Source organism: Hylemonella sp. GW821-FHT10B10 (genome assembly GCF_059415585.1).
The window spans coordinates 1-55,000 of sequence record NZ_JBWKNN010000005.1 but is presented as its reverse complement, the minus strand read 5'-3'; the positions used below and the strand labels follow the sequence as shown (position 1 = coordinate 55,000).

Genomic DNA, 55,000 nt, shown 5'->3' with positions numbered 1-55,000 from the left:
GCCCTGGCCGCCCTGGGTCAGCAGCACGGGCAGCACCTTGGGGCTGGCGCTGCGTTGCGCCATGAGCGGCAGTTCGGCCGTCCACTCGGCGCCCTGCCAGCCTTGTTGCCAGGGCGCTGCGGGGTTGATGACTTCGGCGGTCTCGGGGAAGACGTTGAGTTGTTGGCCGTGCAGTTGGGCGGGCAGGCCGGCGACGCTGAGCTTGAGGGTCTGGTCGTCGATCTGGATATGGCTGTTTTTGTTGGTGCCGAGCGCCCGGGGCTGGGCCTTGCGTGCGGCTTCAAAGGCAGTGCCGTTCAGGGCGGTGGAGCCCTTGAGCGGGATGCGTAGGGTGTATTCGCCCTCCTCGGGGATGCACTCGGTTTTGCAGATCAGCCAGCTGGCGCGCAGCTTGACGGTGAGGTCCTGGCCCAGCAGGGGCGGCTTGAAGTCGGGGGTGATGGTCAGGGGCACAGCCAGCAGCAGCGTGCCTTCATAGCCGTAGTTGACCAGGGGACCGACCGGGATTCTTTTGGGGATTGGCCAGGCGATCTCGCCGGCCTGGACGCCGGGCGGCAGCGTCCACGCGAGTTCGGTGGGTAGGCCGGAGTCACCGGGGTTTTTCCAATAGGTGTGCCAGTGCTCCTTGTGCTCGATCTGCAGGCCTACCCAGACCGGCTGGCCGGCCGACACACCCTCAGGCGCATGGGCCAGCAATTCGGTGCGGGCCTGGGGCGTGGTGACCACCGACTTCTGGGGTGTCAACTGTGCGCTGACGCACGGAGCGTAAAGCGTGGCGGCTGTAAAAAGCGAGGCCAGCAGGGATCGCAGAAGCCGGAAAGAAGTCATGGGTGCCAAGGTGAGGGAAACAGATGGGAGTGCGCCAGGCTGGTGCAAGTTCCCCACGGGCCCTGTCTGGGGATGGGGCTGGCCACGAATATAAGCCAAGCCTGAAAGGCTTGAATTCCCTATAGGGCTCATAGACACTATCAAATTCCGTATGCGGTTTCTGGTCCGAATAATGCATACGTGGAAGATGACCACAGGCCGTCACGCAGGTCTGTACATGAAACGCTCGTTGGATGGGAGATTCATGATCATGATGGCGACCAGCATGGAAACAGTCCTGAGCCCCTGGGTGACTCAGCTCAAGTCCAAGACCCAGCTGCCCCTGCTCGTGCAATGGGGCGAGAACCCGGCGCCCGGCTCGGGCCTGCGGCTGGGGGATTTCACCACCCCCAAGGTCGTGATGCGGGTGCGCAAGGCCAGCGCGGTGCCCTTGCTGCTGTCCCCCTCGCTGGACAGTCTGGGCGAGGCTTATGTCGAAGGCCTGGTCGATGTGGACGGCAGCGTGGACGACATCCTGGAGATGGCGCACCGCCTGGCCGAAGCCGGGAGTCGGACCGAGAGCCGCCTCACGCGCATCGCGCGCCACTTCCAGCACACGCAGAAGAGCGACAGCGCGGCCATCCAGTACCACTACGACGTCTCCAACGAGTTCTACCAAGCCTGGCTGGATCCGCGCATGGTCTATTCCTGCGCCTATTTCGAGAACGGCGACGAGACCCTCGAGGAAGCGCAGATCAAGAAGATCGACCACATCCTGACCAAGCTGCAGCTGCAGCCCAACCAGCGCCTGCTGGACATCGGCTGTGGCTGGGGCGCGCTGGTGATGCGTGCCGCCAGCAAGTTCGGTGCGCGCTGCACCGGCATCACGCTTTCTCAGCGCCAGTTCGAACTGGCCACGGAACGGGTGCGCGCAGCCGGCCTGCAGGACCGGGTGGAGATCCGCCTGCAGGACTACCGCGACGTGCAGGGCCAGTTCGACCGCATCACCAGCGTGGGCATGTTCGAGCATGTGGGCATCAAGCACCTGGAGGGCTATTTCGCCTGCATCAACGGCCTGCTGGCCGACGATGGCTGGGTGCTCAACCACGGCATCACCTCGACCGACGCCAACGACGGTGAGACCGCCTATGGGGGTGGCCGTTTCATCGACCGCTATGTGTTCCCGCAGGGAGAGCTGCCGCACATCAGCACCGTGCTCAAGACCCTGCAGGCTGGCGGCCTGGAGGCGCTGGACGTGGAGAGCCTGCGCCGCCACTACGCGCGCACCACCGGGCTGTGGAGCCAGGCCTTCGAGGCGGCCGGCCACAGGCTGCGCGACATGGTGGGCGAGCGGCGCTGGCGCATCTGGCGGGTCTATCTGGCCGGTTGCCAGTGGGCCTTCGAGCACGACGAAATCTCGCTTTACCAAGTGTTGTGCACCAAGGCGGGTCGCCAGGCCCACGGCCTGCCCTGGTCGCGCCGCTGGATGTACGCGCGCTGAAGGCCGTGGTGCCGGTGGTACGGCCCCGGAGGCCGGAGGCCCTAAGATAGAAGGATGGCTACACCTGCCACCCCCTCCCCCTACTGGGCCGACCTGTCCACGCGCGACTTCGCGCGGCTCGACACTGGCCGCGCCATCGCCGTGTTGCCTGTGGCGGCCATCGAGCAGCACGGGCCGCACCTGCCGCTGAGCGTGGACACAGACCTGGCCAACGGCGTGGTGGCCGCCACGCTGCCGCACCTGCAGGCCGACCTGCCCGTGCTCTTCCTGCCGACCCAGGCCGTGGGCCTGAGCCCCGAGCACCAGGCCTACCCCGGCACGCTCACCCTGTCCGCGCACACCGTCATCAGCCTGTGGACGGACATCGGCGAATCGGTGGCGCGGGCGGGTGTCAAAAAGCTGGTGCTGCTGAATTCGCACGGTGGCCAGGTCGGGGTGATGGACATCGTGGCGCGCGACCTGCGCGCGCGGCTGGGTCTGCTGGTCTACAGCGTGAACTGGTTCAACCTGCCGCTGGGCGCCGAGGTCGAGGGTCAGTTTTCTGCCGAGGAACACCGCTTTGGCATCCATGCCGGGCAGATCGAAACCGCCATGATGCTGGCGCTCAAGCCTGAGCGAGTGGCCATGGCGCAGGCGCAGAACTTCGTTTCAGCCTCCCAGCAGCGCGCGCAGAAATTTCCCATCCTGGGCAATGGCAAGAGCGCCAAGCTGGGCTGGCAGATGCAGGACTACAACCCGGCCGGGGCCGTGGGCAACGCGGCCGCGGCCACGGCGCAGCAGGGCCGTGCCGTGCTGGATGCCGCCGGCCGAGCGCTGGCCGCCTTGCTGGCCGAGATCGACCGCCTGCCAGCGGACACATTGGCCCCGCCACCCTGATCCATGAACGACCTGGCCAGCCCTGTCACCGACGAGTTCTTGGCCGAGGAGCGACGCATGGCGTCGCTGCGCAGCTACGCCGTGCTGGACACGCCGCCCGAGCTGGACTTTGACGAGCTCACGCGCCTGGCGTCCGAATGGCTGGGCATGCCGATCGCCCTGGTCAGCCTGGTCGACGAAGAGCGGCAGTGGTTCAAGTCACGCGTGGGCCTCGATCCGAGCCAGACGCCGCGCAGCATGTCGTTTTGCAGTGTGGCCATCCAGCGGCCGCACGAGGTCATGGTCGTGCCCGACGCCAGCACCGACCCGCGTTTTCGTGACAACCCGCTGGTCACGGCCGATCCGTACATCCGTTTTTATGCAGGGGCGCCCTTGCTCATGCCTGATGGTCAGGCCCTGGGCACACTGTGCGTGATCGACCGGGAGCCGCACGAGTTCAGTCCGAAGCAGCGCCAGATACTGGCCCTGCTGGCGCGGCAGGTGGTGGCGCAGCTGGAGTTGCGCAAGAAGCAGTCCCAGTTGCAGCTGGCGGTGGACCGCTACCAGAGGCTGTTCGATTACACCCTGGACGGCGTGCTGCAGACCCGGCCCGGCGGCGAAGTCCTGGCGGCCAACGCCGCTGCCTGCGCCATGCTGGGCATGAGCGAGGACGAGATACGCCAGCGTGGGCGAATCGGGGTGCTCGATCTGCAGGATCCCCGCCTGCAGGCCTTGCTGGACGTGCGCCAGCGCGAGGGCCAGGCCCGTGGCGAGCTGCGCATGCGGCGCGGCGACGGCACGCTGTTCGAGGTGGAGCTCACCTCCGCGCTGTACCACGATCACGATGGACAGTGGCTCAGCAGCATCGTGTTCCGCGACATCACCGAGCGTCTGCGCTGGCAGCACGATCTGCAGACCCAGGTGACGCTGCTCAACAACCTGGCCCGGCACGTGCCCGGCTCGCTCTACCAGTTCCACCTGGATGCCGGCGGCCATCTGAGTTTCCCGTTCGCCAGCGAAGGCATTCGTGCGATCTACGAGGTCACGCCCGAGTCCGTGCGCGAGGACGCGACCCTGGCCCTGCAGCGCATCCATCCCGATGACCTGCAGCGGGTGCTTGACTCGATCCAGGTCTCGGCCGAGACCCTGGAGCCCTGGCGCGTCGAGTACCGGGTGATCCTGCCCGAGCAGGGACTGCGCTGGCGCCTGTGCAATGCCCAACCCGAGCGTCTGGCCGACGGCGGCACGCTCTGGCACGGCTTCAACACCGACATCACCGAGCGCAAGGAGGCCGAGGCCCACACCTTCCAGCTCGCCTACTTCGACGCCCTGACCGGCCTGCCCAACCGTACCCTGCTGCGTGACCGCGTCGAGCAGGCCCTGGCCCTGGCGCGGCGTAACCGCCAGTACGGGGCCGTGATGTTCGTCGACCTCGACAACTTCAAGCAGATCAACGACGCGCGTGGCCATTCGGTGGGCGACCACCTGCTGACCGAAGTGGCCAAACGCCTGCAGGCCCTGCTGCGTGCCGAGGACACGGTGGCACGCATCGGAGGCGACGAGTTCGTGCTGCTGATCAACGAACTGGGGCAGGACGTCGATGCCAGCGCGCGCGCCGCCATGGCCGTGGCCGAAAAAGTGCGTGCCACGCTGGACCGGCCCCACCTGATCGACAACTTCAGTTACACCAGCACGGGAAGCATCGGCATCAGCCTCTTTCCCAAGGCCGGCCAGCAGCTCGACGACCTGCTGCGCGAAGCCGACACCGCCATGTACCGCGCCAAATCCGCGGGGCGCAACCGCATCGCCTTCTTCGAAATGACCATGCAACACGAGGTCGAGGAGCGGCTGGCGCTGGAGCAGGAACTCAAGGAGGCGCTGGCCTCCGGCCAGTTGCGCCTGCACGTGCAGTCCCAGGTGGACACGGCCGGCTCCGAAGTGGCGGGCGAGCTGCTGCTGCGCTGGCAGCATCCCACGCGCGGTCTGGTACCGCCCATGCGGTTCATCCCCTTGGCCGAAGAAACCGGCCTGATCCTGCCGCTGGGCGAGTGGGTGATCGAACAGGCCTGCCAGACGCTGGCGCGCATGCAGCGCGCGGGACTTACGCAGTCCCTTTCGGTCAACGTCAGCGCGCGCCAGTTCCGCAGTGACGATTTCGTGCCGCGCGTGCGCGCCATCCTGAAAAGCACCGGTGCGCCGGCCCGGCAACTGGTCTTCGAGGTGACCGAGAGCCTGTTCATCCAGGACTGGGACAACTCCCTGCGCCGCATCAGCGAACTCGTGCAAATGGGCATACGCTTTTCCATCGACGATTTCGGCACCGGTTACTCCAGCCTGAGTTACCTGCAGCGCCTGCCCCTGTTCGAACTCAAGATCGACCGCAGCTTCGTGCAGGACACACCGCACGATGTCAACGACACCGCCATCGTGAGTTCCATACTTTCCATGGCGCGGCACCTGGGCCTGGAAGTGGTGGCCGAGGGCGTGGAGAACCGTGCCCAAGCCGATTTCCTCAAGGCCAATCAGTGCGATCGCATGCAGGGTTATCTGTTCTCCCAGCCGCAGCCGCTGGAAGACTGGCTGACGCGCATGGGTTTGCGCGGCTGAAACCGGCCGGCTGGCGGGTTTGACAGCCTCCTCGCCCCTGCGGATACTCCCCCTATCCGTTCCAGGATCAGGAGCCGCCCTTGAACACCACCACCGATCGCCGTCTTTTCCTGCGTTCCGTGTTCCATGCCCCGGTGCGCTTGCGGCTGGGCGAACAGGAAAGTCTGGGCTACCTGCACGACATCTCGCTCAAAGGCGCTCTGGTTGAGGTCGCGGCCAGCTGGGGCGGGCGGGTGGGCGAGAACTGTCGCCTGGTCCTGAAGCTGGCACCGCATGCGACCATCCTCATGGACACCACCGTGGCGCACGTCGAAGGTCGCCATGTCGGTCTGCACTGCGAGCGCCTGGACCTCGACAGCATGACCCACCTGCGCCAGCTGGTCGAACACAACGTGGACGACCCGGCCCTGCTGGAGCGTGATCTGGCGACCCTGGTCGCCCAGGGGCGCGACGCCGCCTGACGGCCGCTTGCGGCACCGTCCGCTGCGGGCCTCCCCACCTACGATGACTTGAGCGCCCTGCCGGGTGCGCCCTAGCCGCAGTGCGGTGCCGGCCGTGCACCAGACATGTGCACGTACATGACCTTTTCTTGTACACAAGCTGGCCCGACATTTGCATACACATTGGCATCCCAGCCCCAGGAGGTGATGCCATGACGACCTACTTCGATCCCTACAACGCTGATCGTCCGCTGATGCTCAAGTGCAGCTGCGGGCGTGACCACACGGTGGCCGAGCACCAGGCCGAGGCCGCTGCCGGGCAGGCGGCTGCCACCCTGCGGGCGCGCAGCGAGACGGCCGACTTCGAGGCCTACAGCCAGGAATTCATTGAGGCCACCCTGGTCAAGGCCCTGTTTCCGCAGGACGCGTTGCGCCGCCGTTTCCTGCGTGCGGTCGGCAAGGGCGCGGCCATGTCGGCCATCGCCAGCGTGCTGCCCGTGGCCAGTCTGCAGGCCATGGCGCAAGAGAAGGGGACGCTGGAGAAGAAAGATCTCAAGATCGGTTTCATCCCGATCACCTGCGCCACGCCGCTGATCATGGCCCACCCGCTGGGTTTCTACCGCCAGCAGGGGCTGAACGTGGAGGTGGTGAAGACCGCGGGCTGGGCGCTGATCCGCGACAAGATGCTGAACAAGGAATACGACGCCACGCATTTCCTGAGCCCCATGCCGCTGGCCATCAGCCTGGGCCTGGGCTCCAATGCCACGCCCATGAACGTGGCCACGATCCAGAACACCAACGGCCAGGCCATCACGCTGGCGCTCAAGCACAAGGACAAGCGCGATCCCAAGGACTGGAAGGGGTTCAAGTTTGCCGTGCCCTTCGACTACTCGATGCACAACTTCCTGCTGCGTTACTACGTGGCGGAGCACGGGCTGAACCCCGATACCGATATCCAGATCCGCGTGGTGCCCCCGCCCGAGATGGTGGCCAATCTGCGCGCCGGCAATATCGACGGCTTTCTCGGTCCCGACCCCTTCAACCAGCGCGCGGTCTACGAGGAAGTGGGTTTCATCCACCTGCTGACCAAGGACCTGTGGAACGGCCACCCCTGCTGCGCCTTCGGCACCAGCACCGAGTTCATCCAGAAGAACCCCAACACCTTTGCGGCCCTGTACCGCTCGGTGCTCACGGCCGCGGCCATGGCGCGCAAGCCCGAGAACCGCGAGCTCATCGCCAAGGTCATCGCGCCCACCCAGTACCTGAACCAGCCCGAGGTGGTGCTGCAGCAGGTGCTGACCGGCAAGTTCGCCGACGGCCTGGGCAATATCCAGAACGTGCCCGACCGCGCCGACTTCGACCCCATGCCTTGGCAGAGCATGGCGGTGTGGATGCTCACGCAGATGCAGCGCTGGGGCTACATCAAGGGTGATGTGAACTACAAGCAGATCGCCGAGAAGGTCTTCCTGCTGACCGATGCCAAGAAGCACATGAAGTCGCTCGACCAGAAGTTGCCTGACGGCGCCTACCCACGGTTCAAGGTCATGGGGCGCGAGTTCGATCCGGCCAAGGCGGCCGAGTACGCCGCGAGTTTCCCCATCCGCAAGGCGGTCTGAGCGAGCACGACGAGGCCCCATGCACGATCCCTACGACGCCGAACGCCCGCTGAACCTGCAATGCGCCTGCGGGCAGCCCCACGCGCCGCATGAACACGACACTGCGTCTGTAAGCAGCGCCGAAGCGCACGCCCTGTCTTTCATGGAGGCCGCGCTGGTCAAGGCCATCTTTCCGCGCGACGCCGAGCGACGCCTCTTCCTCAGGGCCGTGGGCCGACGCACCGCCATGGCCGCCATCGCCAGCATCGTCCCGCTGGGCACCTTGCAGGCCCTGGCGCAGGAGACGCGTCCGCCCGAGAAGCGGGATCTCAAGGTTGGCTTCATCGCCATCACCTGCGCCACGCCGCTGCTGATGGCCGAGCCCCTGGGCCACTACCGCGATCAGGGCCTGCGCGTCGAGCTGGTCAAGACCGCGGGCTGGGGCGCGATCCGCGAGAAGGTGCTCAACAAGGAGCATGACGCCTCGCACTTCCTGAGCCCGATGCCGTTGGCCATGGGCCTGGGGCTGGGTTCGGCCGCCGCACCCACCTCGGTGGCCACCATCCAGAACGTCAACGGGCAGGCCATCACGTTGGCACGCAAGCATGTGAACCGCCGTGAACCGCGCAGCTGGAAGGGCTTCAAGTTGGGCGTGCCCTTCGAGTACAGCATGCACAACTTCCTGCTCCGGTACTACCTGGCGGAAAACGGTGTGAATCCAGATACCGACGTTCAGATCGTGGTGGTGCCGCCGCCGCAGATGGTGGCCAAGCTCAAGGAGGGCGAGATCGACGGCTTTCTCGGTCCCGACCCCTTCAACCAGCGCGCGGTATTTGACGGGGTGGGTTTCATCCACCTGCTGTCCAAGGACATCTGGGACGGGCACCCCTGCTGCGCTTTCGGCGTGAGCGATGCCTTCATCGCGCAGTACCCCAACAGCTTTGCGGCCCTGTTCCGGGCGGTCATCGGCGCATCCTTCATCGCCAGCGTCTCGACAGACCGAGCCCAGATTGCCAAGCTGATTGCACCGCCTTCGCTGCTCAACCAGCCTGAGGAAGTGATCGCGCAGGTGCTGACCGGCAATTTCCCTGACGGCCTGGGCAACACCCGCTCTGTACCTGACCGCGCCCTGTTCGACCCTGTGCCCTGGCAGAGCATGGCCGTCTGGATGCTGACCCAGATGAAGCGCTGGGGCTATATCAAGGGCGATGTGGACTACGCGCAGATCGCAGAGAAAGTCTTCATGCTCACCGACGCCAAGCGGCAGATGGCCGCGATGGGCTGGCGCGCCCCGGAAGGCACCACACGCAGGATCCGCGTCATGGGACGCACCTTTGATTCCGCCAAGCCTGAAGAGTATGTGCGCAGCTTCCCCATCCACAAGGTGGCCGCATGAAGCTCTGGCAGACCTTGGGCTTCCGCGCGGCGCTGGTCTCGCTGCTGCTTCTGGTGCTGCTGCTGGCAGGCTGGCGCGCGGCCACGCTGCCCGATGCGGGCGCGCCCCCGCCTGCCTCCGCGGCCAACCTGACCCCCGAGCAGATCGAGTACCTCAAGATGATGGGCAAGGACCCGGGTGCGCTCACGGCGGGTTCGGGCAAGCAGGCGGGCTTCCCCACCCCTTTGCAGATCGCGCAAGCGGCCTGGAAGCAGCTCAGCAACCCTTTCTACGACAACGGTCCCAATGACAAGGGCATCGCCATCCAGCTGGCCCATTCACTGGGCCGCGTGGGGCTGGGCTTCGGCCTGGCCTGCCTGGTGGCGATTCCGCTGGGTTTCGTGATCGGCATGTCGCCGTTGCTGCGCCGCGCCTTCGACCCCTACATCCAGGTGCTCAAGCCCATCAGCCCGCTGGCCTGGATGCCGCTGGCGCTGTACACCATCAAGGACTCGTCGGTCAGCGGCATCTTCGTGATCTTCATCTGCTCGCTCTGGCCCATGCTGATCAACACCGCCTTCGGCGTGGCTTCGGTCCGGCGCGACTGGCTCAATGTGGCGGCCACGCTGGAGGTCAGTCCGCAGCGCTTGGCCTTCCTCGTGGTCTTGCCTGCGGCGGCACCCACCATCGTGACGGGCATGCGCATCAGCATGAGCATCGCCTGGCTGGTCATCGTGGCCGCCGAGATGCTGGTGGGCGGCACGGGCATCGGTTACTTCGTCTGGAACGAGTGGAACAACCTCTCGCTCACCAATGTGATCTTCGCCATCCTGGTCATCGGGGTGGTGGGCATGCTGCTGGACCTGCTCTTCGGCCAGCTGCAGAAAGCCGTGTCCTATGTGGAGTGAAACGCCGTGAGCGGGTTCCTGAAGATCGAAAAACTGGCCAAGGCCTATGTGGCCGAGCGGCCCGTCTTCGCCGACGTGTCCTTCGCGCTGGACAAGGGTGAGTTCGTTTGCATCATCGGTCATTCGGGTTGCGGCAAAACCACCATCCTCAATGTGCTGGCCGGCCTGGACACGGCCAGCTCGGGCCTGGTCTTCATGGACGGCCGGGAGGTGGTGGGTCCCAGCCTGGAGCGTGGTGTGGTGTTCCAGGGCCATGCTCTCATGCCCTGGCTCACGGTGCGCCAGAACATCGCCTTCGCCGTTCGTTCATGCTGGCCCGAATGGCCGGCGGCCAAGGTCAACGTCCATGTCGAGAAGTTCGTCGCCATGGTGGGTCTCAGCCCCGCCATCGACAAGAAACCCAGCGAACTCTCAGGTGGCATGAAACAGCGTGTGGGCATCGCCCGGGCCTTCTCCATTGCCCCCAAGATGCTGCTGCTGGACGAACCCTTCGGCGCGCTAGACGCGCTCACGCGTGGCACCATCCAGGACGAGCTCATGGGCATCGTCCGCCAGACGCAGCAGACCGTCTTCATGATCACGCACGACGTGGACGAGGCCATCCTGCTGGCCGATCGCATCCTGCTCATGAGCAATGGCAGCGAGCATGAGGGCGTTTACACGCCCGGCGGTATCGCCGAGGTGGTGGTCAACCCGCTGCCGCGCGAGCGCAGCCGTGCCGGCCTGCACCACCTGGACGGCTATTACGAGCTGCGCAACCACATCGTGGATTTCCTGGTCACGCGGGCCACGGCGCATTGACCCATTTTTGCTTTCCCCCAACCACAAGATGAAGGAGTTCACATGAACCGCAACGACGTCACCGAGAAGATCATCACCGTCAAGGTGAGCAAGGGCCTCAAATGGGAAGACGTGGCCAAGAAGGTCGGCCTGAGCAAGGAGTGGGTCACGGCCGGTTGCCTGGGCCAGATGACCTTCGACGCCAAGCAGGCCAAGGTGGTCGCCAAGATCTTCGGCCTCACCGCAGAAGAGCAGAAGTGGCTGCAGGTCGTGCCCTACAAGGGCTCGCTGGAAACCGCCGTGCCGACCGACCCGCTGATCTACCGCTGGTACGAGATCGTCAACGTCTACGGCACCACGATCAAGGAGCTGATCCACGAGGAGTTTGGCGACGGCATCATGAGCGCCATCGACTTCAGCATGGACATCCAGCGCCAGGCCGACCCCAAGGGCGACCGTGTCAACGTGGTGCTATCGGGCAAGTTCCTGCCCTACAAGCAATACTGAACAGACCCTAGTAGTGGGGTGGCAGCTCGTCGCGCAGACTGCGCAGCACGGGCTGGCTGCCTTCGGGCAGCTGCTGGCGCAGGCCCACGACCTCGCGCAGCAACTGTTCGATCTGCTGCTGTTGCCGGTAGATCGTGGTGTTGAGCTGCTCCAGCAGATCTTCGGCATAGCTGGCCTTGATCTCCAGCTCGGTCAGGCGGGCATCGGTGTCTTGCATCGGGTTCATGGCCGTATTGGACCCGAAAAGCCGGCGTGTCGCGCTGCGAAGTACGGGGTGGCCCGATGATTTCCGGCAGCGAAAACCTCGTTCATAGGTCATCGCAGGGCTTAAGGCAAGCGCCCATTTTTCGAGTGTTGCGCTCCGAAGACGCCACACTTCAAGCGATTTCTCAAGTGTCGCCCCTAAGCGCATGGGCTGCCGTGATGCGCGCGTAACAGTCTGATTTTTATGTGTTTTCCACTGGCGTTCCCTGTGCTTTTGCAGCGTGTGGCCCGGACAATAGACGCAGCAACTGCGACAGCGTGAGAGCACAACACAGAAAGGGCGACACCCATGTTCAAGACCTGGAAAAAATTCGCCACCCGCCCCGAGCCCGTCGACGTGGTCGAGGCAGTGCCCGTTTTGAACCGTTCCATGGCCTACCGCCGTTTCCTGCGTTCGGTGTACCAGGCGCCGGCCCGGCTCAATCTCGCGGGGTATATGCGCGAGGTCCAGGTGCTTGATGTCTCCCTCAAGGGAGCGCTGGTCGACATGGGTGCGGCCCTGCCCTGCCCCGTGGGCATGCGCGGCCGCCTGCGTCTGCAGCTCTCTCCCGTCACCTACATCGCCATGGACGTGGCGGTCACGCGTGTGCGGGGCAGCCAGCTGGGCCTGCAGTGCCTGCACATCGACCTCGACAGCGTGACGCACCTGCGCCAGCTGATCGAACGTAACTCCCCGGATCCGACCCTGCTGGTGCGTGAACTCTCGGCGCTTGTCGGCGCTGCGGCCTGAGCCAGGACTTATTCGACACAGCCTCAGCGGTCCTTGCTGATCGCCTGCCGCGTCTGTGCCGCCTGTCCCGCAAGCCATTCGCAAAAAGCCTGCACCTCGGGCCGCGCGTGGCTGTGTGGCGCGGCAATGAGCCAGTAGGCCATGGGCGAGTCCAGGCGCATGCCGGGCAGCACCTCGATCAGATCGCCTGAACGCAGGCTGTCGGCCACCAGAGGCATGCGCGTGAGCGCCACGCCCTGGCCGGCGAGGGCAGCCTGCGCGATCTGGTAGGCGTAGCCGAAGTAGAGCCAACGCTTGGGCTCGAGCTTGCGCAGACGGTAGACGTCGAGCCAGTGGCGCCAGGTCAGCCAGGTCATGGGCTGGCTGTGCTGGGCCTCGTTGGCCTCGATCAACGTGAACTGGGCCAGGTCCTCGGCGCGTTGCAGGGGGCGGCCCTTCTTGAGCAGCCAGGGACTGACCACCGGGGTGAGCTGTTCGTCGAAAAGGTGCACGGCGTGCGCGGGCACGTTGGAGGCCTGGGTGTAGCGCAGCACCAGATCGACGTCGGCGGTGTCGAGGTCGACCAGCGCATCCGAGGCATCGATGCGGATATCGATGTCGGGGTGCTGGCTCTGGAAAGCTTCGAGCCGCGGGATCAGCCACATGGACGCGAAGGAGGCCCAGGTGCTGATGGCCACGCTCTTGCGCCCGGCGCTGCGCCGGATCTGACGCACCGCGCTGTCCATGCGCTCCAGCGAGGGCAGCACGGCCTGCAACAGCTGTGCCCCAGCAGCCGTGAGTTCCACTGCGCGCGTGTGGCGCAAGAACAGGCTCACGCCCACCTCGTCCTCCAGAGCCTGGATCTGGCGCGTCACCGCGCTCTGGGTCAGCGCCAGTTCTTCCGAGGCGGCGCGGAAGTTCAGATGCCGGGCCACGGCCTCGAAGGCGCGCAGCTGGCCCACCCCGATGGGACGGGTGCGAGGCGAGAAATCGGTGGGCGACATGGGGATACCGGTGGGGGCTTGATTGATGCGCTTTGCGAATCAATAGCCTACCCGGATTTCATTAGACGGGCCAGCGGATTTTGCTGATGATGCAATGCCGAACACTCTCAAAAGGAGTTAGTCATGGCATCCCTCGGCGATCACGAATTGCAACAATCATTCGACGCGATCGGTGTCGCGCGATGCTGGAATCTGGCGGCCGGCCAGGTGCTGAGCCTGCGCCCGCGCAGCGCGGGCATGTTGCGCATACGCGAGGGTTGGGCCTGGATCACGCTCGATGAACGGCCCAGCGGACACGGTCCTGACGCGGGGGACTATTTCCTGCTCGTCGGTGACCAGCTGGCGGTGGCGCCCGGACGGCATCTGGTGCTCGAGTCGCTGGACCAGGACGTGCTGAGCTTCGAGTGGCTGCCTGCCACACAGCGCGCATCGCAGCAGCAGCGCGAGCCGCTGCTGCACACGCTGGGGGATCTGCACGCGGCCGCGCAGCTGGCCGGCAGTGCCTTGCTGCGCCTGCTGCGCGGGTTGGTCGCCTATCCGGAACTCCTGCTGCTCGCGGGTTACCGCGGGCTGATGCGCCGGTGAGTTCCTGCGTCGCGCAACTCAGGCTACGGTGAAGAACTGCATCTCGACGCGGTCCGGGCGGCGCACGCCCGTGCCGACGAAGAGCCGCTCGCTGATCCAGCCCAGTGCGGGCGATGCGGTCTCGAAGCTCGGGCTGCAGCGGAAGTAGATCAACTGCGGGTCGACGGCCTCGCCACGGATGAGCCGGCGCATCACCTCGGGCTCGGCCGCACGCACGGCCCGGTTCTGCACGTAGATCAGGTCGCCCGCATCGGTTTCCAGCACATAACGCGCGTCGAGTTCTGCCAGGCGCGGATTGACGATGAGCTGGAAATCGGCACCGCCCGGCAGCACGCGCGCGGTCCAGCCCAAGCCGCGGGCTTCGCCGCCCAGGATGGGGATGAGGCGGCGCACACCATGTACGGTCTGGCCGACTTCCTGGGGCCGGTCCACCGTAACGGACAATTCGGCGAAAAATTCCAGCGTGGGTGGTGTGGGATGTTGCATGGCGCCAGTTTAGGACACGGCGGCATACCCCTGGCAGTCGGCCTTCAGGAGTAGGTCACCCAGTCCGCACGGTCCGGATGGTCCAGGTGCGGCAGGGTGTTGAAGCTCAGCAGGCTGTGACGCTTCGGGTTGTAGTTGAATTCACTGACCGCGCTGTTGCGTATGCGCAGGTTCAGTTCGATCGTCGTTTCGGGCGTGGTGCCCAGCACATGGCCCACAGCGGTGGAGATCGGCCCGCCGCTGGAGACGATCAGCACATTGCCCTCATGGTTCTTGCGCACATGGTCCAGCGCGCCGGTCACGCCGGCCAGAAAGTCTGTGTAGCTGGGCATGCCCCTGGGGCTGACCACGCCATTCATCCATTGGCGCAGGCCGTCGCGCAGCAGGCGGAAATGGTGGCGGTACATCTCGGGCGTGTCGGGTTTCTGCAGCGGATGCGGATGGATGGTCGCGATCACGGCCTCGCTGTCGTATTCGTTGAGGCCGTCAAGGGCCAACACCTGCTGGTCGTAGCCCGCGCCCGCAGCGATGCCGGCCCAGGTCTGCGCGTGACGGCGCAGCGTGCCGGTGAGCACGGCATCGAAGGTGATGCCGCGTTCGCGCCAGTAACGACCCAGGCACTCGCTCTGCTTGCGGCCGAGTTCACTGAGCTGGTCGTAGTCGGCGGCGCCGAAAGAGGCCTGGCCGTGGCGCACAAGGTAGAGGGTTCCCATGCCGGTCATTTTGACAAGGACGACGCGCCGGCGCAGTCGCCCAAGGGACTGATGGCTTGCTATTAAATCAGGAGCAAATTTCGATCAAACTGCGAGGCGTACGCAGTTGCGCCCGCAGCTGCGCCGGACCGGCCTGCACGGATATGCCCGGCAGGTCCAGTGCGCGACAGGCCGTCGCCAGTGCGTCAGCCCGGGGGTGCTGCAAGGCGAAGGACGCCAGGGTGATGCCACTGGCCGGCATGGCGGCGGCCGGATGCACGGCGCCCCACTGGATCAGCGTGGGCAGGGCACCGTCGATCAGGCGCTGCCCGTCTTCGCGCACCGTGATCTGCCATTGCAGCAGGCCCTGCAGGGTGGGACGTGATGCGGCAATGACCGTGCCGCGATCGATGCCCTGCGTCTTCAGCACCGCCACGGCAGCTTGCGCATCGTCCACGCGCGCCGCCCAGTGCGCAAACTGGGGGCCGTCGCGCCGCAAGCGTTCCTGCAGTGCGGGGTCGTCCATGTCGAACCAGCGCCGGCGTGCCGGGGGCGGCGCCGCAGGGTCTATGGCGATGATCTCGAAATAGGCCAGCGGAAAGGCGGGGCTGGCGATGCTGAAGAGCCGGTTGTGCGTGCCCATCAGCGCGTGCTGGCCGCCCGGGCCCGGTGTCACACCCAGTGTGGCCTCGCACCAGGCCACGCCTTCAGCCAGCGAGGACGCGATCACCACCAGGTGGTCGAGCTGTGCACTCACAACAAGACGCTCCCCGTGATGCAGGTCTGCACCTGGCCACCGACCCAGACCTGGCCCTGCGTATCGCGCTCCAGCAGCACGCGCCCGGCCCGGCCCAGGCAGGTGCCTTGCGCGGCCACGTAGCGTGCTGGCAGCCGGCCCTCAGCCATGAGCCACTGGGCCAGGCTGGCATTGAGGCTGCCGGTGACCGGGTCTTCGCTGATGCCCACGGGTGCGGCGAAGGCCCGCACTTCCAGGTCAGGCTCGGCCAGCAGGGGGGCATCGGCGGCGTGTTCAGCAAAGGCGCGGGTCTCGCGGCTGCTGCGCGCGATCAGCTGCACGGCACCGCTGTCTTGCGCGAGCGCGGCCACGCCGACTTTCTGGCCGAGTTCACGCAAGCGCTGGTGTTCAGGTTCCAGCGCCAGCACCGTGTCGACGCTGTCGAGCAGCAGGCCCAGCCAGCGGGGGCCGTTGTCCAGCACCTGCGCGCTGATGATCTGCTGAGCCCGGAGGCCCAGGGCCTGGGTGATCTGGACCAGCAACGCGGGCGCGGGGGTGCTGCGTGTGAGTGGCGGTGCGGCGAAGGCCAGGTGCTGGCCGGCCCGGCGGATGGGGACCAGGCCCACGGCGCATTCCTGCACGATGAGGTCCCTGTTCTTCGGTGCGCCGCCGGTCTCCAGCCAGGCGTGGCAACTGCCCAGCGTGGGGTGGCCGGCAAACGGCAGTTCACCACCCGGGGTGTAGATGCGCACGCGGTAGTCGGCACCGGCCTGCGTGGGCGGCAGCACAAAGGTGGTTTCGGAGAGATTGGTCCAGCGCGCGAAACGCTGCATCTCGTCTTCGCTCAGGCCGCTGCCGTCGAGCACCACCGCCAGGGGGTTGCCCCAGTAAGGCGTGGTCGTGAAGACGTCAACCTGCTTGTAGGCGCGATGGGTGGTCATGTCATGTGCTCCCGAATCACGGCAGCCAGCGCACTCACGCCGCGTTCGATTTCTTCGGCGCTGGCCGTGACGAAGGACAGGCGCAGGGTACGTGCATCGGGGGCGCCAGCGTAGAAGGCCGCGCCCGGCACATAGGCCACGCCGCGCGCCACCGCCTTGGGCAGGAGGGCCGCGGCGTCCAGGCCTGCGGGCAGGCGGGCCCAGAGGAACATGCCGCCCACGGGCCGGTTCCAGCTCACCTCCTTGGGCATGTGATGCGCCAGCGCGGCCAGCATCACATCGCGCTGCGACTTGTAGAGTGCGCGGATGCGCGGCACATGGCGATCGAGGAAACCGTCTTTCATGACTTCGGCCACCACGCGCTGGTTGAAGCCCGGGCTGTGCAGGTCGGCGGCTTGTTTGGCTTGCAGCAGCTTGGGAAATACCTCTTTGGGCGCGACCAGGTAGCCCAGGCGCAGGCTGGGTGCCAGCACCTTGGAAAAGGAACCGAGGTAGACACAGCCGTCCGGATTGCGCGCCGTCAGCGGCGCCGGGGGCGGCTGGTCGAACCAGAGTTCGCCATAGGGGTTGTCCTCGAGCAGGGGCAGGGCCAGCTCGGCCGCGGTGGCGCTGAGCGCGGCACGCCGGGCCTCGCTCATCATGCGGCCGCTCGGGTTCTGGAAGTTGGGCAGCACGTACATGAAACGCGCTGGCGTGCCAGCGGCCTGGACCGCACGCAGCGCGGCGATGTCCACGCCCTCGTCGTCACTGGCCACACTATGCACCTGCGGCTCCATGGGCGCGAAGGCCTGCAGGGCGCCGAGGTAGGTGGGCGTCTCCACCAGGATGCGGCTGCCGGTGTCGATCAGCACCTTGGCGGCCAGGTCCAGGCCCTGCTGCGAGCCGGTGGTGATGAGCACCTGGGCGGGGTCCACCTTCCAGGGCAAGCCGGCGGCCACTATCTCGCGCAGCGGGCCGTAGCCTTCGCTGGCCGCATATTGCAGGGCAGCGTGGGCGTCGTCGCGCAGCACGCGTGCGCAGGCCTGCTCGAATTCCGCGACCGGGAAAGTCTTGGGCGATGGCAGCCCACCGGCAAAGCTGATGATGCCGGGCTGCTCGGTGAGCTTGAGCAGTTCGCGCAGCACCGAGGGGTTCATCAGCGCGGCCCGCTCGGACAGCACCCAGGGCGAGGTGGAGGGGGTGCTCGGTTTCATGGGGGGTTTCCTTCTGGTTCTGGGGCGCGGGAACGGGTTGTGCCGACTGACATTTTGCGCCCGGCAAAGACCACGACGATCACGGCCAGGCCGAAACCCAGCGTGAGGGCGTCGAGCGTTTCGCCCAGCAGGGGGACGGCGAAGAGCATGGAGAGAAAGGGCTGCAGCAGCTGTGACTGGCTCACGCGCACCGTGCCACCCAGGGCCAGGCCTTTGTACCAGGCGAAGAAACCCAGCCACATGGAGAACACGGCGACGTAGGCGAAACCGCCCCAGGCCGCGGCCGAGACCGCTGTGGTGGGCCAGGTCCACAGGGTGAGCGGCAGCGTCAGGGGCAGGGAGAGCAACAAAGCCCAGCAGATCACCTGTTCCGCGGGCAGGTGCTGCGCCAGGCGTGCGCCGTAGCCGTAGCCCAGGGCGGCGGCGAGCATGCCCAGCAACAGGAGCCCGTCGGCCGGGTGCAGCGCCAGGCCCGCGCTGCCCGAGCGCAGCACCGCATAGGTCAGCACCAGTGCCGTGCCGGCCAGCGCGCAGAGCCAAAAGCCGGCCGAGGGGCGCTGGCGCTGCAGCAGCGCCCCTACGGCGGCCGTGGCCAGGGGCAGCACACCGACGATCACACTGGCGTGCACGGCCTCCACATGCCGCATGGCGATCGAGGTGCAGATGGGGAAACCGAAGACCACACCGAGTGCGACCAGGCCCAGCGGCTTCCAGTCGGCGCGGCGCGGCAAGGGTGCGCGCAGGGCCAGCAGGAAGAGGGCGGATAACACGGCCGCCACCACGGCGCGGCCCGTGGCGATGTAGAGGCCCGGGAGCTGCGGGGCGTCGGGCGTGCCCGTGGCCAGGCGGGTCATGGGCAGGGTCAGGGCGAAGACCAGCACGCCCAGCAGGCCGAGGGCCAGGCCGGTGCGCGCCGCGTCAGGACTGGGAGAGTTCATGGACTTGACTTTAGTCCGTGCATCAGCACACTTGCAGTACAGTTTCATGAACAAATGACCAAACTGTATTGTTGTTGCAGGCAGCACAGTGTGGTGTCGCAGGAGGACGCATGCTGACCCCGGGAGCTTCTCTCTCACTGGCCGAGCAACTGGCCGGCCGTTACGCCCAGCGCATCCGTGACCGGCTGCTGGCACCGGGCAGCCGCCTGCCTTCGGTGCGGTTGTGCGCCGCGCAGCAGGGCGTGAGCCCGTCCACCGTGGTCGCGGCTTATGACCAGTTGCTGGCCCAGGGCCTGGTGGAGGCGCGGCGCAACCGCGGCTTCTTCGTGCGCGAGCCCACGCCGGCCTCGCGCCGGGTGGCTCTTGCAGATGGGGCTGCCGCGCCGGCGCCGGTGGATGCAACCGCCCTGATCCGCGCCATGTTCCAGGGCCGCGGCGACCGGCCGCAGCCCGGTACCGGTGTGTTCCCACCCGACTGGCTGGAGACGCCTTTCATGGCCGCGGCTGTGCGCCGTGTTACGGGGCCGGCCTCCCTCAAGGCCCTGTCCCTGCAGTACGGCGACCCGGCCGGTGACGCCGGCCTGCGTCAGGCGTTGGCGCAGAAGCTGGCCGGCCTCAACATCCAGGCCACATCGGCGCAGATCATCACCACGGTGGGGGCCTCGCACGCGCTGGACATTGTGAGCCGCACCTTGCTGCGCGCCGGAGAGCCGGTCATGGTGGAAGAGCCTGGTTGGGCCATCGAGTTCGCGCGCCTGGGCGCTCTGGGCATGCACATCCTGCCGGTGCCGCGCGGCCCCGAGGGGCCGGACCTGGCAGTAATGGCGCGCTACTGCGAGGAACACCGCCCCCGGCTTTTTGTGAGCGTGAGCGTCTTGCACAACCCCACGGGTTACAGCCTCACGCCGGGCAGCGCGCACCGTGTGCTGCAGCTGGCGGCCGCGCACGACTTCCACGTGGTCGAGGACGACACCTACAGCCACCTGGCGCCCGAGCAGGCTACACGCCTGTGCGCGCTCGACGAGTTGCAGCGCACCGTCTACGTCAGCGGGTTCGCCAAGATCCTCGCGCCGGGCTGGCGCATCGGCTACCTGGCTGCGCCCGCGCCCCTGGTTGAGCGCCTGCTCAACACCAAGCTGCTGTCGACGCTGACCACGCCGGGCCTGCTGGAGCAGGCGCTGGCCTGGTGCATCGACCAGGGGCAGCTGCGCCGCCACGCCGAGCGCGTGCGCAGCCGGCTGGACCAGGCGCGTGCGCGCAGTGTCAAGCTGGCGCTGGCCCACGGTTGCACCTTTGCCGCGCCGCCGGCCGGGCTGTTCGGCTGGGTGGACACGGGCATCGACACGGACCTGCTGGCGCAGCGCATGCTCGACGAAGGGTATCTGCTGGCGCCGGGCGCGCTCTTCCATGCCGGCCGCCAGAGCAGCACGCTGATGCGCATCAACTTCGCGACCACGCAGGAAGCGGCGTTCTGGAAGGTGTTTGCGCGCGTGCGTGACGAGCTCGCGGCACGCGGGGGCTCAGCCGCCTAGCCCGGCCAGGCTGCGCAGCAGTGCGCGGTTCACGTCCTGCGGCGCATAACCGTAGCTTTCGCCCAGCAGGCGCGCGCCGCGCGGGGCGGCCGATTCGAGCGCGCGTGCCAACTGCAGGGCCGGGTGATAAGGGCCGCTGTGTTCCAGCAGGGCCTGCAGGATGCGTTGTGAAAGAGGCAGGCGCGGCAGAACGGTGGCCAGGGCCTCACCCTGCAGGCGATCGAGTTGCGAGTACAGGCCGCAGAGATAGACCTCGCGCCGCAGGTCTTCTTCGTCACCGGGGTCGAGCAGCTGCTCGACCAGTCGCGCCCGCGCGACCATGGCCCGGCGCACAGGCTGCAGATCGATGGCGTCGCCGGCCTGGGTCAGTTGGTCCAGCAGCCAAGCCTGCACATGGCGCAGGCCCCAGACCTGCAAACCCTGGTACAGGGTGTCGATCGAGCCACGTTGTTGTGAGGCGGTGGTGTTGACGTGCTGCAGGAAACGGTAACTCAGCACGGGCTCGGCACAGAGCAGGGCCTCGATGCGGTCCAGCGAGGCGTCCTGCTCGATGGCACGCACCACGCGGCTGATCGCGGTGCGGTCGGGCAGCCGTGCTGCAGCTTGCAGTTCGCGCAGCACATCGTCCACGGGCCAGTCGGCCACGGCCCAGGCCTCGCGCTGGTCGAGCGCGCCGGCGGCCTGCGCCCGGCTGGCGGGTGCGTACAGGATCTGCCCCGGCGCCAGGCTGTCGGCCTGGTCGAGGTGGTAGCGGCCGGGCCGTCCGCTGGCCGGCGCGGCCAGGCCTGGGGCATCGGGCCAGAGCAGGGGCAGGCCGCGCGCCTGGGCCTGCTGCGCGCGCGGGCGCAGCACGGCGTCATTCGACACTTCGGGGGGCAGCAGGAGCCAGGGGCCATCGGGCCGGCTGTGCACCAGCAGGTCCAGCAGCAGCGCGGGATCGCGCACGGACAGTAGCAGCTGTGGTGCGCGCGTGGGCCAGAGTTCGTCCAGCAGGGCCAGCAGATGGCGTGCGTCGAGGCCTTGGGCGGCGGGCAGGGATTCGACCCGCAGTTCGACCCCCGCAATGTCGCGGCGGCGGTTCCACAGCAGGCGATAGGCCAGGGTGAGCTGGTCCAGGACGGAGGCGCTCATACCGTCGCGCGCGGTGCGTTCAAGAAGTCAGTGTGGACAGGGCCCGGGTTCAACTGATGTAGTTGAACAGCGAGAGGCGCTGGATCTGGGCGTAGGTCTGCAGCGCCGCGCTGTAGCCGGTCTGCTGGGTCTGGAACTGCGAGATGCCCTTGATCATGTCCATGTCCTCGGCGCGTGAACGGTCTGCCTCGAGCTGGATGGTCTTGTCTTCCTGGTTGTTGTCGATGATGTCGCCGCGCTTGAGCAGTTCGCCAGCGGTGCCGCGCGCGGACTGCAGGCGATCCATGGCGCTGTCGAGCTGGGACAGGGCCAGGGAGTTGTTGTGCGTGAGCACATTGCCGTTGGGCTTGCCGTCGATGGCGGCGATGGCTGCGTCGACCACAGCGAAGACATCGGTGCGCGTGCTCGCGCTGATGGCCAGGGTGTCGCCGTTGGCGGGCACACCGCGGGCTATGAAGGACATGCCGTCAAAGACGATGTCCTGGCCATCGACATAGGCTTGGTTGGCGAGCACCGGCACAGCAGCGGCGCCCGTGGGATCCGTCACCGGGTCGTAGCGATAGACGTCGTAGGTGATGGTGGGTGGCAGAGCCGCCCCCAGCGGATTGGGTGTGACGTTAAAGGCCAGCGTGTAGTTCTGTCCTGTCAGCGCTGCGGGGTTGACGACCTTGCCGACGTCGGTCCAGGCCTGACCGGTGTTGGTCGTGTTGGTGGCCCGGGCCGGGACCAGCGCGGCTCGGGCGGTGCCCAATGCCGTGGGCACTGCGGCCAGATTGGAGAGACCGAGGTCGAGGTTGAACACGCCATTACCCGTGGGTACATTCATGAACACGGTCTGCCCGTCCATGGCGGAGGGAATGCTCACCGGGCCGCCGGCCTGCTGGCCCGGGATGCCGTTGAAGGTCACACCGGTGGTCAGGTCGACGAAGGGCGCGTTGGCGCTGCCCAGGCCACCGAACAGCGGCACGCCGTTGCTGTCCTGCTTGTTGGCGTAGGTGAAGAGTTGCTCGCGCAGGCTGCGCATTTCCTGGGCCAGGCTGCGGCGGTCTGCGGGAGTGAGCGTGGCGTCACCCGCCTGGACCGACAGCTGGCGGATCTGCTGCATCAGGCCCTGGGCGTCACCCAGGGTGGATTCGGCCAGGCTCATGGAGTTCTTCTGCAGGGCCAGGGCACGCTGTTCGATCTCCACACGGGTCAGCCGTGTCTGGGAGCGTTCGGCCTGGGCTGCGCCCGTGGGGTCGTCGCTGGCGCGCAGCACCTTCTTGCCGGCGGAGAGCTTTTCCTGCAGGTCGGCCAGGTCGGCCTGACGTGTCGTGAGGTTGAGCAGGGTGCGGTCGTAGGAGTTGGCAGTGCCGAGTCGCATGGTTCAGATCCTCGTGTTGGCCTTTAACGGCCAATGCTGTCGATCAGGGTGTCGAAGATGGTCTGCGCCACCTGCATCATCTTGCCGGAGGCCTGGTAGGCCTGCTGGAACTGGATCAGGCGCGCGGCCTCCTCGTCCAGGTTCACGCCCGAGATGCTGGTGCGCTCTTTTTCGAGATTGGTGGCGATGTCCGTCGAAACCCTTGATGCGGACTGGGCGCTCAGGATGCGGGTGCCGATCAGGGCGATGGCGCTGGCGTAGCCGTCGGTCAGCGGGCCGCCGTCGAACATGGCCACGTCGCGCAGATCGAGCATGGCCTGGGCATTGCCGGCATTGAGCTGCGGGTAGGGGTTGGCGTCCACCGTGTAGGTGTCGTTGGCGGCCGGCACACCTTTGAGGGTGAGCGACCAGTCCCATTCGGTGGCCGGATTGAAAGGCAGGTTGGTCGTACGCCCCGTGGCACCAATGGCTTGGCTGGGCACATAGGTGTATTTCTGGCCTGCCGGGTGCGCGGCGATGGCGGCGGCGTAGGCCGCGCTGTTGGTGGCCAGGGGAGGCGGGCCATCCAGGGTCGTGACCAGGGCTGCGTAACCGGCGTCGTCCGAGCGGACGTATTGCCCGGGGCCGATGAAGCGCAGGGTGACAGCCGGTGCGGGCAGGGTGGTGGGCACCGTGTTCACCGACAAACTCTGCAAGCTGACGGTGCCGGTATTGGCCGCACCGGCACTGGCGGCGATGGGGCTGGCCATGGCCAGGCCGCGCGGCGAGGCAAAGGCCGTCGCGATGCTGCTGGCGGAGGTGTTGAAGGGCTTGAGCAGGAAGTGGTCGCCGATGGCAGCGGCGCCACCGAAGGTGATGTCCAGACCGTCGATCTGCACGACCGGTGGCGCGGCTGGGATGGTGAACGCTTGCTGGGTGCCGTCGGACAGCCGGGTGATGGTGCCTGCATTGGCGGCGGTGAAGACCACCTCGTAGTCCGTGGCCACAAAAGAACTGGTGCCCGTGGGGGTGGTCTGGATGCTCAGGGCCAGGGTGGCCGTGCCGGTGTTCTTGTTGGAGGCCAGGCCATTGGGCAGGGCGGCCAGGCTGAACAGCGGCGAGCCGGGGTTGCCGTTGAGGTCCAGGCCCAGGGCCTGCTGCTCGTTCATGCGCGTGCCGATGGCCAGGGCCATGCGGCCCAGCAGGTTGCGGGCCTCGAGCAGGTCCTTGTTCTGGAAGCGCAGCATGCCGCTGACCTCGCCGCCACCCAGCATGGTCTCGTCCAGGGTTTTGGTGACGCCGGCGATTGTGATGGCGAGCTTGGACTTGGAAAGGTCGGAGAACTGGTCGGTGACGATGGATACGGGCGAGGCCGTGGTGCCCAGCACCAGGGCCTGGCTGCCGAGGAAGATGCCTATGCTGCCGTCGTCGGCCGGAATGCTGGTGGTCTGGATGTATTTGTTCAGATCGCGGATCAGCTGGTCGCGCTGGTCCAGCAGATCGTTCGGGGACTGGCCGTTGCCCTGCGCGCGCGTGATTTCCTGGTTGGCCTTGGCGATCTGCGCGGCCAGGTCGTTGATGGCTCGCGCGTCGGTCTTGAGCTCTTCGACGGTGCCGATCCGCAGCTGCTCCAGCTGCAGGTTCATCTGGTTGAAGCGCGTGGCCATCTCATCGGCGCGGGTCAGCGCCACCGAGCGTGCGGTCAGATCGGTCGGCGCATTCACGATGTCGCTGAAGGAGTTCAGCATGTCGCTGACCGAGGCGCCCAGGCCGTTGCTGCCGCCCTTGAAGTAGTTCTCGAGCTGGTTCAACTTGTCCAGACGGATGCTGTCGGACGAGGCAATCGACTGGGCGCTGGCGGCCTGGCGGGTCAGGAAATCGTTGTAGCTGCGCGTGACCGTGAGCACGTCCACGCCCTTGCCGAAATAGCCGCTGCCGGTGAACTGGCCGGCGATGTTCTGCAGCACCACCTGCTGGCGCGAATAACCGGGCGTGTTGACGTTGGCGATGTTGTTGCTGACCGTCTGTAGCGCGGACTGGTTGGCGTTGAGCGCCAGCACACCGATGTTGAGAATGCCGCTCATGACTGGCTCCTGGCCTCAGAGGCGCGCTGCAGGCGCAGTGTGGTGTTGATGGCGCGGCTCAGCTTGTCCGCGTAGTCGGGGTCGGTGGCGTAGCCGGCGTCCTGCAGGCCTTGGGTCCAGCCCTGTACCGATTGGGTCTGCTGGCGTGCCTGCGCATAGCGCGGGCTGTTGCCGATCAGGCTGGCGAAGTCGCGGAAGGACTCGGCCGGCGTGTCATAGGCACGAAAGCGCGCCACGGTCTTCTGGGGCATGCCGTCCACGTATTCGGTGGTGGTGACCTCGGCCACCTTGCCTTTCCAGTCGGCCCCGGCCTTGATGCCGAAGAGATTGTTGGAGGAGCTGCCGTCCTTCATGAGGATCTCGCGCTGGCCCCAGCCGCTTTCATGGCCGGCCTGGCCCAGCAGGTAGCTGGCGGGCAGGCCGCTGCTGCGTTGCACTTCCTGGGCGGCAGCGCCGTGTTGCTGCACAAAACCGCGCGCGGCGGCGGGTGCCGGCATCGGACTGGTCGCGTCGAGTTCGGTGGTGACGCCGGCCTTGTCCTTCATGCCCATCTGCTGCATAAGCTGCTTGGCGATCACTTCGGCCAGGCCACCGGGCCGGCCAGCCATCTGCACCGCGAACTGCTGGTCCAGCAGGTCCGTACCCAGGTCACCGCCCGGGCTGTCCAGCATGCCGCTTTTCATGGAGGCGTTGGCCTCGCGCATGCTCTTGAGCAGCTCGCGCATGAAGAGCGCTTCGAACTGCTTGGCGGTTTCCTTGACGGACTCGGGCGTGGACTGCCCGGCCTGGAACTTCAGGCGGTTCAGGCTGGCGCCGTCGGCAGCCAGCGACTGCGTCAAGGGGTTGAGTGCGCCGGACTGCATGTCAGATCACTTCGAGTTCGGCGTTGAGCGCACCAGCGGCCTTGATGGCCTGCAGGATGGCCAGCAAGTCCTGCGGCGTGGCGCCCAGGGCGTTGAGCGCGCGCACCACATCGGCCAGCTTGGGCGCTGTGGGCAACTGGATCAGGATGCCGGGTTCCTGGCGGATTTCGATATTGGCTTTCTCGGCCACCACGGTCTGGCCCGACGAGAGCGGACCGGGCTGGCTGATGATGGGTGTGGACGTGATGCTGACCGAGAGGTTGCCGTGCGCGATGGCGCAGGGGCCCAGGGTCACGGCCTGGTTCAGCACGATGGAGCCGGTGCGTGAGTTGATCACCACCTTGGCCGAGGGCACCGAGTTTTCCAGCGGCAGTTCCTCGAGTTCGGCGAGGAAGCTGATGCGGTCGTTGGCCTCGCGCGGGGCGCGCACGTCCACCGTGCGGCCGTCGAGCGCGCGGGCCACGCCGTCGCCGAAACGAGTGTTGATGGCCGCGGCCACACGGCGCGCGGTCTGGAAGTCGGAGGCTTCGAGGCCGAGCTTGATGCTGTCGCCTTCGAGCAGGGGCGTGGGCACAGCGCGTTCGATCTGGGCGCCGCCCGGGATGCGGCCGGCACTCAGGTGGTTGATCTGCACACGGCTGCCACCGGCAGCAGCGCCGGCACCGGCAATGATCAGGCTGCCCTGGGCCAGTGCGTAGACTTGGCCGTCGGCGCCGCGCAGCGGCGTGGAGATCAGGGTGCCGCCCTTGAGCGACTTGGCATTGCCCATGGAGGAGACGGTCACGTCCATGCTCTGGCCGGGACGCGCGAAGGCCGGTAGCTGGGCCGTGACCAGCACGGCGGCGACGTTCTTGAGCTGCAGGCGCGAGGCGAGCTCCGGCGAGAGGGCGATGCCCAGCTGCTGCAGGTAGTTGCTCATCGTCTGCGTGGTGTATGGCATCTGTGTGGTCTGATCGCCCGTGCCGTCCAGGCCGATGACCAGGCCGAAGCCGCTGAGCTGGTTGCTGCGCACGCCTTCGATGGCCGCCACTTCCTTGATGCGACCGGCCTGGGCCGGCGCGATGGCCAACAGCCCCAGCAGCAGGGCTGTGGCAAGGCGGGCAAGAGAGCGGGTGTTCATGATACGGTTCTCAAGTTCTTGCTTGGCGTGTCGAAGATGTCGTTAAGCGTAGTGCTGGGCTTCAGAACGGCGATACGTTCATGAAAAAGCGCGTGAGCCAGCCCACGGTCTGGGCCTCGTGCTGCGGGCCGCGGCCCTTGGACTCGACCCGCACATTGGCCACCGAGCTCGAGTTGACGATGCTGCCCGGCAGGATGGCCAGCGGATCGACGGTACCAGTGAAACGCAACACGTCGACGTTGTGGTTCAGGCCGATCTGCTTTTCCCCTGTGACGACCAGATGCCCGTTGGGCAGCACCTCGGCCACGGTGGCCGTGATCGAGCCCGAGAAGGTGTTGGCGGCTTCGGTGCCGCCCTTGCCCGAGAAATCGGCTTCGCTGGCCGCGCCGATGCGGAAGTTGTTCTCGGCCACGGTGCCCGGGAACTTCATGCCCGGCACGGCGGTGATGCTGCCATCGATGCTGCTGGTGCGGTTGGCCGTGGAGCTGGACTTCTGGCTGGCCGTGACGTTCTCGACGATGCGGATGGTCAGGGCGTCGCCGACCAGGCGCGCCCGCCGGTCTTCGAAGCTAGGGCGGTAGCTGGTGTTCTGGAACAGGCTGCCCGTGGGCATGCGCGAGCTGGCGGGGGCCGGCGCCAGGGCCAGGCGCGGTTCGGCAAAGTCGACTTGAGCCGGCTTCGGGACGGCGGAGCAGCCGGCCAGCGCGACGGCCGCGAGGAGCAGGCTCAGGTGTTTCATCACAGTTGCCCCAGCTTCTGCAGCATCTGGTCCGAGGTCTGGATGGCCTTGGAATTCATCTCGTAGGCGCGCTGGGTCTGGATCATGCCGACCAGTTCCTGCACCACATTGACGTTGGAAGTCTCGAGGAAACCCTGCATCAGCTGGCCCAGGCCGTTGGTGCCCGGTGTGCCTGTGTTGGGCTGGCCCGAGGCGGCGGTTTCGGCATAGAGGTTCTGGCCACGCGGGTCCAGGCCGGCCGGGTTGATGAAGCTGGCCAGCGGTATGGTGCCGATGGGTTGCGGTGTGACGTTGCCGGGGATGGTGGCCGTGACGTTGCCGTCGGCCGAGATCGAGACATTGGTGGCGTTGGCCGGCACCGTGATGCCGTTGGCCACCGGCAGGCCGTTGCTGGTGACGAGCTGGCCCTGGGAGTTGACCTGGAAGGAACCGTCACGCGTGTAGTTAAGGGTGCCGTCGGGCATGGTGATCTGGAAAAAACCGTTGCCCTGGATGGCCACGTCCAAGCCATTGCCCGACTGCTGCAAGCTGCCCTGCGTGAAGTTGCGGCTGGTGGACACGGTGCGCACCCCCAGACCCACCTGCAGGCCCGTGGGCAGCTGTGATTGCTCGGAGGTGGCCGAGCCGACCTGGCGCAGGTTCTGGTACATCAGGTCCTCGAACACGGCGTGCGCGCGCTTGAAGCCGTTGGTCGAAGAGTTTGCCAGGTTGTTGGAGATGACGTCCAGCTGCATCTGCTGGGCTTCCATGCCGGTCTTGGCGATCCAGAGGGAATTGAACATGATGGCTTCCTAAAAAGGGCTTCAGCCTTGCAGGCTCAGCAGTTGACCGGCGGAGCGGTCGTTGGATTCGGCGGTCTGCATCAGGCGCATCTGCACCTCGAACTGGCGCGCGGTCTGGATCATGCCCACCATGGTCTCCACGGCGTTCACGTTGGAGCCTTCGAGCACACCCACCAGCATGCGGGCGTTGCCGTCATTGGGCAGCGGGGCGCCCGATTGCGGGCGGAACAGGCCGTCCGCGCCACGCTTGAGTGGGTCTTCCGCGGTGGGCGTGGCCAGCTTGAGGCGCCCCACATTGCTGGAGGGCTGGTTGCCGGTGCGCGCGCTGATGGTGCCGTCGGAACCCAGGCTGATGACCGAGTCCCGCGGCAGTTCGATCGGTCCGCCGCCGTCGGACAGCACGGGCAGGCCGTTGCTGGTCTGCAGCACGCCAGTGGGGGAGACCTCGAAGCCGCCATTGCGTGTGTAGGCCTCGGTGCCGTCCAGGCCCTGCACGGCAAACCAGCTGCTGCCCTGCGGCATGGCATCCAGATCGCGCCCGGTGCGCTGGGCCGGGCCCGGCGCATCGCGGTGGCCCGAGGTCGCCTCCAGCGCGAACACGCGTGTGGTTGCGCCCTCGCCGCGCAGGGGCACGGCGCGGTAGGCCGAGAGCTCGGCGCGAAAACCGTTGGTCGAGACGTTGGCCAGGTTGTTCGACAGCACCGACTGCCGGTGCGCCGCGGCATTGGCCCCGGTCATCGCGGTGTAGATCAGGCGGTCCATGGTCTGTCTCTTTCTTCCGTGCTTAACGCAGGTTGACCAGGGTCTGCAGGACCTGGTCCTGCGTCTTGATGGTCTGGGCGTTGGCCTGGTAGGCGCGTTGCGCGGTCATCATGTTCACGAGCTCGGCCGTGAGGTCCACGTTAGAGTCTTCCAGCGCGCCTGAGCGCGTGGCGCCGAACTTGCCCTGGCCGGGTTGGCCCATGAGGGGCTGGCCCGAGGCGTAGGTTTCAGCCCAGTTGTTGCCACCGATCGGCTCCAGGCCCTGCACATTGCGGAAGTCCGCCACGGCCAGCATGCCAGTGGCCTGGGTCTGCCCGTTGGAGTAACGCGCAGTGACCACCCCCAGTTCGGAGATCGACATGCCCACAAAGGAGCCAGCGGTGTAGCCGTTCTGGGTCAGGTCGGTGATGCCAAAGGCCGCGGCATATTGGGTCACATTCGAAATGTCGAAGGTGGCGACGATGTTCGGCGTGATGCTGGGTGCTGTCGGCGTGATCGTCACCGTGGGCATGACAACCGGTGCCGACAGCTGGCCGGTGGCGTCAAAGGACATGGTGAACAGCGGGGTGTTGGCGGGGGTGGTGGGGGGGAGATTGGCGTCCCACACCAACCAGTTGTCTGCGGCCGGCGGACCTGCCGTGGAGGGATCGCGGGTGAAATAGACACTGAACAGGGCTGGATTGCCCTGCGAGTCATACACGTTCAAGGCCGTGCCATAGGTCGTGTAGGGCGGCGTGTCGGTCACCCGGTTGTAGATCGTTTTGTCGCTGGCGTTCAGATTAAATTCGGCCGTGATGCTGGTCGTGGCCTGGGCCGGGATGGGCGCGCCCGTGGGCAGCACCAGCGGGCCTGGGGTGGTGCTGGTGGGTACGCCGGCGGTCGTGGTGGGATAACCCATGACCTTGGCGCCGCCGTTGGTGACGATGGTGCCCTGGTTGTCCATCTTGAAGTTGCCCGAGCGCGTGTAGGCAGTGGTGCCGTCCGGCATCTGCAGCTGGAAGAAGCCCCCGCCGTTGATCGCCACGTCCAGCGCATTGCCCGTGATCGAGATATTGCCCTGCGTGAACTGCTGGGCCACCGTGTCCAGGGCCACACCCAGGCCGGCGTTGTTGCCCCCGCCCGCGCCGATGGACGAGGCCACCAGTTCGGAGAACTCGGCGCGCGAGTATTTGAAACCCGTGGTGTTGCCGTTGGCGATGTTGTGGCCGATCACGTCCAGGTTCTTGCTGGAGGCGTTCAAGCCGGAGAGGCCTGTCTGAAATCCCATGATGCGTTCCTTCCGGGTTTAGAAAATGGCGGCGACTTTGGAGTACGGCACGTTCTGGCCGCTAAGCAGATCGAGGCTGAGGGCGCCGTCAACCGTGCCCACGGCCAGCACGCGATCGCTGGTGTAGGTGGTGGCGGCAACGGCCTTGCCGTCGTTGACGGCAGTGACGCGGTAGTTCAGGCTGGTGTAGTTGCTGAACTTGGTTGCGTCCCAGGTGAAGGAATTGCGGCCGGCTTCCATGGCGCCCGAGGAGATGGTGTCCAGCACCGTGCCTGCGGGCGAGAGGATCTCGATCTTGACCTGGCTGGCCGAGCCGCCGAGGTCGAAGGCTGAGCCGGCCATGTGCGTGGTCGTGTCGCGCCAGAGTGTGTTGCCCGGGACCAGCACGTCACGGCCCACCAGGGAGGCGCCCTGCAGCACCTGCATGGCGGTGAACTGGGTCGACATGCTCTTCATGGTGTCGTTGAGCTGCTGGATGCCGCTGACCGTGTTGATCTGCGCCATCTGCGTGGTCATCTGCGCGTTGTCCATGGGGTTGAGCGGATCCTGGTTGTTGATCTGCGCAACCAGCAGCGTGAGGAAGCGGTCCTGCATCTCTGCCGACGTTGTCCCGCCCGCGCTGGACGCGTTGGTGGGGGTGTAGGTGTAGCTGCTGACAGGGGTGGTCATGGTTGGCTCCGGATCACTGGCCCATCTGCAGCGTCTTGAGCAGCAGGGTTTTGGCGGTGTTCATGACTTCGACGTTGTTCTGGTAGGAGCGCGAGGCCGAGATCATGTTGACCATCTCCTCCACCGGGTTCACGTTGGAGTGGCTCACATAACCTTCGGCGTCGGCCGAGGGGTGGGTGGGCTCAAACACCCGACGCGCTGGCGTCTGGTCTTCCTTGATGCTGCTGACCTTGACGCCGGCCGATGAGGCGGAGTCCATCAGCACGGTTTCGAAGGTCACCTGGCGGGCCTTGTAGGTCTGGCCATCGGGGCCAGCCACCGCGTCGGCATTGGCCAGGTTGCTGGCCACCACGTTGAGCCGCTGGGACTGCGCGCTGATCGCGCTGCCCGAAACCCCGAAGATGGAGAACATGGACATGATGGTTTTCCTTATGCCGGTTCAGTGGCTGGGCTGCGACTTATTGGCCCGAGATCGCGCTCAAGATCGTGCGCGAACTGCCGTTAATGAAACGCAGGGTGGATTCGTAGCGCACGGCGTTGTCGACGAATTTGCCGCGCTCGCGGTCCAGGTCCACGCTGTTGTTGTCCATGGCCGGCTGTGTCTGCACGCCGTAGCCTAGGTTGGAGCCCAGTGCGCTGCCACTGGCCGTGAGCGGCAGGTGGCGCGGGTTGGGTGCGCTGGTGGCGGGTTGTGCCAGGCCGGCAGCGCTGGAGCTGTCGAGGGCCTGGCTCATGGCCTCGCGGAAATTGAAGTCACGGGCTACGTAGCCCGGGGTGTCGGCATTGGCGATGTTGCTGGCGATGGTGCGTTGGCGTTCGGCGCGCGCAACCAGGGCCTTCCCGTGGAAGTCCAGTGTGCCTGTCAGTTTGTCGAACATATTGATCACCTCTGCGGTCGTTGGGGCCCTGGGGCGAGTGCTGGCTGGGACCCCGTACGGAAATTATGGGAAGAACTTGAATTACCGAGCCCCTGAAATACGGGGGTAAAGCTGCGCATTTGCCCGCTTTACGCCTTGGGCCTGTACGTATAGTCGGCAATGTGGGTGGAGTCCTGAGCACTTTTTTGTAACACCCCACGACGACGCTCGGACAGGAGATGCAGCTCATGCAAGCGAATCAAACAGGCAGAAAGATGTGGGCACGTGCCGCACTGGTCCTGCTCGCCTGGGCGTTTGTCCAGCTGCCGGCCCAGGCCCAGGCTGTGACGGGCGAGGCCCAGTTGCCGGCGCTGGCGCAGCAGTGGCTGGACCAGACCCTGGCCACCCAGGCCGCGCGCATCGGCCAGCCCGTGCGCCTGCAGGGCACGCTGGGGCCGCTGGACAGCCGCCTGAAGCTGGCGTCCTGCGCCCGCGTCGAAGCTTATCTGCCGCCGGGCAGCCGCCTCTGGGGCCAGGGCCGCATCGGCCTGCGCTGCCTGGAGGGCGCGACCCGCTGGAATGTTTCCATGCCCGTGACCGTCAAGGCCACCGGATCGGCCTGGGTGCTGCGCCGTGACGTGGCGCCGGGCCGCGCCCTGGAAGAAGGGGATCTGATGCTGGCCGAGGTGGATTGGGCGGCCGAGCCCAGCCCCGTGCTGGCCGGGGCCCATGACTGGCAAGGCCAGGTCGCCACCCGCGCCCTGGGCAGCGGCCAGACCCTGCGCCAGAACATGGTGCGCGCCGCCCAGGTTTTCCAGGCCGGCGCCCAGGTGCGGGTGCTCGTGCAGGGCGGCGGCTTCCAGATCAGCTCCCAGGGCCAGGCCCTGTCACCGGGTGTGGTGGGCCAACTGGCCCGGGTTCGTACCGACAGTGGGCGCGTGCTTACTGCCACGGTTCTGGATGCCCGTACAGTCCAGGTCGAGATGTGAGAGCTCTAAACGAAGGAAAAGCGGAGAAAAGCCTCAAGTCAGTCATGATGCTGCCGATACCCAACGTACGGGGCAGAACATGCCCTCCCGGCGGGTAGCTTCCACCCGCGGCAGTTTTTGGAGAACACGATGAAAGTAGGCCAACCGGCAGATTTGCCCAAAGTTTCGACACCGCCCTCGGCGGCGTCAGGCGCGGCTGCACCTGCGAAAAAGGAAGCAGCGGCTACGGCCACCAGCACGGCCAGTTCCAGTGGCGTGGCCGTGACGGTCTCCACCTCGGTGCGCAGCCTGGAGCAGGCCAACCGCGGTGAAGCTGCCGACATTGATACCGAGAAGGTCAATGCGGTGCGCCAGGCTATTGAAGACGGCACCTATGTCGTCAATCCCGAAGTGATCGCTGACAAATTGCTGTCCAACGCTCAGGAAATGCTGAACCGCACGCAGAACTGAGCCCCACGGAGTCCCCATGCTGCCCGCCGAAATTGAAAAACCGCTTTTGCTGATCGAATTGCAGTGCGAGGCCGTGGCAGCTGGCGTGGCCAGCGGTGAGCCCCAGGCCCTGGAAACAGCGAGCAATGGCCTGCGCCAGGCGGCGGTGGATTTTGCTGGCCTCGTGGACCAGCTGGGCGGTGCACCCCAGGCCGGCCCCGAATTGCGTGCCCGCCTCAAGAAGCTGGCCGTCCTGCTTAATATCCAGCGCGAAAACCTCATGCGCCGCAGCGCCGTGATCGAACGCGGCCTGCATGCCCTGGTGCCTTCCACGCAGAAGAGCACTTATGCGCCGGCGGGGCGGGCGGCTGTGTACCGGGGTTTTGCGTCCTGAGACACCGGGAGCTCTGAATGAACAAAAGGCTGCCTTGGGCAGCCTTTTTTGCTGGCGCGCGTGGTTTTCAATGCGAACGCATCTTGGCCCGCAGCCGCGCGATCGACTGGCTGTGCAGTTGGCACACGCGTGATTCGGTGATGCCCAGCACAGAGGCGATCTCCTTGAGGTTCATGTCCTGTTCGTAGTACATGCTCATGATGTACTGCTCGCGTTCGGGCAGGCTCTTGATGGCGTCGACCAGGGAGCTGCGGATGCGCTGGTTGCGCAGCATCTGCATGGGGTCGGAGTCGCCGTCGATCATGTGGCGGTCGAGGAAGCCGTCTTCGCCATCGCCGCTGCCGGTCATGTCTTCCAGGTAGACCAACTGGGTGCCTTTGACCTTGTAGAGCAGGGCCTGGTATTCAAGCAGTTCCATGCCCAGTTCGGCGGCGATCTCGGATTCGCTGGCCGAGCGACCCAGCTTGTGCTCCAGGCGGGTGAGGGCAACCTCGATTTCCTTCTGGCTCTTACGCGAACCGCGGCTCATCCAGTCGTTCTCGCGCAACTCGTCGATCATGGCGCCGCGGATGCGCTGGGTGGCGAAGGTCTCGAACTGCACGCCCTGGCTGGCCTCAAAACGCGTGAGCGCCTCGGACAGGCCGATCAGGCCGACCTGGATCAGGTCGTCGACCTGGATGCTGGGCGGCAGCTTGGCCATCATGTGGTGGGCCAGGCGGCGCACCAGCGGTGAGTACTGCCGGATCAGGGCGTCGCGGTCGAGCTGGCCTTTGGCGGTGTACATCAGAGGTTCCTTGCGGCCCGGGTTTCGCGGGGCGCCGTGTGCGTCGGGGTCCAGCGCTGCGCCTGCAGCGCATGTTCCAGGGTGCGCAGCGCCAGGCGCTGGATCTCATCGATCTGGGTGGGGCAGACGGTCAGGGCTGGCACCTCGCAGGCGAGGAAATCCCGGGCACAATCCTGCAGGTTCCTGCTGATGCTGTGTCCTGAGACGCGGGTGGCCAGGGCGGAATCGTCCATCACGCTCACGATGGTAGGCCTAAGTTTGCCCATGTTCAACAGCTGTTTGAGCGCATGGTAGGCGCTCAGCAGGGCGGCGTCGTTGGCCGAGACCGGGAGCAGCGGCGACAGGCCGCTGCCGGGCAGGGAACGTGCCAGCTCGTGCGCCGGGGCGTAGAGCAGGATCACCTCGTAGTCATGGAAGAGTTCAGCCAGCTGGCGCACGCGTTCGGCGCTGGCGCTGGCCGGCGGGCCAGCCTGGGGTGTGCCCAGCGCGGTCAGGCCCAGGGCGGCGGGCACGATGGGCCAGTCTTCCGGGCCTTGGCCGAGGTGGGCGAGTTCGTCGCGGTCCAGCAGCAATTGTTGCAGGCCGGGGGAATTTTCTGTTTCACGCACGGTGGCATCGAGCACCACCACGGGATACTCCAGCGCCGTCCAGGCGGCGCACAGCTGCCACAGCAGGGGCAATTCGCTGCGGCGGTCGCCATGGCTGGCCAGGGCCACGACACGTGGCACCTGTTCTGCGGCCAGGGCGGCCAGTCCGGCGGCCTGGTGGCTGTCGGTGTCAAGCATGCAGCTGTCCCTGTGCGTGAGCGCTCGGGGCGCCCACCTGCGCGTAGTACAGGCCCAGTTCCGCCATCTGCGGGTCGTGGGCCGATTTGCCCGAGGAACGCATGGACTGCCGTACGAGCTGTTCGGCATTGGCGCGCTCCCAGTCTTCGGGCACACGCTGGCCGCCGCTGACACCGCGCAGCACGAGATGGTTGCGGATGACGGCGTCCAGTGCGGGGCCGAGTTTGACGGCCTCGTCGATTTTGGTCAGCACGGCCTGCTTGGCGCCGAAGGAGGCCACGGCCTCGTCCTGGCTGTCGCCGTGGCTGGCGGCGTTGAGCACCAGCAGGGGTTTGATCTGCGGCAGGTTCAGCACATCGAGGATGTCGCGCTTGCGCGGGTCGCGCGGGGCCACACCGGTGGTGTCGATGATGACCATCTTGCGGTCGGACAGCAGGCCCAGCAGGTCCTGCAGGGCGGCGCGGTCGTGCGCCATGTGGGCCACCACGCCCAGCATGCGGCCGTAGGCGCGCAACTGCTCGTGCGCGCCGATGCGGTAGCTGTCCAGCGTGATCAGGCCCACGCTGCCGGTGCCGTGCGTGCGTGCGCACAGCGCGGCCAGCTTGGCGGCGGTGGTGGTCTTGCCCACGCCGGTGGTGCCGACCAGGGCGAACACGCCGCCTTCGTCCTTGAGCGCAAGCGCGCCGGCGTCGGTCTTGATGTTGCGTTGAAGGATGCCCATCAGCCATTGCATGGCCTCCGCCGGACTGGCGTCGTCGGGCATCATGCTGAGCACGGCGCGCGCCAGGGCGGGCGAGTAGCCCGAGCGGATGAGCTTGAGCGTGAGGTTGGAGCGGATCGGGCTTTGTTTGGTCTGGCCCAGCCAGGCCATGGTGCTGAAGCGTTCTTCGATCAGCTCCTTCATGGCATGGAGTTCATTGACCAGGCCCTGTGAGCTGGCGTTCGGGGCGGGGGCAGGTGCAGCGGCCTTGGGCGCCGGCGGTGCAAGGGGTGCGGGTGCCGCTACGGCTGCGGCCTTGCGCACCGGGGCCGGGACCTCGGGGTCGGGTGGGAGGATCTCATAGACGGAACGAGTCGCTGCGGCGGGCGCAGCCTTGACCTGCTGGGCTTCCTGGCGGCGTTGCAGCATGCGCTCGCGCACATAGTCCTGGAAGGACAGTGTGCTCATGGCCAGCTGGGCGGCATCGTCTTCCACCGGGATGTGGGGGTCGATGCGTGTTGCGGGCGCAGCGGCCACGGGCGCAGGCTCTGCAGTCGTGCGGGCGCGGGCCGGCGTGGTTGCGTTCATGGCGGGAGCCGTCGCGGGGATGGCCTGCTCCAGGACGGCCAGTGCGTCCTCGGTGGTGGCCATCACTTCAACGCCCTGCGGGGTCTGGCGGTTGGAAAGGATCAGCGTGCCGTCGCCGAAGGCCATGCGGGCCTTGGCCAGGGCTTCGCGGGTGGTGGCAGCGTGAAAGCGTTGGATGTTCATGTCAGGGCACCTCGAAGGATCGGGCCGATGCGGATGGAATGGGTTTCAGGAATCTCGCTGTGCGCCAGCACCTGCATGCGCGGCGCGCTGCGGCGCACCAGGCGCGCGATGGAATTGCGGATGGCGTCGGGCACCAGCAGGCACGCCGGCACGCCGGTCTCTTCCTGCTTCATGGCCACGGTGGCGGCGTTGCGCGTGAGCATGTCAGCCACGCCGGGGTCCAGCGCCGGGCCGCTGGCATTGCCCAGGGCTTGCACCAGCAGGCGTTCCAGCGGTGGGTCGATGGCGATGACGTTGAGTTCCTTGGACGGGCCGTAGATCTGCTGCACGATGGCTGGCGAGAGGGCCACGCGCACGCGCTTGGCCAGTTCGACCGGGTCGGTGGTGGCGGTAGCGTGTTCGGCGATGGTCTCGATGATGGTACGGATGTCGCGGATGTGCACCGACTCCTCCAGCAGCAACTGCAGGACTTTCTGGAACACGGCTATCGAGATCATCTTGGGGACCACTTCTTCGATCAGTTTCGGGGCCAGCCGGGCAACGTGCTCAACCAGTTGCTGGGTTTCGGTGCGGCTGAGCAGTTTGGCGGCGTGGACCTGCATCAAGTGTGACAAATGGGTCGCCATCACGGTCTCGGAATCAACGACGGTAAAGCCGGCCATTTGCGCTGCTTCCTTCTGTCGTTCGTCGATCCAGTGCGCGGGCAGGCCGAAGGCGGGGTCGGTGGTGGCCGTGCCGATCAGCGGCGTGGTGATGCCGCCCGGGTTGATGGCCAGGAACATGCCGGGGAAGGCCTCGCCGTCGCCGACCACCACGCCACGCAGGCTGATGCGGTAACCACTGGGCTTGAGTTCGAGGTTATCGCGCACGTGCACGGGCGGCGGCAGGAAACCCACCTCCTGCGCAAACTTGCGGCGCACGCCCTTGATGCGGGTCAGCAGGTCGCCCGAGCGGTTCTTGTCCACCAGCGTGATCAGGCGGTAGCCCAGCTCCAGGCCGAGTTGGTCCACCGGCTGCAGATCGTCCCAGCTGGCTTCTCCGTCACCCTGCGCCACCGGTGCCGGTGTGGGTTCTTCCGCCGGCGGGGGCTTGTGTGCCAGCACCCAGGCCGCGTAGCCGATCAGGCCGGCGATGGACAGGAAGACCAGGTTGGGCATGCCCGGGATCAGGCCCAGCGTGCCCAGGATGCCGGCGGTGATGCCCAGGGCGCGCGGCGAGACGAACATCTGGTCGGCGATCTGGCGGCCCAGGTCCTGCTCCTTGCCCACGCGCGACACCACCATCGCGGCCGAAACCGAGATCAGCAGGCCGGGGATCTGCGCCACCAGCGCGTCACCGACGGCCAGCAGGATGTAGCTGTCGGCGGCCTGGCCGGCGCTCAGGTTGTGCTGCAGCATGCCGACGGCAAAGCCGCCGATGATGTTGATGAAAAGAATCAGGATGCCGGCGATGGCGTCACCGCGCACGAACTTGGAAGCACCATCCATGGAGCCGAAGAAGTCGGCCTCCTCGCTGACTTCGGCCCGACGGCGTTTGGCTTCCTTCTCGTCGATCATGCCGGCGGAGAGGTCCGCGTCGACCGCCATCTGCTTGCCGGGCATGGCGTCCAGGGCAAAGCGCGCCGACACCTCGGCAATACGCTCGGCACCCTTGGTCACCACCACGAAGTTGATCACCACCAGGATGGCAAAGACGATCAAGCCGACGGCGAAGTTGCCGCCGATCAGGAAGTGGCCGAAGGCTTCGATCACCGCGCCGGCGGCGCCCGGGCCGGTGTGGCCGTCGAGCAGCACCACGCGCGTGGAAGCCACGTTGAGCGAGAGGCGCATCAGCGTGGTCAGCAGCAGCACGGCCGGGAAAGAGGCGAAATCCAGCGGGCGCAGCATGTAGGCAGCCACCATCATCACCATCAGCGCCACGGCGATGTTGATGGTGAAGAGGATGTCGAGCATCCAGGATGGCAGCGGCAGCACCATCATGGCGAGAATGGAGACGACCAGCAACGGCGCGGCGGCACCCGAGAGCATGGCCGCCTGGCGGCCGAAGCGGTTTTGCAGGGTCTGGAGTAGCGGGTTCATGCGGCGCTCGGGTTCGTTGTGGCCAGGGGCGGGGTCTTGGGCTGCAGCGGATCAAGTCCGGGAGGCACCTGGGGTTGCGGCGGCTCGCCAGGCATGGGACCTTCGCCGCGCATGGCGGCGCGCAGGCGGTAGATGTAGGCCAGCACCTGGGCCACCGCGGTGTACAGGCTGGCGGGGATGTCCTGGTCGATCTCGGCGTGCGCGTAAAGGGCACGTGCCAGCACCGGTGACTGCAGCACCGGCACCTCGTGCGCCTTGCCGATGTCGCGGATCTTCATGGCCAGCAGGTCGGCGCCCTTGGAGACGACACGCGGTGCGCTCATGGTCTGCTCGTCGTAGCGGATCGCCACGGCGTAGTGCGTCGGGTTCATCAGGATGAAGTCGGCCTTGGGCACGGCCTTGATGCTGCCGCGCTGGGCGATCTCGCGCGCCTTCTGGCGGCGATGGTTCTTCATCTGCGGGTTGCCTTCGGATTCCTTGTGCTCGTCCCGCATTTCCTTGAGCGACATCTTGAGTTCGGACTGGTGCAGGAAGTTCTGCAGCGGCATGTCCACCAGGGCGACCAGCAGCACGACAGCCAGCAGCAGGCCTGTACCGGTGAGCAACCACTCGAACATGCTGCCCAGGGCCCCGGCCGAGGGCTGCATCACCAGGGCGGCGACGGAGGGCAGGGTGGAGTGGATGAAGGCCGTGGCCAGCGCCAGGATGAAGGCCATGATGAAAGTGGTCTTCACGATCTCGGCCACCTTCTTCTTGGAGACCAGGCCCTTGAGGCCCGCCAGGGGGCTGAGCCGTGTGAGGTCCGGCATGATGGGCTTGAGACTCAGGACCCAACCGCCCGAGGCCAGGGCGCCCAGCACGGCGACGGCGGTAACGATGGCGGCAAAAGCGACGCAGGCGATCAGGCCGGTCATGGCCATGGACTGAAGGCGCTCCAGCATGCTGCCCGAGGCCTGGACTGTGGCTACATCGAAGGTGAGCTGGCGTCCCATGGCCAGCTTGAGTTCGCCGTACATATAGGGAGCCAGCAGCAGCAGGGTGAGGGCGCCGCCACCGAGCACCGCCAGGTGCCCGAGATCGCGTGAGCGCGCCACCTGGCCGTCTTCGCGCGCCCGCTGCAGCTTGCGCGGCGAGGCGGGTAAATTGCGGTCCTGACTGCTGGATTCCATGGTGGCGCGACACTGAAGTTCACGCCATTGTCGGCTCGGGGTCCCCGGGCTAAAGGGGGAAAAGCCGGGTGTTTCCGGCCTTCATCCGGGGCGGGATTTCAGAGCCGTGACACCCGTGGAATCGGCGCAGCCGCTCGGGGGGTTAGAAACCTAGACTTGCCAGCAGATCGTCGACCTGGGACTGGCTGGTCACGACATCGCCGGATGCCGCAGCATCGACCACGGGCCCGGACAACACCACCTCATCCACGCTGAGCGGGGCGGAAGCGGATGCAGGGGAGCTGACGCGGGCCTGGGCTTCGGGCGGGGCGGTCTGGATCAGCAACTGGACCAGCTGGTCTTCGATGGTGGTGGCCAGGTTCACGACGCGCGCGATCACCTGGCCGGTCAGGTCGTGGAAGTCCTGGGCCATCATGATTTCGGTGAGATGCTGGTCAACCTCGCCATTGGCCTTTTCCAGGTCGGTCAGGAAATTCATGATGTGGCCCTTGGCCACAGCGGCTACCGGGTCGGCCACCAGCAGGGCGATCATGTGGCGGGTCTGGGCCGCGATGTGGTCATGCTGGGTCTTGGCCTGGTCTACACGGTTGAGGACCTTCTCGGCGGCTTCACCGGTGAGGCGGGCGATGTAGGAGAGGCGTGACTTGGCGTCAGGCAGTTCGCCGGCTGTGCCTTGCAGCTTTTCGGCATACCCCAGCTCATGCAGGGCATCGTGCAACTGGCGGGTCAGCTGGCCGATCTTGTGGTGGACCTGCGGCGCGGCGTCCGGGGAAGCGGCGTCCCCGGCGTTGTGGGCAGAGGCGCTGGGTTCCATGATTTACTGCAGCCCCGTCTTCTTCAGGATGTTGAGCAGTTTGTCTTCGAGGGTGGCCTTGGTGAAGGGCTTGACGATGTAACCGGCCGCGCCCTGCTGGGCGGCCAGCACGATGTCTTCCTTGCGGGCCTCGGCCGTCACCATGAGCACGGGGATGTGCTTGAGTTTCTCGTCCTTCTTGATCTCGGCCAGAAGCTGGAAGCCGTTCATGTTCGGCATGTTGATATCGCTGACGACGAAGTCGAAATTGCTGGCGCGCAGTTTCTGCAGGGCGACCACGCCGTCCTCGGCCTCGTCGGCCTCGCTGAAGCCGCTTTCCTTGAGCAGGTTGCGCACGATGCGCCGCATGGTGGAGAAGTCGTCAACGACCAGGAATCGAAGGGGGTTGTTGGCCATAACTGAGCCTTTCTGATTTATTGAGCAGATTATCGCAAGTCCGGGCTGTGGCCAAGTCTTTCGGATTTATTGCGTGGGAGCCGCAGGCGTCGGGCCCGGGGCCGCAGGCGGGGCGTTGCCGCTGTCGGGTTCGGCCAGCACGGCTTCCCGGTTGATGCCCAGCAGGCGCTCTTCGGCCTCGCGGGTCAGGACCAGGATGCTGATGCGGCGGTTCACCGGCGCGGTCGGGTTGGCGGGCTCCAGCAGGGTGCTGGAGGCCAGGCCCGTCACGCGTATGAGTTTGTCCTCGGGCATGCCGGCCCCGACCAATTCGCGGCGCGAGGCATTGGCACGGTCGGCCGAGAGTTCCCAGTTGCTGTAGCCGCGGTCGCCGCTGCCATAGGGGGACTGGTCGGTGTGGCCGTCCAGGCTGATGCGGTTCTCCACACCGCCGAGGGCGGCACCGATCTCGCGCAGGATCTCGCGCATATAAGGCTGCACCACGGCGCTGCCCGTGGTGAACATGGGACGGCCCTGCTCGTCGACGATCTGGATCTGCAGGCCGTCAGGTGTGGTTTCCAGGCGGATCTGGTTGCTGTACTGCTTGAGTTTCTGGTTGTTCGAGATGGCTGCGCTGATCTTGGCGCTGAGAGCGGCCAGGCGCTTGGCGTCCTGGCGGGCCGCTTCGGCCCGGGCCTCGGCCATCGCGCGCTTCTTGCGCAGCGGGTCGGCGCTTTCGCCCTGCTGGTTCTGTCCCACGGTCTGGGACAGGTCCGCGCCACCGCCGGGCAGGATGGTGGGGCTGGCGCCGGCACCGCTGCCGCCGGCCATGGCCACCTTGAGCGGTGAGCTGAAATAGTCAGACAGGCCCTTGAGGTCCCCCTTGGAGGTCGAGCCCAGCAGCCACATCAGCAGGAAGAAGGCCATCATGGCCGTCACGAAGTCGGCGTAGGCGATCTTCCAGGCACCACCATGGGCGGCGTGCCCGGCCTTCTTGACCTTCTTGACGATGATGGGCTGGAGCTTTTTGGCGTCGGAGGCCATGGCTAACCTGATCGGTGCGGCGGCTTATTTCTTGCCGCGCACGTGGCTTTCAAGTTCGATGAAGGTCGGGCGTTCGGTCGAGAACAGCACCTTGCGGCCGAATTCGATTGCCGTGGAGGGGTTGTAGCCCTGCATGCTGGCCAGCAGGGTGGATTTGATGCAGACGAGTTCCTTGGCGCTGTCCTCGGACTTCTGCTCCAGCAGGCCGCCCAGGGGTTCGACCACGCCGTAGGCCAGCAGAATGCCCAGGAAGGTGCCGACCAGGGCCGAGGCGATCATGCCGCCGAGCACGGCCGGGGGCTGACCCACCGAACCCATGGTGTTGACCACACCCAGCACAGCGGCCACGATACCGAAGGCCGGCAGGGCGCCGGCCAGACGGGCGATGGCGGCGATCGGGCCGTGCGATTCCTGGTGATGGGTGTCGATCTCGTTGTCCATCAGGGATTCGATCTCGTGGGCGTTCAAGTTGCCCGAGACCATCATGCGCAGGTAGTCGGTGGTGAACTCGACCACGTGGTGGTCGCTGCCCACGACGGGGTATTTCTGGAAGATGGGCGACTCGTGCGGGTTCTCGACGTCCTTCTCGATGGCCATCAGGCCTTCCTTGCGCGCCTTCTGCAGGATGTCGTAGAGCATGGCCAGCAGCTCCAGATAGCGGTCCTTGGTGTACTTGCTGCTCTTGAGGGCCTGGGGAATCATGGCGATGGTCGCCTTGAGCACCTTGGGCTGGTTGTTCACCACGAAGGCGCCCAGGGCACCGCCGAAGATGGTGATCAGCTCGAAAGGCAGGGCGGTCAGGATCACGCCGATGTTGCCACCGTGCACGATGTACACCCCGAAGATGCAACCCATGGCAACGGCATAACCTACGATGACTAGCATGTTCGTGGAGGGTCAGTGTGGAGTGGGCGGTCGGGGGCGTTCTTCGGGCCTGTGCCGAGCCATTCTAGGGGAAAGGCTGGCGGAGGTGCTATGAAAAAAAGGGGGCGTATCCGCCCCCTTTTCCGGAAATGAAGGTCCGTCGCCCGGACTCAGTGCAGCAGAATGCCGCCCGCCGCATTGCCTTTGCCGGCGCGCGCCGGCGGTTCGCACAGGCCGCAAACGTAATGGCGGGCGTTTTCGTAGGGTTCGGAAACGAAATGCCCGTTGCACTTGGAGCATCGTGTCATGGCCAGCATGTTGTTGTCAACGAACTTGACCAAGCGCCAGGCGCGTGTGACCGAGAGCAGGGGTTCCATGTCCAGGGTGACCATCTGCTCGTTGTAGAGACGGAAGGCCTTCATCACGGCTTCGATGTCTTCCAGGCTGCTGGTCTTGCTCAGGTACTCATAGATGTTGAGGAAGAGCGAGGCGTGGATATTGGGCTGCCAGGTCAGGAACCAGTCGGTCGAGAAGGGCAGCTGGCCCTTGGAGGGCGACTTGCCGGCCACTTCCTTGTACAGGCGCAGCAGGCGCTCGTAGGACAGGTCGGTCTCGCTTTCGAGCACCTGCAGCCGGGCACCCAGCTTGATCAGGGCGACGGCGCGCTCGATCTGGCGCGATTCATTGAGGACGCTTTTGCCGGTGGCCATGGTTGTTTCCTCAGGTGGCTTCGGCAAAACGGCCGGCCATCAGGATGCTGGCGTGCAGGCGGGTGGTGGCGTCGTTGTCCACCTTGCGGGCGGTCTGGTTGGTCAGCAGGCTCCACACCACGTCGTCGTCCATGCGGAAACGGCACAGCAGCATGCTGCTGGAGGCGATCTTGGAGAGCTGGGCCGGAGAGAGTGCGGCCATCAGGTCGGCCGATTCCTCGGAGATGCCCAGACGGAACTGAGCCTCGGCCTTGTCCTTGCGGATCAGGTTTTGCGCCAGCATCAGGTAGGTGAGATTGGTTTCACGGATCTCGGCACTCATCTGTTCGTCGGTCATTTAGGTCTCCTTTAGGGCGCAATTCAAAGGTTTCGCGTTGGGGTTGATTCTGAACAGCGCCCCAGAAACTTGAATCAGCCAGCGGCTGTCCCGGTTGAAAGAAAAAGCGGTAGTGTTCTGTAGGGGGAAATCCTACAAACTAACGGTCGGGGGAAATGCATGAATTGCTGCATGAATACCGGACAATTCCCCTGTTCCCCGGCCCCCGTCTGCCGTATTCTTGGCTTCTATCTATATAGAACATCCTGCGCGCCACACCATGAAAGCAGTCATCCTGGCCGGCGGTCTGGGCACCCGGATCTCCGAGGAAACCCATCTCAAGCCCAAACCGATGATCGAGATCGGGGGCAAGCCCATCCTTTGGCACATCATGAAGATCTACAGCGCCCACGGGGTGAACGACTTCGTGATCTGCTGCGGCTACCGTGGCTACGTGATCAAGGAATACTTCGCCAACTACTTCCTGCACACCTCGGACCTCACCTTCGACATGGCGAGCAACCGCATGGAGATCCATCACCGCCACGCCGAACCCTGGCGCGTGACCGTGGTGGACACGGGTGAGCAGACCATGACCGGCGGGCGCCTCAAACGCGTGGCCGACTACCTGAAGGACGAAGAGGCTTTCTGCTTCACCTATGGCGACGGCGTGGCCGACGTGAACATCAGCGCCGCCATCCGTTTTCACCATTCACATGGCAAGCTGGCCACCGTCACGGCGGTGCAACCCCCGGGACGTTATGGCGCGCTGCAGATGGATGGCCAGGCGGTGACGGGTTTTGCCGAGAAGCCGCGCGGGGATGGCGGTCTGATCAACGGCGGCTTCTTCGTGCTCTCGCCGCGCTGCATTTCGCGCGTATCGGGTGATGCTACGAGCTGGGAGGCCGAGCCGCTGACCAGCCTGGCCGCTGCCGATGAGTTGCGGGCCTATGCCCACCACGGCTTCTGGCAGCCCATGGACACACTGCGCGAGAAGAACCTGCTCGAGGATCTCTGGGCCTCGGGCCGCGCGCCCTGGAAGGTCTGGGAATGACTGGAGTTGGGCCCGACGCCGCGTTCTGGCGCGGCAAGCGCGTGCTGCTGACCGGGCACACGGGCTTCAAAGGAGCCTGGCTGGCGCTGTGGCTGCAGCGCCTGGGTGCGCAGGTCACGGGCCTGGCGCTGGCGCCGACCACGGAACCCAGCCTGTTTGAATTGGCCAGCGTCGCGCAGACGCTGGACCATCACGTGGCCGACCTGCGCGACACGACGGCCGTGGCGCGTGTGGTGCAAGCGGCTCGCCCCGACATCGTGCTGCACCTGGCTGCGCAGGCCCTGGTGCGCGAGGGTTATCGTGAGCCCGTGGCCACCTGGGCCAGCAATGTCATGGGCACGGTGCATGTGCTGGACGCACTGCGCCGGCACCCTGGCGCTCGTGTGGCCGTTTGCGTCACGACGGACAAGGTCTACCGCAATCACGAATGGCACCACCCTTATCGCGAAAGCGACGAGCTTGGTGGCCACGATCCTTACAGCGCCAGCAAGGCGGCCTGTGAGCTGGCGATTGCGAGCTACCGTGACGCTTTTCTGGCCCAGCAGGGCCTGGCCCTGGCCAGCGCCCGTGCGGGCAACGTGATTGGCGGTGGCGACTGGGCGGCCGACCGCCTGCTGCCCGACGCCGTACGCGCCTGGCAGCGCGGGGACACGCTGCAGATCCGCCGGCCCGAGGCCACCCGCCCCTGGCAACATGTGCTGGAGCCGCTGGCTGGTTATCTGTGCCTGGCACAGGCCCTGTGGCAGGACGCCGCGCTGGCGGGCGCCTGGAATTTCGGTCCCCATGCGCACGAGCGCGCCACGGTGCGTCAGGTCGTCGACCTTGCAAGAGGGGTCTGGGGCGGTGGCGCGGTGGACTACGCGCAGCAGGCCGAAGGTCCGCATGAAGCGGGCTGGCTGGCGCTCGACACCTCCAAGGCGCAGGCGCAGCTGGCCCTGCAGCCACGCTGGGGTCTGGAGCAATCGGTGCAACGCACACTGCGCTGGTACCGCGCGCAGCATGAGGGCGCCAACGCGCGCGAACTCTGCCTGCGTGACCTGGCAGCCTGGGAGGCTGCCGCATGAGCAGCCTCGCCGTGACCGATCTGCCGCTGGCCGGTCTCAAGCGTGTGCAGCGTCGTCAACATGCCGACGAGCGTGGTGTGTTCGCGCGCCTTTTCTGCGCCGAGGAGCTGGCCCCCGCCGGTTGGCGCGGGCCCATCGCCCAGATCAACCACAGCCTCACGCGCACACGCGGCACGGTGCGCGGCCTGCACTACCAGCGCGCACCACACGCGGAGATGAAGCTCGTGAGCTGTCTGCGGGGTGAAGTCTGGGACGTGGCCGTGGACCTGCGTGTCGGTTCACCGACTTTCCTGCGCTGGCACGGCGAACTGCTGAACGGGGCCGACGGCACGGCCCTGCTGATCCCGGCCGGTTTTGCGCACGGCTTCCAGCTGCTCAGCGACGAAGCCGAACTCGTCTACTGCCATTCAGCCGCGTACGCGCCGCAGGCCGAGGCCGGCCTGCATGTGCGCGACGTGCGCCTGGGCATCAACTGGCCCCTGCCCGTGCAGGGCCTGTCGGCGCGTGATGCCGGCTTCGAGTTGCTGAAGCCGGATTTCGAGGGAGTGAAACTGTGAAGTGCCGTCATTGCGCCAATGAATTGCGCCTGCCTTTCCTGGACCTGGGCAGCGCTCCGCCGTCCAATGCCTATCTGGGCGAAGCGGCACTGCACGCTCCCGAGACCTGGTACCCGCTGCGCCTGCTGGTCTGCGAAACCTGCTGGCTGGTGCAGACCGAGGACCATGCCGGGCGCGAACAGCTGTTCGACGCGGACTACGCCTACTTCAGTTCCTATTCAAGTTCCTGGCTGGCGCACGCCAAGGCCTATGTGTTGTCCATGCTTGAACGCCTGGGCCTGAACGCGCAGAGCTGCGTGGTCGAGGTGGCCGCCAACGACGGTTACCTGCTGCAGTACGTGCGCGAGGCCGGCGTGCCCTGCTACGGCATCGAGCCCACGGCCAGCACAGCGGCTGCGGCGCGCGCCAGGCACATCGAGATCGTCGAGCGCTTTTTCGGCGTGGCGCTGGCGCACGAGCTGGCTGGCAAAGGGCGCCAGGCCGATCTCACGGCTGCCAACAATGTGCTGGCGCACGTGCCCGACATCAACGATTTTGTCGGCGGTTTCACCGTGCTGCTCAAGGAACAGGGCGTGGCCACCTTCGAATTCCCGCACCTGCTGCGCATGGTGCAGGAATGTCAGTTCGACACGGCCTACCACGAGCACTATTCCTACCTGTCGCTCACGGCGGTACAGCGCATTTTTGCGGCCAACGGTCTGCAGGTCTTCGATGTGGAGGAACTGCCCACCCATGGCGGCAGCCTGCGCGTGTTCGCGCAGCGCAACGATGCGGGCCGCCGGCCGGTGGCGCCGGCCGTGGCCGCATTGCTGGCGCGTGAGCGGGCCGCCGGCATGACCACGCCGGCGTTTTATGCCGGCTTCCAGCGTGAGGCCGAGCGCGTCAAGCGCGAGCTGCTGGGATTCCTGCTGCAAGCCCAACGTGAAGGCCTCAAGGTCGGCGCCTACGGTGCGGCGGCCAAGGGCAACACCCTGATGAACTTCGCCGGCGTGCGGCCGGACCTGCTGCCCTATGTGGTGGACCTGAACCCCGCCAAACAAGGCAAGTACATGCCGGGTAGCCGTGTCCCCATCGTGGACGAGGCCCACCTGCGCCGCGACCGGCCCGACCGCGTGCTCATCCTGCCCTGGAATCTGCGCAGCGAGATCACCGCGCAGCTGGCCTATATCCGCGACTGGGGCGGGCGTTTTGTGACGGCCGTGCCGCGGCTCACCATCGAACCATGAGAGTCCTGCTTACAGGCGCCAGCGGTTATCTGGGCCGGCATGTGCTGGCACGGTTGCGAGAGCGTGGCTGTGAGATCGTACTGCTCGGACGTAGCCGCCCGGCCGGCGCGGAAGACCTGCCCTGGCTCGCGGTCGACCTGCTGGAGTGCCGTGACCTGGCGCCCGTACTGCGCGAGGCGCGGGCCAGCCATCTGCTGCATCTGGCCTGGTACGCCGAGTACGGCAAGTTCTGGACTTCGCCGCTGAACCTGCGTTGGGTGGATGCGAGCTTGCGTCTTCTGCAGGCCTTTACCGAACAGGGTGGACGGCAGGTCTGCATGGCAGGGTCTTGCGCCGAATACGACTGGAGCGGTAAAGGCCCCTTCCATGAGGACAGCACGCCGCTGAATCCGGCCAGCCTTTACGGCGCAGCCAAGGACGCCACCCGTCGCCTGGCCCAGGCCTGGTGCCGGGAGCAGGGCGCCACGCTGGCCTGGGGCCACGTGTTTTTTCCCTTCGGCCCGGGCGAGGCAAGTCAGCGCATGCTGCCTTCCTTGATCGAGGTGTTCCGTGGCCGGGCTGCGCCCTTCGGTGTCAACGCCGAGGCCCGTCGCGGCATGCTGCCGGTGCGGGATGCTGCGCAAGCTTTTGTTCATCTTCTCGCGCAGGGTTGTGACGGACGCTACAACATCTGCTCGGGCCAGCCCGTGCAGGTGGGCGAGGTCGTGCGCACGCTGGCGCGCCTGTGCGGGGCGGATCCGTCGCCGGTGCTGGCGCTGGCCACGGTGCGTCCCGGCGACCCGGCCCTGCTGGTGGGCGACAACAGCCGGCTGTTGGCCACGGGCTGGCGGCCCACCCTGAGCCTGGAGCAGGGGCTGGCCGCCATGGTCCAGCCCGTCACGGAAGGGGCCGGCGCATGAGCAACCACGCCACGACCATGTTCTGGGGCTTCAGCGACGGACCGAAGTTCATCGCCGGCATCCAGCAATCCATCGACAGCCTGGCGCCGCAGAGCGGCATCTACACCGGGGACAATCTCTTCACCTACCAGCGCAACCTGAGCTTCATGGAGGATGAGCCCTTCATGGCGGCCTGGCGCAAGCACGCCAGCGACGCCGTCGAGAAGGCCATCCTCTGGCGCACGGCCATCCTGCTGGGGGGGGTGCGCAACGGCCTGAAACTCCAGGGGGACTTCGTGGAGTGCGGTTGCTACAAAGGCACCAGCGTGCGCATCCTGTGCGACGCGGTGAATTTCGGGGCGACCGACAAACGCTATTTTCTCTACGACCTGTTCGAGTACGACGCCGCGAGCATGTCGAATGGCATGCCCGAACACGGTGAGACTTTGTACCGGTCGGTGGTGGACCGGTTTGCCGACCTGCCCAATGTCGTCGTGACCCAGGGTCGGGTGCCCGAGGTGCTGGGTCAGGTGGTGCCCGACAAGGTGGCCTTCATGCACCTGGACATGAACAGCGCCGCGGCGGAAGTTGGCGCTTTGAGCGTGCTCTGGGACCGTATGGTGCCCGGCGCCATGCTGGTGCTCGACGACTACGGCTGGGAAGGTTACCGTGCGCAGAAATTGGCGGAAGACGCCTGGCTGCAAGCGCGTGGATTCCATGTGATTGAACTGCCGACAGGGCAGGGCATGGTCATCAAACAATGAACAAGGAGTGCTTATGACCCCCGAACAACAGTTTTCCCAAGAGCGCAAAGAGCGTCTGGCTGCTTATGCCCAGGACAAGCCCTTACAGCAACTGTCACGCCAGTGGCTGCAGGAGTCCATGGCCAAGAAGTACGTCTACAACTTCGACTGGATGGGGCGCCCCATCATCCAGTACCCGCAGGACATGGTGGCGATCCAGGAACTGGTGTGGCGCGTGCGGCCCGACCTCATCATCGAGACCGGCATCGCCCACGGCGGCTCGCTGATCCTCAGCGCCTCTATGTTGGCCATGCTGGACATGTGCGACGCCATCGAGGCCGGCACCACCATCGATCCGCGCACATCGAAGCGCAAGGTGATCGGCCTGGACATCGACATCCGCGCCCATAACCGCGCCGCCATCGAGGCCCACCCCATGGCCAGCCGCATCCAGATGTTCCAGGGCTCTTCCATCGACCCGGCCGTGGTGCAACAGGTACGTGCTGCGGCCCAGGGTTACAAGAAGGTGCTGGTGTTCCTGGACTCCATGCACACACACGACCATGTACTGGGCGAACTGGACGCTTATGCGACCCTGGTCACGCCCGGCAGCTATTGCGTGGTCTTCGACACTTTCGTGGACGATATGCCGCCCAAGTTCTTTGCCGACAGGCCCTGGGATGTGGGCAACAACCCCAAGACCGCCGTGCGCGCCTGGTTGCCCAAGCACCCGGAGTTCGAAGTGGATGCGGAGATGGAGCAGCGCCTGCAGGTGACCGTGGCACCCCACGGTTTCCTGCGCAGGAAATAAAACACCCCAGAGACGCTACGCGTCTCCCCCTCAAGGGGCGTACCCAGCGGCGTGGCCAAGCCAGCTCCGTGGGTGCTCCGGAACGGCCAGCTGCGCGGCCTGGTTGTCTTCGGAAGAGATCAGGGCGTCGGCGCGGGGTCGGCTTCGCCCAGGTATTCCAGCGCGGCCTGCACGTACTGTTGCGTGCGCGCCAGCAGTTGCTCTGGCGGTTCCGCCGGGGTCAGGGACTTCAGCGCCTCTTTCAGATAGACACGGCCGAATTCCTCGTTGCCGTGGGCGTTCTCGATTTCGGCCAGGGCTGTCAGGGCCACCGGGTCGTGCGGCTTGGCGCAGAGGATGCGCTCGGCCAGCACGGTGGCCTCGTACCAGCGTTTGCTGGCGAGTTGCTGGCTGGGTGTGGCGGGGCTGACAACCACTCGGACCTCGGCCTGGGCGCGGGCGATGGCCGCCTGCAGGCGTTCGTAGGCGCGTGACAGGGGGACAAGCTCCCCCGGCGCCACACCCACCTGGAACTCCTGCTCCGGCAGTGCCGGCGGCTGGCTGACCCAGTCGCCCACCTGGGCGAGCATCTGATCGGCCGTCCACTCCGGGTGGCCGGACTCGACCAGCCACAGCATCCACATGAAGCGCAGCGCATTGCCGAACTCCTGCATGTACACGTCTTCGCGCATCAGCACGCTGGTTTCCATCTCGTCGCGCAGGCCCAGCCGGGTGCGGTTGAGTGCTTCCACGTCGCCGGCCAGGCGCGCGGCGATGGCCACGTACTCGTCCGGGCTGCGTGCAATCCATTCATGGTGGCCCAGGTGCGCCAGTATGCCCACGCCCATGCGCGAACCCAGGCTGTCGCCTTTCATGGTGATCAGCGGCACGCCCATCCAGGTCAGGTCGCTCGAAGTGGTGCCGCCCACCAGCGGGAAGGGATCAAGGGCGACGTCGATGCGGTGGTAGGTCAGGTACTGGTTGTTCTGGTTGAGCGTCAGCAGTTCCAGCCGCGTGATATCGATGCCCAGTCGTTCGCAGCGTGCACGGTAGGCGTCGGCGAATTCCGCCTTCTCGAAACCCTTGCCTTCGATCAGCAGCCGCGCATTCGGCACGGTGGTAAGGATGCGGCCCCAGAGGGCGAGCACCTTGTCGGTCAGCTTGCCCAGGTTGTTGCAGCAGCCGAAAGTGACAAAGCCGTTCTGCAGGGCCGGCGTGGGCCGCACTTGGTAGGCTGGCTGGTAGCGCCACAGGGGGTTGCGGCTCTGGGGGCGGTAGAGCAGCCAGCGCGTGGGCAGACGGTAGAGGCGCTCGCTGTAATAGGCGTCCGCCCCCGGGGGGTCGGTGATGCCGTCGCTGAACCACCAGTCCATGGCCGTCAAACCCGTGGTGCCCGGGTAGCCTATGGTGCTGGCCTGCACGGGGGCGGGTTTGCGCGCCATGGTGGGCAGGCCGTTGCCGCCCGTGTGGCCAGCCAGGTCGATCAGGATGTCGATCTGCGCTTCTTGGATCATCCGGGCCTGCTCCTCGAAAGATTTCCGGTGCAGGGAGACAAAATGGTCGGCATGGCAGCGCACGCGTTCGTTGGCGCTGTCCTCGTTCTGGGTGCCCATGTAAAAGGCCCAGACCTCGAACTGGCGTCGGTCCAGTCCCGACAGCAGCCCTTCGGCGAAATACATCACCGCGTGGTGGTGAAAATCCGGTGACAGAAAACCCACCCGAAGCTTGCGCCAGGGGCCACCTTCGCGCCGTGCGGCGTGGTCCGGCCAGTGCGGCTTGAGCGGCGGCTCGAAGACGGCGCTGAACTCGCGCGCCGCAGTGGCCAGGTCCTGCACGCCAGCCTCGGGGTCGGCCAGCATGAAGAGCAGCAGATTGGTGTGGTGGGCGATGTCGTGGGGGGACAGGGCAATGGCGGCCCTGCAGTCTTCAACGGCCTCATGCACCTCGCCCAATTCGCGCCGGTGGATGGCGCGCTGGTTCAGCGCACCGACCTTGTCCTCCGGGGTCTCGGCCAGGTCCCAGGCCTTGTTGGCGGCGTCCAGGCCTTCTCGGTGCTGCTGCGTTCCGTAGCAGCATTGCGCCAGCTTGATCCAGCTGACGGCTTTGTCGGGCCGCAGCCCACAGACTTTTCTCAGGATGGGGGCGGCTTCGGACGAGCGACCCTCTTGCCTCAGGATATCGGCGTAGTTGATCAGCAACTCGGCATCTTCGGGGTGCAGCGTCGCACCCTGGCGGTAGGCGGCGATGGCCTCTTCGAGGCGGTTCAACTTGGACAGCGCGAAACCCAGCATCTGGTGCGAGCGCAGATGCATCCCGTTCTTGCGCAGGGTCTGGCGGCACAGACGAACGACCAGCAGCCAGTCCCCTTTCAGGAAAGCCTGGCTGATCTTGACGGCGTCGGCATCGGGCGCAAAGCCGGGCTTGGCGCCGTGGGGGTGCTGGCCGTGTTTGCGGTGGTGGGATGAGGTCACGGCCCTCATTATTGCCCTTAGCGTTGGAGCAGCTGCAAGACGCCTTGCGGGATGGAGTTGGCTTGGGCGATCATCGCGGTGCCGGCCTGCTGCAGGATCTGGGCGCGCGACAGGGCGGCGGTTTCGGCCGCGAAGTCGGCATCCATGATGCGGCTGCGCGAGGCGGTCAGGTTTTCCGAGGTGATCTGCAGGGCGGAAATGGCGGTCTCGAAGCGCGACTGCAGGGCACCGAGCTTGGCGCGCTCGCCGCTGACAAAGGCCAGCGCGGAATCCACCGTCTTGAGTGCGTCGTTGGCCTTGATCACCGTCGTCACGTCCAGGTCCGCCACCTTGTGCAGCGTCGAGGAGGTGTCGATACCGATGTACGAGGACGAAGCCGCCACCGTGGCGGCGTGGCTCAGCACGAAGGACTTGTCCGAATCGAAGGTCACGTAGCCGCTCATCAGGGCGTTCTCAGCCACGGCGTTGGCCGTCAGCGTGACTGCGCCCACCGAAGCCAGCGCACCGGCGCTGTCCGGCTTCATCTTGTTGACCGTCACGTTACCGGCGTTCTGCACCAACGTGTCGGACACCATGATGTCCTCACCCGAGCTGTTGGTCAGGATCACGCTTGTGCCCGCGGCGTTCAAGCTGGCCACCACACCGGTCTTGGACGACTTGTCGTTGAAGGCCGAGATGGCGCTGGCCAGGCCGCTGGGGCTGTTGGTCGTGGTCAGGCTGAAGGTGATGGCTTCGGGCGAGCTGTTGTCCGAACGCACGGTCAAGGTGTAGGCACCGGTGGCGGCGAAGCTCAGCTGCACATCGGTCTGGGCATCGGCGGTCACACCCGTGATGGGGGACTGCTGGTTGACGGCGGTCACGACCGTCTTGGCCGTGTCATTCGCGGCGATGACCACGGCCGCGCTGCCGGCTGCGCCGTTGATGGTGACGGTCTCGCCCGTGATGCCGTTGGCGCCCCAGGCCGCGCCGGTGGCGGCCATGCTCATGGCGGCCACCGAGTTGATGGCCTGGTTGTTGCCGTACTGGTTGGTGCGGCCGTTGGCCGTGGCCGCCACGATGACCTGGCCCGCATTGGCGCCGATCTGGAACTGGGCGGTACCGAAGGTGCCGTCCAGCAGCTTCTGGCCGTTGAACTCGGTGCTTTGCGCAATGCGGTCCAGCTCGGCGACGAGCTGGCCCACTTCCTGGTTCAGGGCCTGGCGGTCCGAGGCGCTGTTGGTGGCGTTGGCCGACTGCACAGCCAGTTCACGCACACGCTGGAGAATACTGCCGGCTGAACCCAGGGCGCCTTCCGTGACCTGGGCCAGGGAGATGCCGTCGTTGGCGTTGCGCGCAGCCTGGTTCAGGCCTCGGATCTGGCTGGTGAAGCGCTCCGAGATGGCCAGGCCAGCCGCGTCGTCCTTGGCGCTGTTGATGCGCAGGCCGCTGGACAGACGCTGGATCGCGGTGTTCAGTGACGTCTGACTCATGCCCTGGTTGCGCTGTGCGGTCAGCGAGGGGACGTTGGTATTGATGATGGCAGCCATGGAAACACTCCTTAGTTACAGGGGTTGTGGCCCCGACATAGCGATGGAATGAATTGTGGGCAGCTGCTATCGGGCTGGTATTTCGATAAAAGGGCTTGAAACCAGCCTTTTTTCGATTTAAGCCTCAAGTTTGGGAAAAAGCCGCCGATAACTTCTGCGTATCCGGCGGGTTCCGGAGCGACACGCGTGCTCCAAGGGGCTTAAGCGCAGAGTTAAAGTCGAAAAACCTGCTTTTTCTGGCTTTAGTTCTCAAGTTTCGGTCGCCGGCGTACGAAAACAGTGGCGAGGGCATCTTCCTCTGCCTCTAACAGGAGTTCAGCAATGGCATCCATCATCAACACCAACATCGACTCGATGAGCGCGCAGCGCTATCAGGGCTTGAGCAGCTCATCGCTCAG

The 55,000-nt window shown here is 66.1% G+C and carries 56 protein-coding genes (1 of these 56 cut by a window edge); 22 read left to right on the top strand and 34 right to left on the bottom strand.

Annotated features, from left to right (window positions below; genetic code table 11):
• Positions 1-828 carry the beginning of a protein-disulfide reductase DsbD family protein gene (locus AC07NT_RS17925; RefSeq protein ID WP_498600302.1) on the bottom strand. Its footprint begins 1,320 nt before the window's first position, so the window shows 828 of its 2,148 coding nt (coding positions 1-828); the start codon lies at positions 826-828; the stop codon falls past the left edge of the window.
• A gap of 265 nt (positions 829-1,093) precedes the next feature.
• Here AC07NT_RS17925 and AC07NT_RS17920 point away from each other — a divergent pair, with 265 nt between their 5' ends.
• The 9 genes from AC07NT_RS17920 (at position 1,094) to cynS (ending at position 11,375) form a co-directional block, all read left to right on the top strand.
• Positions 1,094-2,308, top strand: a complete 1,215-nt coding sequence (locus tag AC07NT_RS17920; RefSeq protein ID WP_498600301.1) for a class I SAM-dependent methyltransferase — start codon at positions 1,094-1,096, stop codon at positions 2,306-2,308.
• Positions 2,309-2,362: 54 nt separating this feature from the next.
• Positions 2,363-3,184, top strand: coding sequence for a creatininase family protein (locus tag AC07NT_RS17915; RefSeq protein WP_498600300.1), 822 nt, complete (start codon positions 2,363-2,365; stop codon positions 3,182-3,184).
• Between the two features lie 3 nt (positions 3,185-3,187).
• A complete protein-coding gene (locus AC07NT_RS17910; RefSeq protein ID WP_498600299.1) occupies positions 3,188-5,770 on the top strand; it encodes a sensor domain-containing phosphodiesterase in 2,583 nt (860 codons plus the stop codon).
• Between the two features lie 80 nt (positions 5,771-5,850).
• Complete coding sequence (locus AC07NT_RS17905; RefSeq protein WP_498600297.1) at positions 5,851-6,231, top strand: PilZ domain-containing protein; 381 nt, start codon at positions 5,851-5,853, stop codon at positions 6,229-6,231.
• A 191-nt stretch (positions 6,232-6,422) separates the two neighbouring features.
• On the top strand, positions 6,423-7,826 hold the full coding sequence (locus AC07NT_RS17900) for a CmpA/NrtA family ABC transporter substrate-binding protein (RefSeq protein WP_498600295.1): 1,404 nt from the start codon (positions 6,423-6,425) through the stop codon (positions 7,824-7,826).
• A 19-nt stretch (positions 7,827-7,845) separates the two neighbouring features.
• Positions 7,846-9,201 carry a CmpA/NrtA family ABC transporter substrate-binding protein gene (locus AC07NT_RS17895; RefSeq protein ID WP_498600293.1) on the top strand — a complete coding sequence of 452 codons (1,356 nt, stop codon included), beginning with the start codon at positions 7,846-7,848 and terminating at the stop codon, positions 9,199-9,201.
• Positions 9,198-10,088 carry a nitrate ABC transporter permease gene (ntrB, locus tag AC07NT_RS17890; RefSeq protein WP_498600292.1) on the top strand — a complete coding sequence of 297 codons (891 nt, stop codon included), beginning with the start codon at positions 9,198-9,200 and terminating at the stop codon, positions 10,086-10,088. Before AC07NT_RS17895 ends, ntrB begins: the two co-directional genes overlap by 4 nt.
• Positions 10,089-10,094: 6 nt before the next feature.
• Entirely contained in the window at positions 10,095-10,889 is a 795-nt protein-coding gene (locus AC07NT_RS17885; protein WP_498600291.1) for an ABC transporter ATP-binding protein, read from the top strand.
• Between the two features lie 42 nt (positions 10,890-10,931).
• On the top strand, positions 10,932-11,375 hold the full coding sequence (gene cynS / locus AC07NT_RS17880; protein WP_498600289.1) for a cyanase: 444 nt from the start codon (positions 10,932-10,934) through the stop codon (positions 11,373-11,375).
• 7 nt (positions 11,376-11,382) lie between these two features.
• Here cynS and AC07NT_RS17875 read toward each other — a convergent pair whose 3' ends face one another.
• A complete protein-coding gene (locus AC07NT_RS17875) occupies positions 11,383-11,601 on the bottom strand; it encodes a SlyX family protein (protein WP_498600288.1) in 219 nt (72 codons plus the stop codon).
• Between the two features lie 327 nt (positions 11,602-11,928).
• Between AC07NT_RS17875 and AC07NT_RS17870 the strand changes: the two genes are divergently transcribed.
• Positions 11,929-12,369 (top strand): PilZ domain-containing protein, encoded by a 441-nt coding sequence (locus AC07NT_RS17870; RefSeq protein WP_498600287.1) that lies wholly within the window; start codon positions 11,929-11,931, stop codon positions 12,367-12,369.
• Positions 12,370-12,392: 23 nt separating this feature from the next.
• On the opposite strand, the gene AC07NT_RS17865 is transcribed toward AC07NT_RS17870, so the two are convergent.
• Positions 12,393-13,352, bottom strand: coding sequence for a LysR substrate-binding domain-containing protein (locus AC07NT_RS17865; protein WP_498600286.1), 960 nt, complete (start codon positions 13,350-13,352; stop codon positions 12,393-12,395).
• 123 nt (positions 13,353-13,475) lie between these two features.
• Here AC07NT_RS17865 and AC07NT_RS17860 point away from each other — a divergent pair, with 123 nt between their 5' ends.
• Positions 13,476-13,937: a DUF2917 domain-containing protein gene (locus tag AC07NT_RS17860; protein ID WP_498600285.1), complete on the top strand. Its 462-nt coding sequence runs from the start codon at positions 13,476-13,478 to the stop codon at positions 13,935-13,937.
• Between the two features lie 18 nt (positions 13,938-13,955).
• On the opposite strand, the gene AC07NT_RS17855 is transcribed toward AC07NT_RS17860, so the two are convergent.
• The 6 genes from AC07NT_RS17855 to AC07NT_RS17830 all read right to left on the bottom strand — a co-directional run bounded on the left by AC07NT_RS17855 (position 13,956) and on the right by AC07NT_RS17830 (position 18,923).
• The gene (locus AC07NT_RS17855) at positions 13,956-14,423 is read right to left on the bottom strand and encodes a DUF3237 domain-containing protein (protein ID WP_498600283.1); all 468 of its coding nucleotides are present in this window, start codon (positions 14,421-14,423) and stop codon (positions 13,956-13,958) included.
• Positions 14,424-14,467: 44 nt separating this feature from the next.
• The gene (locus AC07NT_RS17850; protein ID WP_498600282.1) at positions 14,468-15,136 is read right to left on the bottom strand and encodes a histidine phosphatase family protein; all 669 of its coding nucleotides are present in this window, start codon (positions 15,134-15,136) and stop codon (positions 14,468-14,470) included.
• Between the two features lie 67 nt (positions 15,137-15,203).
• Positions 15,204-15,872 (bottom strand): VOC family protein, encoded by a 669-nt coding sequence (locus AC07NT_RS17845; protein ID WP_498600280.1) that lies wholly within the window; start codon positions 15,870-15,872, stop codon positions 15,204-15,206.
• Complete coding sequence (locus AC07NT_RS17840) at positions 15,869-16,792, bottom strand: PhzF family phenazine biosynthesis protein (RefSeq protein WP_498600278.1); 924 nt, start codon at positions 16,790-16,792, stop codon at positions 15,869-15,871. The genes AC07NT_RS17845 and AC07NT_RS17840 overlap by 4 nt, the downstream gene beginning before the upstream one ends.
• Positions 16,789-17,985: an aminotransferase-like domain-containing protein gene (locus tag AC07NT_RS17835; RefSeq protein WP_498600277.1), complete on the bottom strand. Its 1,197-nt coding sequence runs from the start codon at positions 17,983-17,985 to the stop codon at positions 16,789-16,791. The genes AC07NT_RS17840 and AC07NT_RS17835 overlap by 4 nt, the downstream gene beginning before the upstream one ends.
• Positions 17,982-18,923, bottom strand: a complete 942-nt coding sequence (locus AC07NT_RS17830) for a DMT family transporter (protein ID WP_498600275.1) — start codon at positions 18,921-18,923, stop codon at positions 17,982-17,984. Before AC07NT_RS17830 ends, AC07NT_RS17835 begins: the two co-directional genes overlap by 4 nt.
• A 110-nt stretch (positions 18,924-19,033) precedes the next feature.
• On the opposite strand from AC07NT_RS17830, the gene AC07NT_RS17825 reads away from it, so the two are divergent.
• Positions 19,034-20,455, top strand: coding sequence for an aminotransferase-like domain-containing protein (locus AC07NT_RS17825; RefSeq protein WP_498600274.1), 1,422 nt, complete (start codon positions 19,034-19,036; stop codon positions 20,453-20,455).
• Here the strand turns inward: AC07NT_RS17825 and AC07NT_RS17820 are convergent.
• The 12 genes from AC07NT_RS17820 to flgB all read right to left on the bottom strand — a co-directional run bounded on the left by AC07NT_RS17820 (position 20,444) and on the right by flgB (position 32,092).
• Positions 20,444-21,586: an HDOD domain-containing protein gene (locus tag AC07NT_RS17820; RefSeq protein ID WP_498600273.1), complete on the bottom strand. Its 1,143-nt coding sequence runs from the start codon at positions 21,584-21,586 to the stop codon at positions 20,444-20,446. The genes AC07NT_RS17825 and AC07NT_RS17820 overlap by 12 nt on opposite strands.
• A gap of 49 nt (positions 21,587-21,635) precedes the next feature.
• Complete coding sequence (gene flgL, locus AC07NT_RS17815; protein WP_498600271.1) at positions 21,636-22,949, bottom strand: flagellar hook-associated protein FlgL; 1,314 nt, start codon at positions 22,947-22,949, stop codon at positions 21,636-21,638.
• Between the two features lie 23 nt (positions 22,950-22,972).
• Positions 22,973-25,012, bottom strand: coding sequence for a flagellar hook-associated protein FlgK (flgK, locus tag AC07NT_RS17810; protein WP_498600269.1), 2,040 nt, complete (start codon positions 25,010-25,012; stop codon positions 22,973-22,975).
• On the bottom strand, positions 25,009-25,875 hold the full coding sequence (locus tag AC07NT_RS17805; RefSeq protein ID WP_498600268.1) for a glucosaminidase domain-containing protein: 867 nt from the start codon (positions 25,873-25,875) through the stop codon (positions 25,009-25,011). The genes flgK and AC07NT_RS17805 overlap by 4 nt, the downstream gene beginning before the upstream one ends.
• 1 nt (position 25,876) lies before the next feature.
• Positions 25,877-26,995, bottom strand: a complete 1,119-nt coding sequence (locus tag AC07NT_RS17800) for a flagellar basal body P-ring protein FlgI (protein WP_498600266.1) — start codon at positions 26,993-26,995, stop codon at positions 25,877-25,879.
• Between the two features lie 61 nt (positions 26,996-27,056).
• Entirely contained in the window at positions 27,057-27,734 is a 678-nt protein-coding gene (locus tag AC07NT_RS17795) for a flagellar basal body L-ring protein FlgH (protein WP_498600264.1), read from the bottom strand.
• Positions 27,734-28,516 (bottom strand): flagellar basal-body rod protein FlgG, encoded by a 783-nt coding sequence (flgG, locus tag AC07NT_RS17790; RefSeq protein ID WP_498600262.1) that lies wholly within the window; start codon positions 28,514-28,516, stop codon positions 27,734-27,736. Before flgG ends, AC07NT_RS17795 begins: the two co-directional genes overlap by 1 nt.
• Positions 28,517-28,537: 21 nt before the next feature.
• Positions 28,538-29,278: a flagellar basal body rod protein FlgF gene (locus tag AC07NT_RS17785; protein WP_498600261.1), complete on the bottom strand. Its 741-nt coding sequence runs from the start codon at positions 29,276-29,278 to the stop codon at positions 28,538-28,540.
• A 22-nt stretch (positions 29,279-29,300) separates the two neighbouring features.
• Positions 29,301-30,545 carry a flagellar hook protein FlgE gene (gene flgE, locus AC07NT_RS17780; RefSeq protein WP_498600259.1) on the bottom strand — a complete coding sequence of 415 codons (1,245 nt, stop codon included), beginning with the start codon at positions 30,543-30,545 and terminating at the stop codon, positions 29,301-29,303.
• Positions 30,546-30,563: 18 nt separating this feature from the next.
• A complete protein-coding gene (locus tag AC07NT_RS17775; protein ID WP_498600257.1) occupies positions 30,564-31,214 on the bottom strand; it encodes a flagellar hook assembly protein FlgD in 651 nt (216 codons plus the stop codon).
• Between the two features lie 13 nt (positions 31,215-31,227).
• Positions 31,228-31,632, bottom strand: coding sequence for a flagellar basal body rod protein FlgC (gene flgC / locus AC07NT_RS17770; protein WP_498600255.1), 405 nt, complete (start codon positions 31,630-31,632; stop codon positions 31,228-31,230).
• Between the two features lie 40 nt (positions 31,633-31,672).
• A complete protein-coding gene (gene flgB, locus AC07NT_RS17765) occupies positions 31,673-32,092 on the bottom strand; it encodes a flagellar basal body rod protein FlgB (protein WP_498600253.1) in 420 nt (139 codons plus the stop codon).
• Between the two features lie 227 nt (positions 32,093-32,319).
• On the opposite strand from flgB, the gene flgA reads away from it, so the two are divergent.
• The 3 genes from flgA (at position 32,320) to AC07NT_RS17750 (ending at position 33,883) form a co-directional block, all read left to right on the top strand.
• Positions 32,320-33,060, top strand: coding sequence for a flagellar basal body P-ring formation chaperone FlgA (gene flgA / locus AC07NT_RS17760; RefSeq protein WP_498600251.1), 741 nt, complete (start codon positions 32,320-32,322; stop codon positions 33,058-33,060).
• Positions 33,061-33,189: 129 nt separating this feature from the next.
• A complete protein-coding gene (gene flgM / locus AC07NT_RS17755; RefSeq protein ID WP_498600249.1) occupies positions 33,190-33,510 on the top strand; it encodes a flagellar biosynthesis anti-sigma factor FlgM in 321 nt (106 codons plus the stop codon).
• 16 nt (positions 33,511-33,526) lie between these two features.
• Entirely contained in the window at positions 33,527-33,883 is a 357-nt protein-coding gene (locus AC07NT_RS17750; RefSeq protein WP_498600247.1) for a hypothetical protein, read from the top strand.
• 67 nt (positions 33,884-33,950) lie between these two features.
• Here the strand turns inward: AC07NT_RS17750 and AC07NT_RS17745 are convergent, their stop codons facing one another.
• The 11 genes from AC07NT_RS17745 to flhD all read right to left on the bottom strand — a co-directional run bounded on the left by AC07NT_RS17745 (position 33,951) and on the right by flhD (position 44,314).
• Positions 33,951-34,667, bottom strand: a complete 717-nt coding sequence (locus tag AC07NT_RS17745) for an RNA polymerase sigma factor FliA (RefSeq protein ID WP_498600246.1) — start codon at positions 34,665-34,667, stop codon at positions 33,951-33,953.
• Positions 34,667-35,452, bottom strand: coding sequence for a hypothetical protein (locus AC07NT_RS17740; protein ID WP_498600245.1), 786 nt, complete (start codon positions 35,450-35,452; stop codon positions 34,667-34,669). Before AC07NT_RS17740 ends, AC07NT_RS17745 begins: the two co-directional genes overlap by 1 nt.
• On the bottom strand, positions 35,445-36,923 hold the full coding sequence (flhF, locus tag AC07NT_RS17735; protein ID WP_498600243.1) for a flagellar biosynthesis GTPase FlhF: 1,479 nt from the start codon (positions 36,921-36,923) through the stop codon (positions 35,445-35,447). The genes AC07NT_RS17740 and flhF overlap by 8 nt, the downstream gene beginning before the upstream one ends.
• Entirely contained in the window at positions 36,920-39,001 is a 2,082-nt protein-coding gene (gene flhA, locus AC07NT_RS17730) for a flagellar biosynthesis protein FlhA (RefSeq protein WP_498600242.1), read from the bottom strand. Before flhA ends, flhF begins: the two co-directional genes overlap by 4 nt.
• Positions 38,998-40,170: an EscU/YscU/HrcU family type III secretion system export apparatus switch protein gene (locus AC07NT_RS17725; RefSeq protein WP_498600241.1), complete on the bottom strand. Its 1,173-nt coding sequence runs from the start codon at positions 40,168-40,170 to the stop codon at positions 38,998-39,000. Before AC07NT_RS17725 ends, flhA begins: the two co-directional genes overlap by 4 nt.
• 142 nt (positions 40,171-40,312) lie before the next feature.
• Positions 40,313-40,984 (bottom strand): protein phosphatase CheZ, encoded by a 672-nt coding sequence (locus AC07NT_RS17720; protein WP_498600239.1) that lies wholly within the window; start codon positions 40,982-40,984, stop codon positions 40,313-40,315.
• A gap of 3 nt (positions 40,985-40,987) precedes the next feature.
• Entirely contained in the window at positions 40,988-41,380 is a 393-nt protein-coding gene (gene cheY / locus AC07NT_RS17715; protein WP_498600237.1) for a chemotaxis response regulator CheY, read from the bottom strand.
• 66 nt (positions 41,381-41,446) lie between these two features.
• The gene (gene motB, locus AC07NT_RS17710; protein WP_498600235.1) at positions 41,447-42,403 is read right to left on the bottom strand and encodes a flagellar motor protein MotB; all 957 of its coding nucleotides are present in this window, start codon (positions 42,401-42,403) and stop codon (positions 41,447-41,449) included.
• A 24-nt stretch (positions 42,404-42,427) separates the two neighbouring features.
• Positions 42,428-43,288 carry a flagellar motor stator protein MotA gene (motA, locus tag AC07NT_RS17705; RefSeq protein WP_498600233.1) on the bottom strand — a complete coding sequence of 287 codons (861 nt, stop codon included), beginning with the start codon at positions 43,286-43,288 and terminating at the stop codon, positions 42,428-42,430.
• Positions 43,289-43,437: 149 nt separating this feature from the next.
• Positions 43,438-43,977, bottom strand: coding sequence for a flagellar transcriptional regulator FlhC (gene flhC / locus AC07NT_RS17700; protein WP_498600232.1), 540 nt, complete (start codon positions 43,975-43,977; stop codon positions 43,438-43,440).
• Between the two features lie 10 nt (positions 43,978-43,987).
• Positions 43,988-44,314 carry a flagellar transcriptional regulator FlhD gene (flhD, locus tag AC07NT_RS17695; RefSeq protein ID WP_498600231.1) on the bottom strand — a complete coding sequence of 109 codons (327 nt, stop codon included), beginning with the start codon at positions 44,312-44,314 and terminating at the stop codon, positions 43,988-43,990.
• A 259-nt stretch (positions 44,315-44,573) separates the two neighbouring features.
• Between flhD and rfbF the strand changes: the two genes are divergently transcribed.
• Genes rfbF through AC07NT_RS17660 form a run of 7 tightly spaced genes read left to right on the top strand, consistent with a single transcriptional unit; the run spans position 44,574 to position 50,626 of the window.
• On the top strand, positions 44,574-45,347 hold the full coding sequence (gene rfbF, locus AC07NT_RS17690; protein ID WP_498600230.1) for a glucose-1-phosphate cytidylyltransferase: 774 nt from the start codon (positions 44,574-44,576) through the stop codon (positions 45,345-45,347).
• Positions 45,344-46,411, top strand: coding sequence for a CDP-glucose 4,6-dehydratase (rfbG, locus tag AC07NT_RS17685; protein WP_498600229.1), 1,068 nt, complete (start codon positions 45,344-45,346; stop codon positions 46,409-46,411). Before rfbF ends, rfbG begins: the two co-directional genes overlap by 4 nt.
• Complete coding sequence (locus AC07NT_RS17680; protein WP_498600227.1) at positions 46,408-46,968, top strand: dTDP-4-dehydrorhamnose 3,5-epimerase family protein; 561 nt, start codon at positions 46,408-46,410, stop codon at positions 46,966-46,968. Before rfbG ends, AC07NT_RS17680 begins: the two co-directional genes overlap by 4 nt.
• Entirely contained in the window at positions 46,965-48,194 is a 1,230-nt protein-coding gene (locus AC07NT_RS17675; protein ID WP_498600225.1) for a class I SAM-dependent methyltransferase, read from the top strand. Before AC07NT_RS17680 ends, AC07NT_RS17675 begins: the two co-directional genes overlap by 4 nt.
• On the top strand, positions 48,191-49,093 hold the full coding sequence (locus AC07NT_RS17670) for an NAD-dependent epimerase/dehydratase family protein (RefSeq protein ID WP_498600223.1): 903 nt from the start codon (positions 48,191-48,193) through the stop codon (positions 49,091-49,093). The genes AC07NT_RS17675 and AC07NT_RS17670 overlap by 4 nt, the downstream gene beginning before the upstream one ends.
• Entirely contained in the window at positions 49,090-49,836 is a 747-nt protein-coding gene (locus AC07NT_RS17665) for a class I SAM-dependent methyltransferase (protein ID WP_498600222.1), read from the top strand. Before AC07NT_RS17670 ends, AC07NT_RS17665 begins: the two co-directional genes overlap by 4 nt.
• Before the next feature lie 13 nt (positions 49,837-49,849).
• Entirely contained in the window at positions 49,850-50,626 is a 777-nt protein-coding gene (locus AC07NT_RS17660; RefSeq protein WP_498600220.1) for a cephalosporin hydroxylase family protein, read from the top strand.
• Positions 50,627-50,745: 119 nt separating this feature from the next.
• Here the strand turns inward: AC07NT_RS17660 and AC07NT_RS17655 are convergent, their stop codons facing one another.
• Both AC07NT_RS17655 and AC07NT_RS17650 read right to left on the bottom strand, forming a co-directional pair.
• Positions 50,746-53,076, bottom strand: coding sequence for an O-linked N-acetylglucosamine transferase, SPINDLY family protein (locus AC07NT_RS17655; RefSeq protein ID WP_498600218.1), 2,331 nt, complete (start codon positions 53,074-53,076; stop codon positions 50,746-50,748).
• 17 nt (positions 53,077-53,093) lie between these two features.
• Positions 53,094-54,602: a flagellin N-terminal helical domain-containing protein gene (locus tag AC07NT_RS17650; protein ID WP_498600217.1), complete on the bottom strand. Its 1,509-nt coding sequence runs from the start codon at positions 54,600-54,602 to the stop codon at positions 53,094-53,096.
• Positions 54,603-55,000: the final 398 nt, after the last annotated feature.

Coding starts and splice junctions, on each gene's coding strand:
- AC07NT_RS17920 (WP_498600301.1), top strand. CDS start 1,094: ATGGAAACAGTCCTGAGCCCCTGGGTGACTCAGCTCAAGTCCAAGACC.
- AC07NT_RS17915 (WP_498600300.1), top strand. CDS start 2,363: ATGGCTACACCTGCCACCCCCTCCCCCTACTGGGCCGACCTGTCCACG.
- AC07NT_RS17910 (WP_498600299.1), top strand. CDS start 3,188: ATGAACGACCTGGCCAGCCCTGTCACCGACGAGTTCTTGGCCGAGGAG.
- AC07NT_RS17900 (WP_498600295.1), top strand. CDS start 6,423: ATGACGACCTACTTCGATCCCTACAACGCTGATCGTCCGCTGATGCTC.
- AC07NT_RS17895 (WP_498600293.1), top strand. CDS start 7,846: ATGCACGATCCCTACGACGCCGAACGCCCGCTGAACCTGCAATGCGCC.
- ntrB (WP_498600292.1), top strand. CDS start 9,198: ATGAAGCTCTGGCAGACCTTGGGCTTCCGCGCGGCGCTGGTCTCGCTG.
- cynS (WP_498600289.1), top strand. CDS start 10,932: ATGAACCGCAACGACGTCACCGAGAAGATCATCACCGTCAAGGTGAGC.
- AC07NT_RS17875 (WP_498600288.1), bottom strand. CDS start 11,601: ATGAACCCGATGCAAGACACCGATGCCCGCCTGACCGAGCTGGAGATC.
- AC07NT_RS17870 (WP_498600287.1), top strand. CDS start 11,929: ATGTTCAAGACCTGGAAAAAATTCGCCACCCGCCCCGAGCCCGTCGAC.
- AC07NT_RS17865 (WP_498600286.1), bottom strand. CDS start 13,352: ATGTCGCCCACCGATTTCTCGCCTCGCACCCGTCCCATCGGGGTGGGC.
- AC07NT_RS17860 (WP_498600285.1), top strand. CDS start 13,476: ATGGCATCCCTCGGCGATCACGAATTGCAACAATCATTCGACGCGATC.
- AC07NT_RS17855 (WP_498600283.1), bottom strand. CDS start 14,423: ATGCAACATCCCACACCACCCACGCTGGAATTTTTCGCCGAATTGTCC.
- AC07NT_RS17850 (WP_498600282.1), bottom strand. CDS start 15,136: ATGGGAACCCTCTACCTTGTGCGCCACGGCCAGGCCTCTTTCGGCGCC.
- AC07NT_RS17840 (WP_498600278.1), bottom strand. CDS start 16,792: ATGACCACCCATCGCGCCTACAAGCAGGTTGACGTCTTCACGACCACG.
- AC07NT_RS17835 (WP_498600277.1), bottom strand. CDS start 17,985: ATGAAACCGAGCACCCCCTCCACCTCGCCCTGGGTGCTGTCCGAGCGG.
- AC07NT_RS17830 (WP_498600275.1), bottom strand. CDS start 18,923: ATGAACTCTCCCAGTCCTGACGCGGCGCGCACCGGCCTGGCCCTCGGC.
- AC07NT_RS17825 (WP_498600274.1), top strand. CDS start 19,034: ATGCTGACCCCGGGAGCTTCTCTCTCACTGGCCGAGCAACTGGCCGGC.
- AC07NT_RS17820 (WP_498600273.1), bottom strand. CDS start 21,586: ATGAGCGCCTCCGTCCTGGACCAGCTCACCCTGGCCTATCGCCTGCTG.
- flgL (WP_498600271.1), bottom strand. CDS start 22,949: ATGCGACTCGGCACTGCCAACTCCTACGACCGCACCCTGCTCAACCTC.
- flgK (WP_498600269.1), bottom strand. CDS start 25,012: ATGAGCGGCATTCTCAACATCGGTGTGCTGGCGCTCAACGCCAACCAG.
- AC07NT_RS17805 (WP_498600268.1), bottom strand. CDS start 25,875: ATGCAGTCCGGCGCACTCAACCCCTTGACGCAGTCGCTGGCTGCCGAC.
- AC07NT_RS17800 (WP_498600266.1), bottom strand. CDS start 26,995: ATGAACACCCGCTCTCTTGCCCGCCTTGCCACAGCCCTGCTGCTGGGG.
- AC07NT_RS17795 (WP_498600264.1), bottom strand. CDS start 27,734: ATGAAACACCTGAGCCTGCTCCTCGCGGCCGTCGCGCTGGCCGGCTGC.
- flgG (WP_498600262.1), bottom strand. CDS start 28,516: ATGTTCAATTCCCTCTGGATCGCCAAGACCGGCATGGAAGCCCAGCAG.
- AC07NT_RS17785 (WP_498600261.1), bottom strand. CDS start 29,278: ATGGACCGCCTGATCTACACCGCGATGACCGGGGCCAATGCCGCGGCG.
- flgE (WP_498600259.1), bottom strand. CDS start 30,545: ATGGGATTTCAGACAGGCCTCTCCGGCTTGAACGCCTCCAGCAAGAAC.
- AC07NT_RS17775 (WP_498600257.1), bottom strand. CDS start 31,214: ATGACCACCCCTGTCAGCAGCTACACCTACACCCCCACCAACGCGTCC.
- flgC (WP_498600255.1), bottom strand. CDS start 31,632: ATGTCCATGTTCTCCATCTTCGGGGTTTCGGGCAGCGCGATCAGCGCG.
- flgB (WP_498600253.1), bottom strand. CDS start 32,092: ATGTTCGACAAACTGACAGGCACACTGGACTTCCACGGGAAGGCCCTG.
- flgA (WP_498600251.1), top strand. CDS start 32,320: ATGCAAGCGAATCAAACAGGCAGAAAGATGTGGGCACGTGCCGCACTG.
- flgM (WP_498600249.1), top strand. CDS start 33,190: ATGAAAGTAGGCCAACCGGCAGATTTGCCCAAAGTTTCGACACCGCCC.
- AC07NT_RS17750 (WP_498600247.1), top strand. CDS start 33,527: ATGCTGCCCGCCGAAATTGAAAAACCGCTTTTGCTGATCGAATTGCAG.
- AC07NT_RS17745 (WP_498600246.1), bottom strand. CDS start 34,667: ATGTACACCGCCAAAGGCCAGCTCGACCGCGACGCCCTGATCCGGCAG.
- AC07NT_RS17740 (WP_498600245.1), bottom strand. CDS start 35,452: ATGCTTGACACCGACAGCCACCAGGCCGCCGGACTGGCCGCCCTGGCC.
- flhF (WP_498600243.1), bottom strand. CDS start 36,923: ATGAACATCCAACGCTTTCACGCTGCCACCACCCGCGAAGCCCTGGCC.
- flhA (WP_498600242.1), bottom strand. CDS start 39,001: ATGAACCCGCTACTCCAGACCCTGCAAAACCGCTTCGGCCGCCAGGCG.
- AC07NT_RS17725 (WP_498600241.1), bottom strand. CDS start 40,170: ATGGAATCCAGCAGTCAGGACCGCAATTTACCCGCCTCGCCGCGCAAG.
- AC07NT_RS17720 (WP_498600239.1), bottom strand. CDS start 40,984: ATGGAACCCAGCGCCTCTGCCCACAACGCCGGGGACGCCGCTTCCCCG.
- cheY (WP_498600237.1), bottom strand. CDS start 41,380: ATGGCCAACAACCCCCTTCGATTCCTGGTCGTTGACGACTTCTCCACC.
- motB (WP_498600235.1), bottom strand. CDS start 42,403: ATGGCCTCCGACGCCAAAAAGCTCCAGCCCATCATCGTCAAGAAGGTC.
- motA (WP_498600233.1), bottom strand. CDS start 43,288: ATGCTAGTCATCGTAGGTTATGCCGTTGCCATGGGTTGCATCTTCGGG.
- flhC (WP_498600232.1), bottom strand. CDS start 43,977: ATGGCCACCGGCAAAAGCGTCCTCAATGAATCGCGCCAGATCGAGCGC.
- flhD (WP_498600231.1), bottom strand. CDS start 44,314: ATGACCGACGAACAGATGAGTGCCGAGATCCGTGAAACCAATCTCACC.
- rfbF (WP_498600230.1), top strand. CDS start 44,574: ATGAAAGCAGTCATCCTGGCCGGCGGTCTGGGCACCCGGATCTCCGAG.
- rfbG (WP_498600229.1), top strand. CDS start 45,344: ATGACTGGAGTTGGGCCCGACGCCGCGTTCTGGCGCGGCAAGCGCGTG.
- AC07NT_RS17680 (WP_498600227.1), top strand. CDS start 46,408: ATGAGCAGCCTCGCCGTGACCGATCTGCCGCTGGCCGGTCTCAAGCGT.
- AC07NT_RS17670 (WP_498600223.1), top strand. CDS start 48,191: ATGAGAGTCCTGCTTACAGGCGCCAGCGGTTATCTGGGCCGGCATGTG.
- AC07NT_RS17665 (WP_498600222.1), top strand. CDS start 49,090: ATGAGCAACCACGCCACGACCATGTTCTGGGGCTTCAGCGACGGACCG.
- AC07NT_RS17660 (WP_498600220.1), top strand. CDS start 49,850: ATGACCCCCGAACAACAGTTTTCCCAAGAGCGCAAAGAGCGTCTGGCT.
- AC07NT_RS17650 (WP_498600217.1), bottom strand. CDS start 54,602: ATGGCTGCCATCATCAATACCAACGTCCCCTCGCTGACCGCACAGCGC.